Consider the following 56,387-nt stretch of genomic DNA (forward strand, 5'->3'; position numbering starts at 1 on the left):
GGTGTTCTACCAGCTCGGCCGCCCTCGCCGGATGCGGGCATCGGAACCGAGATCACGACCCCGAACAGGCCCTAGCGCCTGTCCGACGGCTGTACGTGAGTGACGGCTGTACGTGAGTGGGGGCGCCCGGTGTTCTCCGGGCGCCCCCACTCACGTACTCGGCTGCGGAACTCAGGGGCGGCGGTGCCGGCCGGTCGTCGTCGCCCCGCCGTTCTCCGTCTCCGCCTCGCGGGCGGCCTTGCGCTCCTCCTCGGCCCGCTCCTCCGCCTCCATCTCCGCGAACACGTCGATCGGCGGCGGCGCCTTCGCCAGGAACACCCACGTCAGGTACACGGCGAGCAGGAACGGCGGGATCTTCAGGGCGACCAGGACCCAGCCCAGCTGCGTCGTGTCCGCCCACCAGTACAGCGGGAACAGGATCGCGCTCTTGCCGAGCAGGATCAGGCCCCAGGCCCAACTGGCCTTGGTGTAGGCCTTCTTGCGGCCCGGGTTACGGGTGCGCCAGGAGAGGTTCTCCCGGAAGACGGGGCCCAGCATCAGGCCGATCAGCGGGACACCGGCCATCGCGGTGACGATGTACGCCAGGGCCAGGCCCAGGGTGTAGAGCATGCCCGGCAGGTAGAAGTCCTTGGCGTTGCCGGTCATCATCGCGAAGACCACACCGAAGCCGACGCCGAAAACTCCGCTGAAGGCGTGTTTGACGGTGTCCTTCATCGCCAGCCGGACCACGACCATCACCAGCGACACGGCGAGCGCCGCGATCGCCGACATGTGCAGGTCCTTGTTGATCGTGTAGATGCTGACGAAGAGGAGTCCGGGCAGCACCGTCTCGACCATGCCCCGCACTCCGCCGAACGCCTCGAACAGGGCGGCCTCGGTCACCGCCTTGGCGTCGTCGGCGGATGTGTCTTCGGTTGTCGGCTTGTCGAGCGACGTCACCGGCTACTCCCGTCCGAGGGGTCTCAGTTCGTATTTCGGATTGAACAGCACCCGGCGCCCCCTGCTCATGGCGATGCGGCCCGATGCGATCAGCTTGCGCCCCGGTTCGATCCCGACGATGGAGCGCCGGCCGAGCCACACCACGTCCAGCGCGGCGGAGCCGTCGAACAGTTCGGCCTCCAGTGCCGGGACCCCCGCGCGCGGCCGGAGCGTGACCGTGCGCAAGGTACCAGTAACCGTGACGATCTGCCGGTCCTGACAGTCGTCTATCCGCGTGCAGCCCGCGGTCTCCGTGTCCTCACGCAGTTCCTCGGACTCCAGGTCCTCCTGCGACGAGGAGAGCCGATCGAGCATACGCCGGAACCGGCCCGCCGGTTTGTCCGAGCGAGGAACAGCACTCATGCCTGAAAGCGTACCGGGGTGCTCCGACGGTTACGTACCCCCTGGTGGCCCGGCTCGAACCGCCGGGGCACGCGTTCACCGGAGCGGGCGTTCACCGCTCGAAGCGGTAGCCCATGCCCGGCTCGGTGATGAAGTGCTTCGGGTGGGACGGGTCGGCCTCCAGCTTGCGGCGCAGCTGCGCCATGTACACGCGCAGGTAGTTGGTCTCCGTCCCGTACGAGGGCCCCCAGACCTCCTTGAGCAGCTGCTTCTGCGCGACCAGGCGGCCGCCGTTGCGCACCAGCACCTCCAGCAGATGCCATTCGGTGGGGGTCAGCCGTACGTCCTTGCCGTCCCGGTGCACCTTCTTCGCGGCCAGGTCGACGGTGAACCCGTCGGTCTCCACCCTCAGGTCGTCCTCGCCGGAGGGCTCGGCCCGGCGCACGGCGGCGCGGAGCCTGGCCAGCAGCTCGTCCATGCCGAAGGGCTTGGTGACGTAGTCGTCGGCTCCCGCGTCGAGCGCCTGCACCTTCTCGTCGGAGGCCTGCCGGGCGGAGAGCACCAGGATCGGCACCCGGGTCCAGCCGCGCAGTCCCCTGATCACCTCGACGCCGTCCATGTCGGGCAGGCCCAGGTCGAGGACGACCACGTCGGGGTGGCGGGCGGCGGCCAGGCGGAGGGCCTCGGCGCCGTCCTGGGCGGCGTCGACCTCGTACGAGCGGGCCTTGAGGTTGATCACGAGGGCGCGCACGATCGCCGGCTCGTCGTCGACCACCAGCACACGGGTCATGAGGACTGCCTTTCAGGTCTTTCCGGTTCTGCGGGACGGACCGGCTCCGCGGGGCGACCGGGTTCCGTTTCGGCGGGGCGGCCGGGTCCCGGTGGTGTTACCGCCGCGCGGAGGGTCAGCGTCATGGTGAGGCCGCCCCCGGGGGTGTCGTCCGCGTTCAGCGAGCCGCCCATGGCCTCCACGAAGCCACGCGCCACCGCCAGGCCGAGGCCCACACCGGCACCGCGCGGGGCGTCACCATAACGCTGGAAGGGCTCGAAGATGCGCTCCTTCGCGTCGTCGGGGACGCCGGGGCCGCGGTCGACCACCCGCACCTCGACCCGGTCGGCGAGCGCGCTAGCGGCGACCAGGACGGTGGTGCCGGACGGAGCGTACTTGACGGCGTTCTCGACCAGGTTGGCCACCGCCCGCTCCAGCAGGCCGGGGTCGACGGCGACCATGGGCAGCGTCTCCGGGATGTCCAGGGCGACGCTGCCCTCGGGGACCCCGCCGAGGGCCATGGGCACCACCTCGTCCAGGTCGAGTTCGCGGATCAGCGGGGTGACCGTGCCGGTGTTCAGCCGGGACATGTCGAGCAGGTTCCCCACCAGGTGGTCCAGCCGGTCGGCGCCGCCCTCGATGCCCTCCAGCAGCTCGGCCCGGTCCTCGGGCGACCAGTCGACGTCCTCGGAGCGCAGCGAGGAGACCGCCGCCTTGATCCCGGCGAGCGGGGTGCGCAGGTCGTGGCTGACGGCGGCCAGCAGGGCGGTGCGGATGCGGTTGCCCTCGGCGAGGGTGCGCGCCCGGTCGGCCTCGGCGCGCAGCCGCCGGCGGTCCAGGGCGGCGGCGGCCTGGGCCGCGAAGGCGCCCAGCACCCTGCGGTCCTCGGCGGGCAGGACCCGGCCGGTCAGCACGAGCGCCATGTGGTCCCCGACCGGAACGTCCACGTCCGCGTCGTCGGGCCGTTCGAGGACCGGTCCCGTACCGGCCCGCCCGGCGCAGGTCCAGGGCTCGATGTCGCCGGCGCGTTCCAGCAGCGCCGCCGACTCCATGCCGAAGGTCTCGCGGACCCGTTCCAGCAGCGCCTCCAGACCGGTCTCGCCGCGCAGCACGTTGCCGGCCAGGAAGGAGAGGATCTCCGACTCGGCGCGCAGCCGGGCCGCCTGATGGGTGCGGCGGGCGGCGAGGTCGACCACGGACGCCACCGCCGCACCGACGGCGACGAAGATCACGATGGCGACGATGTTCTTCGGGTCGGAGACCGTCCAGCGGTGCAGGGGCGGGGTGTAGAAGTAGTTCAGCAGCAGCGAGCCGAAGGCCGCCGAGGCCAGGGCCGGCCGCAGGCCGCCGAGCAGGGCCGCCGCCACGGTCAGCGCCAGGAACAGCAGCATGTCGTTGGCCAGGCCCGGGTCGAAGGCGTTGAGCAGCAGGGCCAGCACCGCGGGACCCGCCACTCCGACCGCCCAGCCCCACGCCACCCGTGACCTCCCGAGCCGGGCGCCCCGCGCCACCGGAAGTCCGCGTCCCTTGGCGATCGCCTCGTGGGTGACGATGTGCACGTCCAGGTCGGGGCCGGAGTCCCGCGCGACGGTCGCGCCGACGCCGGGGCCGAAGACGTACTGCCACGCCTTGCGGCGCGAGGAGCCCAGCACGATCTGGGTGGCGTTCGCCGCGCGCGCGAAGGCGAGCAGGGCGGCCGGGATGTCGTCCCCGACGACGTGGTGGAAGGTGCCGCCCAGGTTCTCCACCAGGGTCCGCTGTTCGGCCAGCTCCCCCGGCGAGGCGGCGGTGAGTCCGTCGCCGCGGGCGATGTAGACCGCGAGCACCTCGCCCCCGGCGCCCTTCTCCGCGAGCCGCGCGGCACGGCGGATCAGGGTGCGGCCCTCGGGGCCGCCGGTCAGGCCGACCATGATCCGTTCGCGTGAGCCCCAGATGGCCGAGACGTCGTGCTCGCTGCGGTACCGCTGCAGGTACTCGTCGACCCGGTCGGCCACCCACAGCAGCGCGAGCTCTCTCAGCGCGGTGAGGTTGCCGGGGCGGAAGTAGTTCGACAGGGCCGCGTCGACCTTGTCCGGCTGGTAGACGTTGCCGTGCGCCATCCGGCGGCGCAGCGCCTCGGGCGTCATGTCGACCAGCTCTATCTGTTCGGCCCGCCGTACCACCTCGTCCGGTACGGTCTCCCGCTGCCGTACGCCGGTGATCGACTCCACGACGTCGCCGAGGGACTCCAGGTGCTGGATGTTGAGGGTCGACAGCACGTCGATCCCGGCGGCCAGCAGTTCCTCCACGTCCTGCCAGCGCTTGGCGTTGCGCGCGCCGGGCACATTGGTGTGGGCGAGTTCGTCGACGAGGACCACCTGGGGGCGGCGGGCGAGGACGGCGTCGAGGTCCATCTCGGGGAGGACGGCGCCGCGGTGCTCCAGCTCCTTGCGCGGTATCTGTTCGAGGCCGTCCAGCAGCGCCTTGGTGCGCGGCCGGTCGTAGTGCTCGACGAACCCCACCACGCAGTCGGTGCCCCGCTCGACACGGCGCTGCGCCTCGGACAGCATCGCGTACGTCTTGCCGACGCCCGGTGCCGCGCCGAGGTGGATCCGAAGTCTGCCGCGTCCCATCGGACCTCTTTCGAGGGAACCACCGGCTTCAGCCGGTGGGGGAATCGAATCCCTGATGTACGTTTCTGGTGTCCCGCAAGGGATCGGTTCGGGCTGGACCGCAACCCTCGGGTTGGAAGCCCCCTTCCTTCGGGAGGGTGAGCGGAGTCACGCCCTCATTGTCTTCCGGTCTGAGGGCAGCGCTGTCCGGGTGGCCCCTGCTGCCCGTGCAGACTCGACCCTACGGTCGTCCGGCGCGGCGAAAGGTGCTGGTCGGGGTGGGGAGCGCGTCCTTGACGGAACCCTGATGGACGCCGCCGGACGCCGACGGGCTCGGCCGAACGCCGCCGGCCGGCCACCAGGGCCCGTCAGGTTCTGTCATTTCCTGTCAGTGTTCGACGATCTCGCCGTCGCCGAGTTCCAGGACGCGGTCGGCGAGGTCGAGCAGGGTCGCGTCGTGCGTGGCGACGACCGCGGTGACCCGCTCACTGCGTACGACCGCGCGCAGCAGTTCCATCACGGAGTGCCCGGTCTCCGCGTCGAGCTGACCGGTCGGCTCGTCGGCGATGAGCAGGGCCGGGTTGTTGGCGAGGGCGCGGGCGATGGCGACCCGCTGCTGCTGGCCGCCGGACAGCTCGCCCGGCCGCTGTGCCGCGTGGTCGGCGAGGCCCACCAGGGACAGCAGCAGGTCCACGCGTTCCTCGCGCTCGCGCGGGTCGGCGCGGCGCAGCCGGAGCGGGACCCCCACGTTCTCGGCCGCGGTGAGGATGGGGATGAGCCCGAAGGACTGGAAGACGAAGCCGATCCGGTCCCGGCGCAGGGCGAGCAGCCCGTTCTCGTCCAGGTCGGCGATGTCGAGCCCGCCGACGGTGACCCGCCCCTCGTCCGGGGTGTCGAGACCGCCGACGATGTTGAGCAGGGTGGTCTTGCCGGATCCCGAGCGCCCCTTGAGGGCGACCAGCTCACCGCGCGGTACGTCGAAGGAGACACCGCGCAGGGCGTGGACCGCGGCGGCTCCGGTGCCGTAGGACTTGTGCACGTTCTCGACGCGCACCATGGTCTCGGTGACCACCTGGCCGACCGCCTGGCTCATTCGCCCGCCCTCCCCCGGGTACCGGTCGCGCGCCTCGCCGCCGGACCGGGCCGCCAGTATCGCTGCCGGGCGCCCTGCCGATCAACGGGTCGGAGCGGGTGGGACGGGCGGGGGCCGCACCCGACCGGGTGCGGCCCCCGCTCCGCCCGACTGACTCGACGGGCTCAGCGGACCTCGGTGATCTCCGGGCCGCGCGCCAGCTGCCCCATGCCGCCCGCGAAACGGGAGCCTTCGGAGCCCTCGTCCTGCTGCACACCCTCGGGGACCATCTGGGCGTCGTTCGGCAGCTTCAGGACGATCGGGTCGCGCGGCGCCATCGGGCCGTCCCCGCGCACCACGACCGTGTCCCGGAAGATCTGCTCCAGCAGCCCGGCGGCCTGCGGCTGCACCGCGCCCTGACCCGAGATCACCCCGCGCAGGAACCAGCGCGGGCCGTCCACGCCGACGAACCGTACGACCTGGAAACCGCCCGTGCCGTCCGGCAGTTGGACCGGCACCTGGGCGCGCAGCTCCCAGCCCAGCGGACCCTCGACCTCGTCGATGATGCCGCCCTGCTGGGTGATGCCGGACGCGATCTCCTCGCGGACCTCGCTCCAGATGCCCTCGCGCTTGGGGGCCGCGAAGCCCTGCAGCTGGATGGCACTGTCGTGCACCACGACGGTGGCCGCGACGATCGCGTCGCCCGCGACCTCGACCCGCAGCTCCATGCCGTCCACGCCGGGCACGAACAGGCCGCCCAGGTCGACCCGGCCCTCGCCGGGCGCGCTCACCTCGGAACTGTCCCAGGGCCCGTCGGGCCGCGGTGCGGGCTCGAGCCTCAGTCGCTCGCGCTCGCCTTCCGCCTCCGTGTCGACACCGTCGACGACCTGCTCGGCCTCGCCGGCCGCGTCCTCGGCGGCATCCCTCTTCTTGCGACGTCCGAACACGTCACTGTCCTTCCCGGTCGGATACGACCGAAGCGTATCGATTCCCACCCGCTGTGCCGCCTTCGGCGGCCTGAACGCTTGTGCCGCTCTTACCTTCCACCGCGGCATGGCCGCCGGTGGACCCGAAGCCCCCCTCGGCCCGTACCGAGCGGGACAGTTCCGCGACCGGCACGAAACGGACCCGCTCGACCTGCTGGACGACCAGTTGGGCAATCCGGTCGAAGCGCTCGAACCGCACGGTCTCGCGCGGGTCGAGATTCACCACGATCACCTTGATCTCCCCACGGTACCCGGCATCAACCGTCCCCGGGGCATTCACCAGGGCGACGCCGCAGCGCGCGGCAAGACCGGATCGCGGGTGCACGAAGGCCGCGTACCCCTCCGGCAGGGCCACAGACACCCCGGTGGGCAGAACGGCCCGCTCGCCGGGCGCCAGTTCGCACGCCTCGGTGGTGCGCAGATCGGCTCCCGCGTCACCGGGGTGCTCGTACGCCGGAAGCGGTACGTCCGGGTCGACGCGCCGGAGCAGTACCCGGAGTTCGCCGCGGCGGGGCTCGCTCACGGGTTCACCTCGAAGGCACGGACGCGGCGGACCTGGTCCGGGTCCTCCATGGCGGCCCGGATCTCCTCGGGGCGGCCGTGGTCGATGAAGTGGTCGACCTTGACCTCGATGAAGAGCGCGTCGGCGCGGACGGCGACCGGGCCGTCGGGGCCGCCGATGCGTCCGGTGGCGGTGGAGTAGATCTTCCGGCCCGCCACCGCGGTCACCTCCGCCTCCAGATGGAGCGTGGTGTCGACCGGCACGGGCTGGACGAAGTCGGTCTCGAGCCTGCCGGTCACGGCGATCGTCCGCAGCAGCCAGTTCAGCGAGCCGAGCGTCTCGTCCAGGGCGCTGGTGAGCACCCCGCCGTGCGCCAGGCCGGGGGCGCCCTGGTGGGCGGGCCGCACGGTGAACGCGGCGGTGACCGAGACCCCTTCGCCGGCCCGCGCCTCGAGGTGCAGTCCGTGGGACTGCCCGCCACCACAGCCGAAACACTGGTCGTAGTGCGCGCCCAGGAGCTCACCGGGTGCGGGCGCGTCCGGGTGGCGCACCGGTTCCACGGCATCGGCGGGGGGCTGGAGAACTGAGGAAGTACCACTCACAGGCGCAGACCTTACCCGCGCGTCGGCCGTCCCCCGACACCTGCCAAGCTGGATCCATGCAGCTCTCCGCCGCCCCGTACGAAGAACGCCTGACCGCGCCCCGCTCCTGGTGGCTGATCTCCTTGCTCGCGGGTGTCTCGCTGGCCCTGATCGTGCTGCCGCTCGGCACCCTGCCGATGCTCGGCGGCCTGGCCGTCGGCAGCGCCGCGGCGGCGGTCGTGGTCAGCGCGTACGGCTCGGCACGCATCCGGGTCGTGGGCGGCCTGCTGATCGCCGGTGAGGCGAGGATCCCGGTGACGGCACTGGGCGAGGCGGAGGTCCTGGACGCCGAGGAGGCCCGCGCCTGGCGCACCCACCGGGCGGACCCGCGCTGCTTCATGCTGCTGCGGGCCTACATCCCGGGGGCGGTGCGGGTGGAGATCACCGACCCGGAGGACCCGACGCCGTACGCCTTCCTGTCGACGCGTGAGCCGCAGCGGCTGGCGGAGGCACTGCGGGCGGCGAAGGCCGCCGCCTAAGCAGGGCCTGGCAGGGCTGAGCCGGGCCGGCAGCACGGGGCCGGTGGGGTTCAGGGGGCTCCGCGTCCGCCCTCCTCGCCGGTGAACCTGCCCAGGTCCAGGGCGTCGGCCGGGGTCTCGAGGGCCGGGAGCGCGGGCAGGGCGTCCCAGGGGACCTGGATCCTGCGCAGGTCGGCCTGGATGCGGGCGGCGAGCTTTCTGGTGTCCCTGCGGTTCATGACCGCGCCGACGGCGGCTCCCACCAGGAACGGCATGAGGTTCGGCAGGTTGCGCACGGTGCGCTTCATGATCCGCTGGCGCAGTTCGCGCTTCATCCGGCTGTTCATCACCGCGCTCACGGTGGAGGGCTTGGTCGCCTCGATTCCGCGCTCCTGCGACCAGGCGTTCAGGTACGCGGTGCTGCGCTGGGCGAGGCTGCCCGCGGGTCGTACGCCGTAGACCTCGTGGAGTTCGGCGATCAGTTTCAGTTCGATCGCGGCGACGCCGGTGACCTCGGCGGCCAGCTCCGTCGGCATCGCGGGCGGCACGGGCATCATCGCCGCCGCGCCGACTCCGGCCCCGACCGTCGCCGTGGCCCTCGCCGCGCCCGCCACGAGCTTGTCCGCGAGTTCCTCGGGACCGAGCCCGGGGAACTGCCCCCGCAGCGTCTGCAGGTCCCTCACGGGCACCCGCGGGGCCATGTCGATGATCCGGTCCGTGAGATACGCCAGGCCCGCACGCGCGCGGGCACCGCCCTTGCGGGCGCCTTCCCTGGCCTTTTCCCGGAACGCCCCGGCCCGTCGGCGGGCCACCGGTGCGGTGGTGGTGACCTCCGCGGATACCGGGAGGTCACCCCGGTCGACTGCGAGTTCGAGCGAGGCCGCCCCGGTGTCGGTTGAGCCTCGCTCGTCATCACGCGTGTCGCGCTGAGGGCCGCCCTGCGGCCCCGAGTCCGCTTCCCTCAGGAGGAAGCGGCGCTTCCGAGGAGGGGTCGAGCCAGTCACGGCCGACCCGCCCTCAGTCGCAGTCGCGGCAGATCGGCTGACCGTTCTTCTCCCGGGCCAGCTGGCTGCGGTGGTGCACGAGGAAGCAACTCATGCACGTGAACTCGTCCTGCTGCTTGGGCAGGACCCGGACGGCCAGCTCCTCGTTCGAGAGGTCCGCCCCGGGCAGCTCGAGGCCTTCGGCCGCCTCGAACTCGTCGACGTCCACGGCCGAGGCCGACTTGTCGTTACGGCGGGCCTTCAGCTCTTCAAGACTGTCCGAGTCGACGTCGTCGTCGGTCTTGCGTGGAGTGTCGTAATCGGTTGCCATTGTCGCTCTCCCCCTCTGGGTGTATGCGGTGTCTCCAGCGCACTAACGCGTGAGAGGCCGGACTTGTGCCCGACCTGAGGCGGAGATTTTGCCTCACATCAAGGTCTGTTACTCAATCGACACCCAACCGAACTCCTCACGAGTGATCGGCGTGGATGCGATGGGGACCGTACACGGTCCGAACGCGGCACTTCAAAGCCGCCCCACCGTGTACTTCCCGTGATCAGGGCTCCCGAAAACCGGGACCTTACCGGCCTTTCGACGGGTTCATGATCACGGAGAGTGGACGGACCGGGAAACGCTCTTGTGAGCGATCCCACACGGGGGCGACGGAGACACTCTTCGAAAATTCTGCCGAAAGCGAACTTTCCCGTGTGCCGGCGACATGATGTCAGATCGGCAGGGTGACCCGCATCACGAGCCCGCCCCCCTCTCGCGGCTGGGCGTAGATGTGCCCGCCGTGCGCCCGCGCCACCGACCGGGCGATGGAAAGCCCCAGCCCGACCCCCTTGTCGCTGCCCGTCCGCTCGGTGCGCAACCGCCGGAAAGGCTCGAACAAATTGTCGATCTCGTACGCCGGGACCACCGGGCCGGTGTTGGTCACCACCAGGACCGCCTGTCCGTGCTGGACCTGGGTGGTGACCTCCACCCATCCCCGCTCGGCCACGTTGTAGCGCACGGCGTTCTGCACCAGGTTCAGCGCGATCCGCTCCAGCAGTACGCCGTTGCCCTGGACGACCGCGGGCTTGTGGTCGCCGCGGATCTCCACGCCCTTGGCCTGCGCCTCGGCGTGCACCTGGTCGATGGCCTGGGAGGCCACCTCGGCGAGATCCACCGGCTTGCGCTCGACGATCTGGTTGTCGCTGCGCGCGAGCAGCAGCAGGCCCTCGACGAGCTGTTCGCTGCGCTCGTTGGTGGCCAGCAGCGTCTTGCCGAGCTGCTGGAGCTCCACCGGCGCGTTCGGGTCGGAGAGGTGCACCTCGAGGAGTGTGCGATTGATCGCCAACGGGGTGCGCAGTTCGTGCGAGGCGTTGCCGACGAAGCGCTGCTGGGCGGTGAAGGCCCGCTGCAGCCGCTCCAGCATGTCGTCGAAGGTGTCGGCCAGCTCCTTGAGCTCGTCGTCCGGGCCGTCCAGCTCGATCCGGCGGGACAGGTCGGAGCCCGCCACCGCGCGTGCGGTGCGGGTGATCCGGCCCAGCGGCGACAGCACGCGGCCGGCCATCGCGTATCCGAAGGCGAAGGCGATGATCGCGAGGCCGAGCAGGGCCAGGAGGGAACGGCTGAGCAGGTTGTCCAGGGCGTGCTGGCGCTGCTTGTTGACGCACTCGTTCAGCGCCCTGTTCAGCTCGTCCGCGGGCAGCTGAGCGCTGCGCAGCTGGCAGGTGTCGCTGGCCACCTGTCCGGAGAGGATCCGAAAGGGCAGGTCACTGCCCACTCTCAGCGCGTTCGCGGCGAACAGGTAGATGATCGACAGCAGCAGGATGCCCGCGATCAGGAACATGCCGCCGTAGAGCAGGGTGAGCCGTATCCGGATGGTGGGGCGCAGCCAGGGGAAGGGCGGCACCGGCCTGCGGGGGTCCCAGGTGGGCTTCGGAGGTGTCTGCGGGGACCCCGGGACGGGTGTGGGGGTGGCGGCCACGGGATCAGATCCGGTAGCCCGAGCCGGGCACGGTCACGATGACCGGCGGCTCGCCCAGCTTGCGGCGCAGGGTCATGACGGTCACCCGCACCACGTTGGTGAACGGGTCGGTGTTCTCGTCCCAGGCCTTCTCCAGCAGTTGCTCCGCGGAGACGACGGCGCCCTCGCTGCGCATGAGCACCTCGAGGACGGCGAACTCCTTGGGCGCGAGCTGGACCTCCTGGCCCTCGCGGAACACCTCGCGGCGGTTGGGGTCGAGCTTGATCCCGGCACGCTCCAGGACCGGCGGGAGCGGCACGCTGGTGCGCCGCCCCAGGGCGCGGACGCGCGCGATGAGCTCACTGAACGCGAAGGGCTTGGGCAGATAGTCGTCGGCGCCGATCTCCAGGCCCTCGACCCGGTCGCTGACGTCGCCGGAGGCCGTGAGCATCAGCACGCGCGTGGGCATGCCGAGCTCGACGATCCTGCGGCACACGTCGTCGCCGTGCACGAGGGGGAGGTCGCGGTCGAGGACGACCACGTCGTAGTCGTTGACGCCGATGCGCTCCAGGGCGGCCGCACCGTCGTACACGACGTCGACCGCCATGGCCTCCCGGCGCAGTCCGGTGGCCACCGCATCGGCGAGCAGTTGCTCGTCCTCGACGACGAGTACGCGCACGTCGCTTGTCCTTCCTCAAGTCCCGCCGGGCAGCGCTTCGGAACGCACGCGGGCGGGGTGCCGGTGGGTGTGTTGCCTCCATCCTGCCCTTTTCGGCCATAAGTCGGCTGTAAGGCGGGGTCCGCGACCGGGAACGGACGGTGTCGCAGGGGCACAGGACGGGGGAACGTCCGGACGAACAGCATGGAAATACGAGATTTTCTCGTGCGGTGAGGTTTCCCCGGAAGGGAGCCTGGGGAGGACGGGTTTACATCCCGCGATCACGCTCTGCTCGCGCCGTGCCACACCGTGGTGCGCATCAGTCCGTTTCCCGCAGGGCGGACCCGGGTGTCCGACGCCGTGGCCCCAGGCCGATCGGCGCCGGTCATCCACCGCAGACGTGATCGTCCCTTTCGAACGGCACGCCGCCGTGCCATCGACCCACGACCCAGGACGAGGGGGCGCAGCATGGACGCTTTCACCGCAGGACTTCTGCAGCGCATAAGGACGACCGAGTCCGATCTGTCCCGGGCCCGCGACGAGGGTGACGAATTCCTCGTCGAGGTGGAGCAGGGCGAGCTCGACGACCTGCGCCGGCTCGCTGCCGAGCACGGTGTGGAGGTCGGCGCGTCCTGCGCCTGATCAGCCCGACCGCGTCGGTACCGGCGCGGTCGGTACCTGCGCATGAGTGCGTTCGGAACGGGCCCCGGCGAATCCAGCGCCGGGGCCCGTTCCGTCGTCTTCGGCGGGTTTCCCCCGGCCGTCCGCCGCGCCGTCCGTCAGTCGTGCCAGGCTCCGAAGTCCTCCAGCAGTCGCTGGAGGGGCTCGAAGACGCCCGGGGTGGCCGCGACCGCGAGATCCCACGAGGGGCGTTCACCGGGCCGTCCACCGGTCAGCGCGCCCGCCTCCCGGGCGATCAGGTCACCCGCCGCCAGGTCCCAGGGGTGCAGTCCGCGCTCGTAGTAGCCGTCGAGGCGGCCGCAGGCGAGGTCGCAGAGGTCGACCGCGGCCGAGCCGCCCCGCCGGATGTCCCGCAGGAGCGGGATCAGCCGCTGCGCGACGCCGGCCTGACGGGTGCGGACCTCGGTGACGTAGTTGAAGCCGGTCGAGACCAGGGCCTGGTCGAGGGGCGGCGCGGGGCGGCAGGTCAGCGTGCGCTCGCCCTCCCAGACGCCGGTGGCACGGGCACCGCCGCCGCGGACGGCGTGGTACGTCTCGCCGCGCATCGGGGCCGCGACCACCCCTACCACGGTCTCGCCGTCCTGCTCCGCGGCGATGGAGACGGCCCAGGTGGGCAGCCCGTACAGGTAGTTGACCGTGCCGTCGAGCGGGTCGATCACCCAGCGGACGCCACTGGTGCCCTCGGTCGCGCCGCCCTCCTCGCCGAGGACGCCGTCGTCCGGCCGGCGCTCGGCGATCAGCCCGGTGATCAGCTTCTCGGCCGCGAGGTCCATCTCGGTGACGACGTCGATCGGGCTGGACTTGGTCGCGGCGACCTCCAGGTCGGCCGGCCGGCCGTCCCGCAGCAGTTCACCCGCGCGCCGCGCCGCCTCGCGGGCCAGTTCCAGCAGTTCCGCGTGCAGGGGGTCGGTCACGGCGCTCCTCACGCGTAGGGGCTGTCGGCGCCCGCGGCGGCGGGGCGCGGGGCGCGGGCCGGGCAGCAGCCCACCGGGCAGAGGTTGTGGCTCGGCCCCAGGGCGCCCAGGGCGCAGGGGGTGACGTCGTCCTGGCCGCGCTCGGTGGCCGCGCGCTCCACGATCAGGTCGCGGATCGCGGCGGCGAACCGCGGATCGGCGCCCACGGTCGCCGAGCGGCGCACCGGCAGTCCCAGCTCCCCCGCCTTGGCCGCGGCCTCGGTGTCGAGGTCGTAGATGACCTCCATGTGGTCGGAGACGAAGCCGATGGGGGCCATGACCACGGCCGGGGCCCCGGCCGCGTGCCGCTCCTCGAGGTGGTCGCAGATGTCGGGCTCCAGCCAGGGGATGTGCGGGGCGCCGGAGCGGGACTGGTAGACGAGCTGCCAGGGGTGGTCCACGCCGGTGCGCTCCCGTACGGCGTCGGCGATCAGCCGGGCCACGTCCAGGTGCTGCCGTACGTACGCGCCGCCGTCGCCGTGCTCCTCGACGGGGCCGGAGGTGTCGGCGGAGGCGGTGGGGATCGAGTGGGTGCAGAAGGCGATGTGCGCGCCGTCACGCACCTCCTCGGGCAGCTCGGCGAGCGAGCGGATGACCCCGTCGACCATGGGGTCCAGGAAACCGGGGTGGTTGAAGTAGTGCCGCAGCTTGTCGACCTCGGGCAGCTCCAGGCCCTCGGCCGCCAGCGTCGCCAGGGCTTCGGCGAGGTTCTCGCGGTACTGGCGGCAGCCGGAGTACGAGGCGTAGGCGCTGGTCGCCAGGACGATGATGCGGCGGCGGCCGTCGCGGATCATCTCGCGCAGGGTGTCGGTGAGGTACGGCGCCCAGTTGCGGTTGCCCCAGTAGACCGGCAGGTTCAGCCCGTGGTCGGCGAAGTCCTCGCGCAGCGCGCCCAGCAGGTCGCGGTTCTGTTCGTTGATGGGGCTGACCCCGCCGAACAGGAAGTAGTGCTCCCCGACTTCCTTCAGGCGTTCCTTGTGGATGCCGCGCCCGCGGGTCACGTTCTCCAGGAACGGGACCACGTCGTCCGGGCCTTCGGGGCCTCCGAAGGAGAGCAGCAGCAGGGCGTCGTAGGGGGTGGCATCGAGCTCGTCAGGCATGCCTCGATCCTGCCATCAGGCACCGACAGCCGGGGAACGGCGGGGGCCGACCGGACCACGGGGCGGCGCGCAGGATACGTTAGGGTTACCTAACCAGTAAGCTGTATCCACTGCAGTCGCACCTTACTGGGAGTCAGGTCTCCCGCGGTCGTCCCTTGCTGAGATTTTCGGAGACCCCGTGCCCCGTCCCTACATCGCCCTGTTCGCCGCCCCCGGCAGCAAGAGCTTCTCGGCCGCGGGGTTCCTCGGCCGGATGCCGCTGTCCATGATGGGCATCGGCGTGGTCACGATGGTCTCCCAGCTGACCGGACGGTACGGCCTGGCCGGCGCCCTGGCGGCCACCATCGCCATGGCCGCCGCGGTGGCCGGCCCCCAGGTCTCCCGCCTGGTGGACCAGTACGGGCAGCGGCGGGTCCTGCGCCCGGCGACGCTGTTCTCCCTCACCGCGGCGGCGTTGCTGCTGTTCGCCGCGCACTACGGCTGGCCGGACTGGGTGCTCTTCGTCGCCTGCGTCGGCATCGGCTGCGTGCCGAGCGTCGGCGCGATGGTCCGGGCCCGCTGGGCCGATCTGTACCGGGGCACCCCGCAGCTGCACACCGCGTACTCCTTCGAGTCCGTGGTGGACGAACTCTGCTTCATCTTCGGGCCGATCGTCTCCATCGGGCTCTCCACGGCCTGGTTCCCGGAGGCCGGTCCGCTGCTCGCGGCCTGCTTCCTGGCGGTCGGCGTCTTCTGGCTGACGGCACAGCGCGCCACCGAACCCGCCCCGCACCCGCGCGAACGCGCGGGCGAGGGCCGCGGGTCGGCGCTCGGCGGCACGGCGCTGCGCTCCGCGGGGCTGCGGGTCCTGGTGGCCACGTTCGCGGCGACCGGGGCGATCTTCGGTGGCGTGGACGTGGTCACCGTGGCCTTCGCGGAGGAGCGTGGGCACAAGGCCGCCGCCAGTGTGGTGCTCGCCGTGTACGCGCTGGGCTCCTGCACGGCGGGGATCGTGTTCGGGCTGATGCGCTTCGCCGGAGCGCCCGAGCGCCGCTGGCTGCTGGGCGTGTGCGCCATGGCCGTGAGTATGATCCCCCTCCTACTGGTCGGGAACCTGCCGTTTCTGACCGTGGCGCTGTTCTTTGCGGGGATGTCCATCGCTCCCACGATGATCACGACGATGTCCCTCATCGAAGAGCACGTACCACGCGCGCAGCTCACCGAGGGCATGACCTGGGTGAGCACCGGGCTCGCGGTCGGGGTCGCGCTCGGCTCCGCCGCGTCCGGCTGGGTGATCGACGCGGCCGGGGCGCGTGCCGGGTACGGGGTTCCGGCGGTGGCCGGAGCCGTCGCGGTCGTGGTCGGGTTCCTCGGGTACCGCCGGCTCGAGCGGCCGGCTCCGGGTCGGGGAGGCTCCGTTGGGCAGCACGACGAGCACGAGGAACGGAACATGGCGTAACTGGGGAGGCACCGTCCTCGCCCGCCCCGCGCGGGAGGTCGCGCCCGCCTCCGTCGAGGAGCTGGCGTCGGCCGTACGCCGGGCCGCCGAGGACGGGCTCCCGGTGAAGGCGGTCGGCACCGGGCACTCCTTCACCTCCATAGCCGCCACCGACGGCGTGCAGATCCACCCGCACCTGCTGACGGGGATACGCGACATCGACCGGGCGGCGGGCACCGTCACGGTGGAGGCCGGGACCCCGCTCAAGCGGCTCAACACCGCTCTCGCGCGGGAGGGGCTGTCGCTCACCAACATGGGCGACATCATGGAGCAGACCGTCGCCGGGGCCACCAGCACCGGCACCCACGGCACCGGCCGTGACTCGGCCTCCGTCGCCGCACAGATCCGGGGCCTGGAACTGGTCACCGCCGACGGCTCGGTGCTCGTCTGCTCCGAGAAGGAGAATCCCGATGTCTTCGCGGCCGCCCGGATCGGCCTCGGCGCCCTCGGCATCGTCTCCGCGATCACCTGCGCCGTCGAGCCGATCTTCCTGCTGACGGCCCGCGAGGAACCGATGCCCCTCGACCGCGTCCTCGCCGAGTTCGACGAGCTGCACGCCGAGAACGAACACTTCGAGTTCTACTGGTTCCCCCACACCGGCAACACCAACACCAAGCGGAACAACCGCAGCGCGGGCCCGGAACGGCCGGTGCATCCCGTCAGGGGCTGGCTCGAGGACGAGTTCCTCTCCAACGGCGTCTTCCAGGCGGCCAACTGGGTCGGCCGCGCGGTGCCCGCGACCGTCCCCGCCATCGCGCGGATCTCCAGCAGGGCCCTGTCCGCGCGGACCTACACCGACATCCCGTACAAGGTGTTCACCTCGCCGCGCCGGGTGCGCTTCGTGGAGATGGAGTACGCGGTGCCGCGCGAGGCCCTGGTGGACACGCTGCGCGAGCTGAAGGCCATGGTCGACCGCTCACCCCTCCGGGTCAGTTTCCCCGTCGAGGTGCGTACGGCTCCGGCCGACGACATCACCCTGTCCACGGCCTCCGGCCGCGACACCGCGTACATCGCGGTCCACATGTTCCGGGGCACCCCCTATCAGGGGTACTTCACGGCGGCGGAACGCATCTTCACCGCCCACGAGGGGCGGCCGCACTGGGGGAAGATCAACACGCGGGACGCCGATTACCTCTCCCGGGTGTATCCGCGTTTCGCCGAGTTCACGGCACTGCGGGACCGCCTTGATCCTGAACGCCGCTTCCAAAACGACTGTCTGCGGAGGGTCCTGGGGTCGTAGCGGACACGTCCGGTTCCGGGCTCACGGGGGCGCTGGAGCCCTGGTCCCCGGTGCCGTCCGGGGTGCCCGTCGACGCATCGTCGCCGTCCGGCGTGTCGCCGCCGGAGCCGGTGGCGGCGCCTCCGTCCTGAGGCGTCGCGGAGGGCGCGGGCGCCGGCCCGTCCCCGCCGAAGTCCTCGGAACCGTCCGAGGTACCGGGGTCGTCCGACGTCCCGGAGTCGTCGGGGTCACCGGAGTACTGGTCGTCCGAACCGCCGGAACCCCCGGAATCCTCGGTGCCGGACGTGTGCTGACCGGTGACGGCGTTGCCGATGGTGGTGCTGGGCGTACCGCTGAGGCTCTGGCCCGAAACGAGTTCGTAGGTGGTGATTCCGGCCATCGTGAGCCCGAACACCAGCGCGGTCGCGCCCAGCATCCGCTTCCCGTTCCACCGCACCCCCCTGGCCCGGCCCCGGTACACGGTGCCCTCGGTGAACTCGCCGGGCGCGGGCACGGCCTGCCGCCCGGCCGCTGCGGTGACCGGGCGGCCGGGCCCCCCGGCGGCCCCGCGGAACTGCTCGCCGGTGCGCTTGAAGAAGTGCTGGAAGAGCGTTCCGCCGCAGGTGGCGACGATGCTCATGACTCCGGCGCCGATGATCGTCCCGTAGACGCCGAAGGACGAGGCGAGTTGGGCGCCCAGCACCGCGGCCACCGCGCTGCCCGCGACCTGCGCCGTGCTCAGGTCGATCCGGGGGCTCTTCGCCTCCCCCGCGGCACTCACCTCCCCGGTGACACCCGGCTCACCCGCGACCTCCGACCTCTCACGCATCCTCGGACCTTGCCCGCCTTCCCGCACGTTCCCTCACATGAACGATCAACCGCATGACAATGCACACCAAGTCGACGTCCGAACGAAACCATTAGTTCCGTTTCCGACGGTTACGTGAAGTACGCCACGCCGGGACCGGGGAAGCCCGGCCGCGGCGACGCGACGACGGCCGAGCAGCACCTCTTGCCAGAAGTCGGGCGGCGCGCCGATCCACGCACTTGGCCCGAATGGAGTACTGTTGCGAACCCTGGGTCCGGACACCCATCAGGGCGCTCCGGCCCTTGAGGACCGCCGGGAGGGGGCCAGTTGCACAGGGTGACGCGATTGGTCACTCAGCGTTGCGAATAGGTAACCGTGCCATAACGGCGATCCAGGGCCCGTGCCCGACACGCCGGGCAACTCGGCAAGGTTGTGGCAGGCTGCACCCGGGCAGGCCACACTCGACTAGCGGAAGCAGCGACGCACGTGACGTCGGCAGGCACCACCCGGGAGGTCCCCATGCCCGAACTGCGTGTCGTGGCCGTCTCGAATGACGGCACACGGCTGGTGCTGAAGGCTGCGGACAGCACGGAGTACACGCTTCCGATCGACGAACGCCTCCGCGCCGCCGTACGGGGCGACCGTCCACGCCTCGGCCAGATCGAGATCGAGGTGGAGAGCCATCTCCGCCCCCGCGACATCCAGGCGCGCATACGCGCCGGCGCGACCGCGGAAGAGGTCGCACAGATGGCCGGCATTCCCGTGGACCGCGTCCGGCGCTTCGAAGGACCCGTGCTCGCCGAGCGCGCCTTCATGGCGGAGCGCGCCCGCAAGACCCCCGTCCGCCGGCCCGGCGAGAACTCCGGCCCGCCGCTGGGCGAGGCCGTGCAGGAGCGGCTGCTGCTGCGCGGCGCGGAGAAGGACACCGTGCAGTGGGACTCCTGGCGCCGCGACGACGGCACCTGGGAGGTGCTGCTGGTCTACCGGGTCGCGGGCGAACCGCACTCGGCGAGCTGGACGTACGACCCGCCCCGGCGGCTCGTCCAGGCCGTCGACGACGAGGCGCGCTCGCTGATCGGCGAGTCCGACGACCTCGCCGCGGCGCCCGAACCGAGCTTCCCGTTCGTGCCGCGCATCGCCCGGCTGCCGCGCGAGCGCCAGCAGGACCGTCCCGGCGAGCGTGACCGGCAGGGCCTGCCGCCCGGTCCCGGGTCCGAGTACGACGAGGAGTCGGCGGTCCCGGCAGGCGGTGAACGGGACTCGCTCACCAGCCTGTTGGAGGCGGTGCCGAGCTTCCGGGGCGATCTGGTGGTTCCCGAGCGGGCACCCGAGCCCGTTCCCGAGGAGCCCGACTCCGAACCCGAGGCGGAGGAGCCCCCGGCCCCGGCGGCCTCGGCCGGCTCCGCCTACGCGGACGTCCTGATGCCCCGTGCCGTCAGCAGTCACCGGGACCGTCTCGTCGGCTCCACCGACCGTCAGGCGGAGGCGGACGGCGTCCGGCCGGGCCGCCGCGCCGCGGTGCCGAGTTGGGACGAGATCGTGTTCGGAACGCGGCGCAAGAAGCAGGACTGACCGGGGACCGGCACTGAGGTGATCCGGTGCCGGTCAGTGCGGAAGGGGGGTGCTCGCCCGGGCGAGCACCCCCCTTCCGCTTCCGCCACGCGCCTATCGCGGGTCCGGCCCCACCGCGACCGGTCGCTCCGGGTCCGACGACCATTCCGACCAGGATCCGACGTACAGCGCCGCAGGGATGCCCGCCACCGCCAGCGCCAGCACCTCGTGCGCCGCCGAGACACCGGAACCGCAGTACACGCCGACCGGCGTGTCCGCGGACGCGCCCAACGCCCGGAACCGCGCGCTCAGTTCACCGGCGGGCAGGAGTCGGCCGTCCGGGCCGACGTTCTCGGTGGTGGGCGCCGAGACCGCGCCCGGGATGTGCCCGCCGACCCGGTCGATCGGCTCCACCTCGCCCCGGTAGCGCTCCCCCGCCCGCGCGTCCAGCAGCAGCCCGGACCGGGCCAGCGCCGCCGCGCCGTCGGCGTCGAGCAGTCCGGCCGCCGCCGGTACCGGCGCGAAGTCGCCCTCGTCCGGCTGCGGCACCGAGGTCTCGAGCGGGCCGTCCCAGGACGGCAACCCGCCGTCGAGGACCCGCACGTCCGGGTGACCCGTCCAGCGCAGCAGCCACCACGCGCGGGCGGCCCCCCAGCCCAGCCCGCCGTCGTACACGACCACCGGCCGGCCCGCCGACACGCCCGCGCGGCGCATCGCGGCACCGAACTCCTCCGGGTCGGGCAGCGGATGGCGCCCCCGCCCGGTCGGCGGAGCGGCCAACTCCCGGTCCAGGTCGACGAAAACGGCACCCGGAAGGTGCCCGGACAGGTATGCGGCCCGGCCGTCGAACGGCGGCTGACCGGCCGCCGCGGGCGTGCTGAGCTGCCAGCGGACGTCGAGCAGCACCGGCGGGGCACCGCCCGCCAGCTCACCGGCGAGTTCGGATGCGGAGATGATGGCGTTCATGGTCACCATCCTCGCGCACGGGGTGGCCGAGTCGCCCATGTCGGGCTAATCTGCTCGGCCGGGCAGACCCGATCACGAGGCGTATGGGATCGGGCACATGCTGTACTACCGATCGACATCATCCGGCAAGCGCGCCGAAACGGGCGGAGGCCCGCGCATCGGGCATCCTCCGGAGGCGGAACCGCCGTACGGGGCGGGCCCGGAGCGCGCGGCACCGTGACCGATGCCTGGAGCAGCACGGCGACGATCCGCGCAGCAGACGTGACACGACCCTCGCCCGGGTCGAGAAGAGAGCGACGATGACCGACACACGGGGGTCCGCCCACCGAGACGGTGAAGCGCCCTTTCGGCACGCGCCCGGCACACCCTGTTGGGTGAGCCTCATGGTGCACGGACCGGACACGGCCCGGAGGTTCTACGAAGCGCTGTTCGGCTGGGAGTTCCGGCCCGGCCCACAGCAACCCGGCCCGTACGCAGGCGCGTTGCTCGACGGCCGCGAGGTGGCCGGCATCGGCCTGCTGCCGCCGGACCGTCACCTGCCCATCGCCTGGACGCCCTACTTCGCCTCCGCGGACGTGGACCGCACGGCCGAGGCCGTGCGGTCCTGCGGCGGCACGGTCGGGGTCGGCCCGCTGGACGCCTCCGACGCCGGGCGGCTGGCGATCTGTTCCGACCCCTCGGGGGCCGTCTTCGGCGTCCGGCAGGCGGCCGCGCACCTCGGCACGGCCGCCACCGGGGTGCCCGGCGCGCCCTCCTGGAACGAGCTGACCACCTTCGAGTCGGAACGGGTGGCCAAGTTCTACGCGTCGGTGTTCGGTCACGCCGTGGAACCGGAGATCTCCACCGACGTCGACCACGTGACCCTGAGCCTGGAGGGCCGTCCCGTGGCCGCCGTCCACGGCGTGGGCAACGGCCTCCTCCGGGACCGTGGACCGCACTGGACGACGTATTTCACCGTGGCCGACCTCGACGACGCGGTGGACCACGTCCTGCACCTGGGCGGCCAGGTCCTCAGACAGGCCCGCGCCGGCGCCCACGGCCGCACCGCCACGGTGACGGACCCGGAGGGCGCCCGGTTCGCCCTGATGCAACACTCTCGGTGAAGCCCGGGCTCCTCCGAAGCCCGAACGCCGACCCTGTTGTCACGCGACTGCGGCGAAACCCCGGACCTTCCGCTTCTGACCGTGTTCAGCACGTCGGCGCAGAACTCTGCGTGCCCTGCCCGCCGAGCGGGACCGTCCGAACCCTGTCCGTAGGCCGGTGACTTCGCCGTTCCGGCACAGGTTGCGGCCGAGGCCGAAGCCGCGCTGACGGCCGTCGGCGACGAGGGGCGCGCCGTTGTCCGACGTGCCCCTCGTCGACCACAACGCAGACGTTCCTGAACCCGACTCTTGCGGTGTCACGGGGTGAAGTGCTCGTACGGGTTTGAGGGACGGGCCGTTGACTTACAGGACGATGCCGAAGCGGGGATCTTCTCACCGCTGATCACCGTGATCCGGTTCAGAGCAGCCGTCCAACAGTCAGAAACGGGCAGGCTGAAGGATAAACCGGGGGCCGAGGGCGATTTCGGAAGGCATTCTCATGAAGCGAAACTGCTTGTATGATGCGCCCAAGATCCACTCATTGAGGACGGACATGGCACACGCCTCCCCTGATTTCCCAGCCGGTCATCCATTACAGCTGACGTGATGGGAAGTCGCCCGCCGGTCCCTCTACAAGTGTGGAAAAAGTTCTAGTTGGGCGCTGCGGACTCCGACCGACTGCATTGTCCACGGACCGCGGGAAACTGCCGAACCAGAGCTCGCACTTTCACGAGGGATTCATGATCCGACACATTTCGGAGGCGGCCTTCTGGGGGCTTTCCGCCGGACTCATCGGCGTGCTGGTACTGCTGGCACGTCAGCGGAACGTCACCACCGACGCCCGGAGAAGAGCTTCCGCGCTGGAGGACGCCGTACGAGTCCGTGATGCGGAGATCCGCCACTTCGCCACCGTACGGCTGCCTGCGCTGACGGACGCACAGCGTCACGAACCGACCGCGCCCCAGGGTCCCTTGGACGAGAAGCTCGCCGTGACGCAGTTCGGCCGGGACCTGGACGGGATCCTCGAACAGTTCACCGGCGTCCGGGAGAAGGCCAGGGAACACGCCGACCGATCCGCCCGCAGTGCCCTGAAGGGCGCGATGCGCGCTGTCCAGGGGCTGGCCAACGAGCAGCAGTTGGCCATCTCGGAGATGCAGAACCGGCACGACGACCCCGAAGTGCTCCAGGACCTCCTGCACATCGACCACACCAACTCCCAGTTCGGCAGGCGTGCCCAGGCCATCGCCGTTCTGTGCGGGGCGTGGCCCGGCCGACAGCGCGACGCCTCCACACTCAGCGACGTCGTGCGCGGTGCCACCTCCCGGATCCGCGACTACCGCCGTGTCGTCGTCCACGGCCATGCCGGCATCGCCGTGGTCAGCCAGGCCGTCGAGCCGGTCGTTCTCACCATTGCCGAACTGCTGGACAACGCGGCGCGCCACTCCGAGCCCAACACCTCCGTGGAGGTGCGGGTCAAGCCGGCACACAACGGCACCTCCGTCGTGATCGACGACGCCGGTGTCGGCATGCACAGCGAGGAGGTCGAGCGAGCCTCGGCCGTCCTGTCCGGCAGGCACCCGGTCGACGTCACCCGGCTCGGGGAACCGCCGCAGTTCGGCCTGCCCGTCGCCGGTGTGCTCGCCGCACGGTACGGCTTCCGCGTCTCGATCGACACGCAGTCCCCCTACGGCGGGGTTCGCGCCGTGGTGTTCCTGCCCGACGCGCTCCTCACCCGCATCGCCGACGACCTCACCCCGGTGCCGTCCAGGACCGCCGGTCCGGATGCGACGCTGCACCCGGACCTGGCCGCACGGACCGGGGCTCCGCACGCGCCCGCGCCGGGCACAGGCTTCCGAGCCCCCTTGGCCACGGCCAACGGGCTTCCCAGACGCCGCCGGCGCCTGCCGCAGGCCGGTCCGGCCGAGCCCGCCCCGGCTGCCGCCCCCGACCGCGGTCCCGCACCGAAAAGTCGTCCTCCCGAGGAGACGGCCTCCACCATGGGTGCCTGGCAGCGCGGAGCCCGCTCCGCGCGTGCGGACAACACCTCGGACGAAGAAGGGAAGTAGAAGTGAACGGGAATCTGGACTGGATGCTCGAGGACGCCCTGGAGGTACCGGGAGCGCTCCACGCGATCCTCCTGTCGGCCGACGGGTTGCTGCGCGCCCACTCCCGGAACATCGACCGCGACGAGGCCGAGCGGCAGGCCGCAGGCTTGTCCGGTCTGCAGTCCATCAGCCGTAGCACTGCCGAGTTCTGCGGTTCCTCGGACACTCCTTGGCGCCAGACACTCGTCGAGTTCGACGCCGGTTACGTCTTCGTCGTGGCGGCGGGAGACAGCACCTACCTGGCCGTCTCGGCGGACAGCACCGTGGACATGGAGGCGGTGACCTACCGGATGCACAAGCTGGTGGACCGTCTGGGCAAGGAGATGACCAGCCCGCCGCGGGGCGACACGGACCACTCCGCATGAACCCGCCCAGACGGGAGGGAGGCCTGGTGCGGCCCTACGTGGTGACGGAGGGCCGTGCCAGGCCCACTCGCAACACCCTCGACCCGGTCACCCTCGTGGTCGCCGCGCGCGACCTGCCGACCGACGACCTCACCCCCGAGAAACGGCGCCTCATGGAGCTGTGCCTCGGGGGCCCGCTGTCGGTCGTCGAGATCGCCGGATACCTGGGCCTGGCGGTCAGCGTCACGAAGGTCCTGATCTCCGACCTCGTCGACACCGGGCACGTCACCACCCGCGTCCCCATACCCCCGGCCCAGCTCCACGACGCACAGATCCTGGAAGAACTCCTCAATGGACTCCGTTCCCTCCTCTGACGTCCGCTATCTGAGGGACACCGTCACCAAAGCCGTGAAGATCGTGGTCACCGGCCACTTCGGCGTCGGCAAGACCACCATGGTCGGCACTCTTTCGGAGATCCGCCCGCTGAGCACCGAAGAGACCATGTCCCAGGCCGGCGCCCACATCGACGACCTGACGGGCACCCGGGGCAAGCGCACCACCACCGTCGCCATGGACTTCGGCCGGCTGACCGTCAGTGACAGCCTCGTGCTCTACCTGTTCGGCGCCCCCGGTCAGGAGCGGTTCCTGCCGCTGTGGAAGGACATGACCCGCGGGGCCCTGGGGGCGTTGGTCCTTGCCGACACCCGCCGCCTCGATGCGTCCTTCCCCGTCATGGATCTCCTCGAGGAACGCGGACTGCCCTACGCCGTCGCCGTCAACCACTTCGACGGCTCGCCGCACTTCGCCGGTGAGGAGATCCGCGAGTCGCTCGACCTCCTCCCCGAGACCCCTCTCGTTCTCTGCGACGCCCGGGACCGTGCATCCTCCTCCGCGGCGCTGATCGCCCTCGTCCAGTATCTGCAGACCCGTACCGCCCAGGAGCTTGCGTGACCTCCCACCCGGATTCCACAGCCGTACCGCCCCCCGGCTGCCCGGCACACAACGGCGGGGGCCTCCCCCTGTACGGGCCGGACTTCACGGCCGACCCCGCACACGTCTACGAGCGGCTGCGCCGGCAGGGCCCCGTGGCCCCTGCGGAGATCCTCCCCGGGGTCGACGTCATGCTCGTCACCGGTTACCGCGCCGCCCTCCAGGTCCTGCGGACCACGGACAAGTACGGGAAGGACTCGCGTCGCTGGCGGGCTCTGAACGAGGGGCGCGTCCCGGCCGACAGTCTCGCACTCCAGGCGATGGCGCCGCGTCCGAACTGCCAGCGCACCGAAGGCGCCGAACACGCCCGCCTGCGCGCTGCCGTGTCCGACGCCTTCCAGCGCGTGGACGTCCTCGCCCTGCGCGAGCACGTCGAACGCACCGCCGGCCTGCTCATCGACGGCTTCGCGACGAAGGGCGAGGCCGATCTGCTGAACGACTACGCCAAACCCCTGTCCGCGTACCTCCTCACCGCCCTCTTCGGCTGCCCGCCCGAGTACAGCGACCGAGTGGTCGCCGCCACGACCGACCTCTTCGACGGAGTGGAACCCGGGAAGGCGGACAACGAACTGGTGCGCTGCATGGCCGACATGATCGCTCTCAAGCGCGCACGGCCCGGCGAGGACGTGACCACCTGGCTCGTCCAGCACCGGGTCCAGCTGAGCGTCGAGGAACTGATCCACCAGCTCATCGTCATCATGGCCTCCGGATACGAGCAGGAACAGAACCTGATCGCCAACACGCTGCGGCTGCTGCTCTCCGACGAGCGGTTCGCCGGCAGTGTCGGCGACGGCAGGCTCCTGGTCGAGGACGCCCTGAGCGAGGTCCTGTGGACCGACCCTCCGATGGCCAACTACGCGGTGCACTACCCGTACGTGGACACCACCTTGGAGGGGGTCCCGCTGCAGGCGGGGGAGCCCGTGGTGATCAGCTTCGCCGCCGCCAACAACGACCCCGCGCTGGCCGGCAGCCTGCGTACCGGCAACCGCGCACACCTGGCCTGGGGGGCGGGACCGCACCGCTGCCCCGCCCGGGAACCCGCCCACGTGATCGCCTCCGTGGCCATCGAGTGCGTCCTCGACCGGCTCCCGGACCTCTCCCTCGCGGTCCCCGCAGAACAGTTGACCTGGCGGCCCAGTCCCTTCACCCGGGGCCTCGTCGCCCTGCCGGTGACCTTCCCACCCGCGGTCAGGGCCACTCCCGCGCCCACAGGCACGCCCGTCCCGGCCTCCCCGCCCTCCCCCGACAGGGGGAGCGGTGACACCCGACGAACCACCGGCCCTGCCCCGGCTCCCGATCCCGCTCCCCCGTCCTCGGCACACGAGGGCGCGGACTCCTCGGGGAGGGAGCCCGACTCCCGGGACGGGGCCCGGCGCTGGGCGTCGAACCCCCTGGCCAGGTGGTGGCACGGCCGGTGACCGGCGACGGTCCGTCGGGGTCCTCCCGACGGACCCGGCGCAGGGTGTTCCGCGGCGGGGCGCCGGACCGCAAGCGTCAAGGGCGCATTCCCCACGACAGGCCGTTCTGCCCGGCCGCCGCTCATGAACAATACGACCCGGATGCAAGGGCGACCCCGTGCGAGCCGGCGAGGGGCGAACCCGCCGGTCTCTCCGAACCCGGGGCACCGGGGGCTCAGTTGCCCATCAGCCCGCTTCCAGAGTCTGTGTGTTGTCGTGATCGATTGGCTGCGTGCAAAGGCCCGGTCATCGCCCCGGGTCTTCGTCGGCGTCCTCTCCCTCGTCGCCCGTCTCGTCGTGGTGGACGTGGATGTCGCCGTTGGCGGCGGCGTAGACGGTGCCGTCCTCCCTCGCCGTGTTGGTCTGGGCTGTCTCGGCGGGCTGGGTCACCTTGATGCGGATGTTGTCGCCGGCGACGACGGGACCGGAGGCGTTGCCGCCGATGTGGATCTTGTTCTGGCTGGCGGGCTTCTGTGCCATGGGGGGGCTCCTCGGGCTAGGGCACACGGGTCAGGGTGTAGGGCGTGCAGGTGCAGGTCACCCCGTCAGCGACGGTGGACGTCATCTCGCGTGTGGCCTCGGCGGTGTCGCCGTCCGGGGCGATGGTGATCGTCGTGGTGATCTCGCCGAGGACGTCTCCGCATGAGCCGTCGGCCGCGTCGTACCCCGGTGCGGTGAAGGTGTAGGTATCGCCGCTGCCGGTGGGTTCGGCAGTGACCGTGTCTCCGCAGGCGAGCTGCGCCGTGTAGCTCCCGGGTCCCGCCTCGACGAACTCGAAACCGCTCCCTTCGCTGTCCAGCCACCGGCCTGCCAGGCCGGTGGGATCGGGTTCCGGTTCTGCGGGGACCGCGTCCGTGGGGCCGTCGTTGTCGATGCCCAGACCCGGCGTGGTGACGGTGACATCTGGAGCGCTGTCGGCCGGGTCCGACGAGTCCTGGTTCTGCTGGATGGCAACGGCTCCGATGGCGACGGCGGCGATCACCGCGGCCACCTTGAGGACCACGGCGGCTCCGGCCGATGCCACCCCGCCTCCCGCTGCCGTTCCGCCTCCGGTGAGGGTGGTCCCGGTTTCCGCGAGGCCGGGCGGCGGTGCCCCCGTCGCCGAGGACGCGGCTGGTCCGGGATCGACCGGCATGCCGGTTCCCGGCGCGGTCGCGTTCTGCAGGGATGTCGGGTCCGGCACCGCGGAGCTGACGTCCTGCACCGACGTCGGATCCGGCGCCACAGAACCACTCACGTCCGGCACCGACGTCGGATCGAATCCTGAAGGGTCCGTGTTCTGGACCGGTGTCGGGTCAGGGCCCGAAGAACCCGCGTCCGGGCCAGGCGTCGCATCAGCCCCCGTCGGTGAGCCGCTCACGTCCGTTGGTGTGCTCGCATCGCCCTGCGCGGACGCGTCCGGTCCCGCTCCCGTGTCAGGCGGCGGTGCCTGCTGCGGGACGTACTGCTGGGCCGCCGACGCCGCCTCGGCGCCCTGTGTATCGCCCAACTGCCGCCACAGGACCCCCGCCTGCACCAACAGCACCGCCGCGAGGGTCCGATTGCCGGTCAGGATGTTGCGGATGCCGCGCTCGTGCGTGAAGTACGCCTCGGACTGCCGGTCCCCGTCCCGCTGCGCGGCCGGCAGGCCCCGGTCGAGCAGGCGCCCCCAGACGCCGAAGCGCAGGGAGCGGGCGAGGGCGGGCGAGGCGGCCCGTACGAGCCTGACCGCCAGGTCATCCCGCCCCGAACGCTCGGCGAGCTCCGCCAGAACCTCGAACGCCCTTGCTTGATCGCTGACTTGGGATGCCTGGGTGGTCGGCCGTGCCGCCCACTCCGCGAAGTAGGCGCACAGCCGCTCCAGTGAGTACGGCACCAGGCCCTCGCGCTGCCGCAACGCCGGGATGACGTCCGTGGCCACGCGATAGCCCAGCTCCGTCTCCTGGGCCAGGCCGAGCCTCGCCAGTTCCTCGCACAGCGACGCCGGATCCGGGGTCTCGCTCAGGGCACCGATGTGCACCGGGGCGAGCTCGGCGTCGCCGAAGGTCGCCAGGAGGTGCAGGGCGCGCAGCGAAGAGCCGTCGAGCCGGTCGAACAGCGGGGGCAGCAGCTCCCGCACCGCACCGGGCCTGGGCAGTACGGACTCGCCCGACGGGTCGAGCCGGGCCACGGCCGCCGCGCGCAGCAGCAGCAACGGCGTGCCCGACGCGGTCTCCCACAGCGCGGTGGCGATGTCCTGCTCGCCCGACTCGTCGAGAGGACGGCCCAGTTCCGATGCCAGCAGCAACATCGCAGCGAGCCGGTCGATGCCCTGGACTCGATGGGCCCTGCTGTCGGAGCCCAGCAGCGAGTTCGCCCGCCCGGCGAAGACGAAGGTCGCGTCCGGGGCCGCGTCCATGACTTTGCGCAACTGTTCCTCGGTGTAGTCGGCGTTGTCGACGTACACCGTCACTTCCATGCCCGCCATGAGATGGCGCAGCTCGGTGTGCGACGGGGCGTAGCCATGGGTCTCGTGGCAGGCTTCGAAGATGTCCTGGGCCAGGTCCTCGGGCTCGCGTCCGGCGGCGTCGAGGAACAGCTTTCCGTTGGGTCCCGCGCCGAGCGTGCGGGCCGCGTGCCGCAGGAGCGCGCTCTTGCCGACGCCGGCCGGCCCCCACAGCTGCACCGTCCTTCCGTTCTGGAGCGCGGCCTCGATCGACGCGAGATCGGCGGCGCGGCCGACCGGGGCGCTCTGCCGCCGAGGGGGCAGCTCGACGCGTTCGCGGCGCCTCGGCCGGGGGCGTTCGCCTTCGACCAGTACGTTCACAGTGGAACCGTGCTGTGCGCCGATGTACGCGATGTGGTTCCCGGCGATCACGGGCGCGGTGGCGTCCCCGCCGATCGTGACCTGATTTCCCGTCGGCTGACCGTCCGCTCGCCGACTGCCGTCCTGTTCGTTGTCGTCTTGCTCGTTGCCGTCTTCGTCGATGCTCGCCATGGCTACCCCGTCGTACTACTCGCGCCGATCTCTGCAGGCGTCACGCTAGCCACAGGCTCACACGGCCCCACCGTCAAAATACGGTTTTGTGACGGCCCATTCATCTTGGTCACCCCACGCACATGAATAATCCCAACTCCTCTTAGAAGCAAAGGACTTCAGGCCTCGGAGTACCCGATCGACCTCAGCTGCTCGAGACCGTCGACGCGGATGGAGCGGTAGCCGGTGGTAACGACTCCCTTGCCTCGGAGCCGGCGCAAAGCCTTCTGCACGCTGGGCTCGGACGCACCCGCCAGGGTCGCGAGTTCGGGCTGGGTGATCGGCCAGCGGATCACCGCGCTGTCGCCGTCCCGTTCCGCGTACGTCATTGCGAGATGGTGCAGCACACGAGCCAGCCGGGTGGCGGCGTCGCAGCCGATGAAGTTGACCCGGTGGGTGTTGGCGGCCCGCAGCTTGGCCACGACGGACTGGTTGACGGCGTGCGCGACCCGGGGTCGGTCCCGCAGACACGCGAGGAACTCCGCCCGAGGCACGGTCCGGGTGACGACGGGGCCGCAGGTGGTCACCGTGGCCGAGCGCGGTTGCCCGTCCAGCGCGGCGAGTTCGCCGAGCAGGTCGCCACGCATGCGTACGGCAAGGAGGGCCTCACGGTCGTCGTCGGCGTGGCCGGTGACCTTGACCAGGCCGCTGAGCAGGATCAGTACGTGGTCGGTCTGCTCGGCCTCCCACATGAGCACGTGGTCGGCCGGGTACGGCACCCGCGCCCCCAGGGTGAGCAGATGGTCGCGGTCGGCCGGGCCGAGACGGCCGAGCAGGCTCGCCCCGGGCCAGTCCCGCTCCTTGTACGGCCGCCCGCTCTCCGCGCGGCTGCGGCGTCCGCCGTCCATGACCCCACCTTCCCCCCGGGTCCCACCACTTCGCTCGGACTCAGTGTCCACCGAACCCTGTAATCCTACGGAGTTCATCCCGGGGCACCGGGGCACAGTGGAAGGGAGAAACGGCGGCGAGTCGAAGAAGGGCCGTATGAAAGCACAGTGGGAGTACCGGGCTGTCCTGGCCGTGGACATCGAGAAGTCGTCCGGGCGGGGGAACGTGGCCCTGGTGCGCAACCGTGAGACGCTCCGGGCCCTGCTCCGCGAGGCGTTCGTGCGCAGCGGCCTCGACTGGGACGCGTGCGTACGGGAGGACCTGGGCGACGGTCTGCGCGTGACCGCGCCCGCCGGGACGCGGAAGGCGAGCCTCGTCCACCCGCTCGTCCACGAGCTGGCCGCTCTGCTGCGCGACCACAACGACCGCACCCGGGAACAGTCGACGCGGATCCGGGTGCGTACCGCGCTGCACGCCGGAGAGGTCTGCCTCATGCCGGCAGGCCCTGTCGTCGGAGCCCCGCTGGAGGCCCTGGCCCGGCTGCTCGACGCCCCTCCCGCGCGCAAGGCCCTGGCCGGGGCGCCGCAGACCGTGCCCGTCTCACTGCTGATGTCGCAGCACTTCTACGACGAGACGGTGCGGCACGGATACGACGGCGTCGATCCGGCCGCCTTCCACCGAGTGAGTTTCACCTTGAAGGAGTTCACTGCTGATGCCTGGCTCCACACACCCGGGTGGACGCCGCCGCGGGAACCGAAGGCGCCCGCCGGCAAAGCGGCCACCAGGAAGCGTGACCGGGCACAGGGCGGCTCGAAGCAGGTCAGCAGGGCTTCGGGGAACGGTGTCGTATACGCCACGCAGAACGGCGACATGCACATCCGCGTCGACAAAGGACCGCGAAAAGGATCATGGGACGGATCGTGAAGGAGCAGCTGTGAACGACGAATTGACCCTACTCGCGCAGGCGGGCGCCGCCGCGCTGGTCACGGCGATGGCCACCGACGCCTGGCAGGAGACCAGAGGAGCGATCACCGGCCTGTTCCGCCGCGGCCGCCGTGCCGCGCTGGAGACCCAGCTCGACGGCAACGCCGAGCTGGTACGGGATTCCCCCAGCCCCGACGACGTGCGGCAGGCGCTCTACGGCTACTGGACCCAGGAACTGGCGGCGCTGCTGCGCCAGGAACCCGCCAGCCGTGACCCGCTCGCCCGCCTCGTCGACTCCCTCTGCGGCACCCCCACGGACGGCCGCCCGGCGGGCGTCCTGCGGCAGACGAACACGGCCCGGGACTCCGCCGTCGTGTACGCCGTGCAGCACGGAACCCAGCACGTCCACGGCAGGGAAGCACGGCCCACGGAGAGCTGATCGCAGCCGGGACGACCGCGCCGCCGCCACGCCGAACTGCGCGGCAGCTCCCACACCACAAGATCATGGCCCCAACGTCGTGCTTACTGACTTCGGCGTATCAGGGCCTGCCTGGTTTCGTGATCTTGCTACGGGCCCGGCTGGGAAGGCCGTGTCCCACGACGCGGTGCAGGCGATCAAGCCCTTCACGTTCCGGTACGAGGTCCGTGGTGCTCTTCGGGGAAGCGGCAGTCCGCACAGTGTCCCGTTGAGACGGGCCGGACACTCGATTCGGCGGAGCCGACCGCCCCCACCTGCGGATTCCAGCGCCTTGATCCCCTGCACCACCCGGCGGGACGCCATCGCTGGGAACGGGTACGGCCACCGCGTGATCATCGGGGGCGTGTGGACTCCTGAAGATCGTGCGGTGGCCGCAGATCCTGACCGCTGGCGGGCAATGTTCGACCAGGTCATGGACCGGATCCCTCTCCGGGGCAGCCACCTCCCGGCGGATCCGGGCACTGCGTGGCTACTCCACGGCCCGGCCCGCGGTGTGCATCAGTTCGCGGATGGTGTACCCGTAGATCTCGGCGAGGTCCTCGCCTGCGTAGCACAGCACCTCGTCACCGTCGTGGTCGCCTTCGCAGGCGCCCAGGCCGTCGAGTACGCCGAGGGCCAAGGCCTCGGCCGCGTCGAGCATGCCCAACTCCAGACGGCGACGGACATCGGCCTCGTACTGCTCGATGACCGGCTCGATCAGGCGGCTCGCGGCCTCGTGGACGTCGGTGTATCCGAAGCCCGGGCGATGGCCGGTGCTCAACTGGTCGATGTCCAGGGCGCGCAGGGCGTGCTCGACCTCGCCCGCGGTTCTCTCCTGAAGGGCTGCCAGTTCGGCGCGTGCCCGCGGGTCCAGCACGCGTACGGCCAACCGGTCGGCTTCCGCGCGCAGTTCGGGCCGGGCCTCCAGCAGCCGGTCCAGCACTGTGGCCTTCTCCACGGCGGTGAGCGTGTTCAGGGCTTCACCCGGGGCACGGCGAGCGTCGTCGACAGGCGTGGCGTGCCAGGGCAGGCGCCGTTCGACGGCGTGCAGGGCGAGTGCGACGGCATGCCGGCACAGGCGTCCTGACGTCGGGGCGCACGCACCATCGCATTCCGCCGTCAGTTCCCGCCCCACGACCTGCACCCATACCCCGCAGGCGGTGCCCGAGCCGTCCCGCACCAGACCGCCGATGCCTCGGGACTCGCTCTCCGCCTCGATCACCGCACCGTCGGCGAGCAGGATCCGCCCCTCGGTGACCTCGGTGTCGTCGGCGAACGCGCACACCGTCTCCTCGTCCATTACTACAGCCATTCGACCATTCAAGCGCACGCCTGAGAGGCTCCGCGAGCGGGCGGCCAGGGCCACTACGGTGGGCGCGGATACGGCGACACCTCCGTGGGCATGAGATACGGCAGTGGGCAGACGCAACCAGGAACGACGGCGTGCATCGCCGCCGAACACCGCGCGTACCCGGCATCAGCCACGGGCCCGGACTGCTGCCGGTACTGGCCTCCCGGGCCCGGGCGGTGGACAGCCAGGTGGACGAGTGGTTCACGGACCTGCCCTACGACCTCGGTGAGACGCACGTCCGGGATCAGGAGGGCAGGGCGCACGGTACGGCCGCCGCGAACCGCGCACGACTGCGCGGCCGGGCCGGGGTGTTCCGCTGGGCTCGGTGTCCAGGGCCCTTCCCGTCTGTTCGAGCCAGCGGCCGACGCTGCTGTGACGCAGGTGGCGGATGGTGCCCCACCGGGTGGTGCAGGGGATCTTCACGGTCCCGGTGCTGCGGGGCCGGAGACGGGTGCTCTGCCGAAAACCGTGAGCAGTCGGCGGGCATGTGTCACGTGAACGCTCAAACGAGCGGCATCAGGACAGTGGTGGCCGAAGTGCTCACGACTCTGGGATGGTGTGCCCTCCCCGGGGCATGGGCGGGTGTCCCGGCATCGCCCACGTCGAGGCCGCCGTCCCACCGGGCAGTCACGGAAAACCGCCCGCACGAACAGCCGGCCGCCCCGGCAAGGACCGACACACCGTCACTCGATCCCCCCTCCCGCCGAGCAGCGCGACCGGCTCGACCCACAACACCACCTTCAGATCCCTTGCACCACCCGGAGGAACACCATCGGGTCCTCGCCGTCCGGCCCTGGACCTGGTCGGGGTCAGTCGTCGGTGATGGGGAACATGTCGGCGTAGGGGTCTGGTTCGCCGGTGAGCGGGTCCAGGCCGGCCACGAATCGTCGCTCTTGCTCCCGCCAACTGACGAAGACATCCGTCCGTTTCCAGAGCGATGCGTCGCCGAGTGGGCAGGCGTCGAACTGGCCCAGCATCATCCGGGTGATGAACTGGACCATGCCGCAGTCGAACAAAGCCCAGCTCGACTCGTTCCACGAGTGCTGCCGACGCCAGGCCACGACAGGCCACTTGTCCGGATCGGGGTCGTTCATGAGCCAGGCCATCTCGTTGGCGTTCATTCCGGAGCCCCAAGGCAGGACGGCGTCGGCACCGAGCGTCACGCCCGGAACGCCTTTGTCCGTGTCCCAGAGCTCACGCAGGCCGACCGCGTAGCCTCCGATATGGCACTTTCCCCATCCGCGCACGTCACTGGGGAGTGGTGGCAGGATGACGAGATCTCCGATATCGCCCACGCCGTATGTGTCCAGCAGAGCCTTGTAGTCGCTCGGAAGCCCGGTGCCCAGCTCGGTTTCAACCACATCCCAGTCGATTCGCTCTCCGCCCGCGAAGTCCGCCGGTACGAGATCGAGCAGTACGGCCACGTCGGGATGAAGGCTCATGGTGATATCCCCCTTGAGATCAGTGGCCAGCAAACTTAGTCGTGTGGGCTGACACCGTTGCTCCGGGGAGCCGGGTCGACGCACTCCCCCCCCGTGGGCGATCAGTCACCGTGCCGTCGCCACACCTATCCGCAGGTCCAACTCGATTTCCAGAGAAGCCTGTTCATTCACGCTCGGGTCGTAACCGTTCCCTCAAAGAGGCGCAGGAGGTGGCGAGTTGGGTGGTGCCGGTGGGGTTGACGGGTTTCATCGTCACGCCCCACACAATCCCGGCGTTTACTTAGCGTGGTCAGCGGTAACGCAGCGACAGGGAGCGGCTGTACGCGCGCGCTCCGCGGGAGTACGAGCCGCGTGCCGTGACGGCGTCCCTCGCGGGGCGTTGAGCAGAAGAGGCGGTGGTGGACATGGCGGAGCGCAAGGGCGCGGTGGCGGGGGCCGAGGCGGTTCCCGGGGAGCGTGGACACGGTGGCGCGGGAGCGGTCGTGAGTCTCGGGGGCGGCTGGGACAACGACGACGGAGCCGGGCGGCGCCCGGAGGACGAGGCGGGGCGAGGGGTCGTCGTCGCGTTCGGGCAGACCATGAAGGCGCTGCGGGTACGGGAGGGTCTGGAACGCGAGGAGTTCGGAAGGCGGCTCGGGTACTCGGCGTCCACGATCGCCTCGTTCGAGCAGGGGCGGAGGATTCCTTCGCCCCAGGCGATCGAGCGGGCCGATGAAGTGCTGGGGGCGGGTGGGTTGTTGTGCCTGTGGAAGGAGCAGGTGGAGCGGGCGCAGTATCCGGTGTTCTTTCAGGGGATGGCCGCCTTGGAGAAGGAGGCCATGGAGCTGCTCTCCTACAGCACGCTCGTGTTCAACGGCCTGGTACAGACCGAGGAGTACATGCGGGCCGTGCTGAGCATGCGATGCCCGGTCCTGGACGAGGAGACCATTGAGCAGCGGGTCGCGGCACGGCTTGCCCGCCAGGACATCTTCGACAACTGGCCCGCACCGCTCCTGAGCTTCGTGGTCGGGGAGGCAGTGTTGCGACACCCGTATGGTGGAAAGCACGTGCTACAGGGACAGTTGGAACATCTACTCCTGGTCGGCCGGAAGCGAAACGTCTCGATCCAAGTCATGCCGATTGGCTGTGAGGTCAACGCAGGCGTGGACGGCCCGTTCACGATCGTTACGCGCAAGGACGGCAAGAAGTTCGCCTATGCCGAGGCGCAAGGGACGAGCGCTCTCCAAACCGATCCGGAACAAACAGCTCTCGCTGCCGCACGCTATGGGATCATCCGATCACAGGCTCTCACTTCGCGAGAGTCACTGGAGCTCATCGAAGGGGTGCTGGGATCGCTATGAACAACGCTGAGTCCTCGACCGTCGCCTCCGGCCTCGCCTGGTTCAAGAGCAGCTACAGCGGAGCCGAGGGCGGCGAATGCGTAGAGGTCGCGACCGGTACGGCAGTTGTGCACGTCCGGGACTCCAAGGCCACCGCCGGGCCCGTCCTCACGGTGACGCGTGACGCGTGGGCGGGGTTCATCGGGCTGGCCTCGTCGGAGGGGCGCGTCTGACGCTCGTACGGTCGTGAGAGCCCTGCTGCTTCCTGCCGGACGGCAGGCTCTCATGTAGGCGCAGGTACCCGTTCCGTCAGGCGGGTACGGGCTGCTGGTCGGCGCCCTCGAAGGGCGGGTAGGTCCGGCTGCCGCTGCGCTCGGCCGCGTCGATGTAGTCGGCCAGAGTGTCGCGGGATCGGGCGAGCCGGTCCATCTGGTCGTCCAGCCGCTGGAGCCGTGCCCGCATCGCGGCCAGTGACTCGGGACACCCGATCAGGTCCGGGGCCTCTCCCACCGCACAGGGCAGCAGGTACGCGATGTCCTCGGAGGACAGACCGGCGCCGAGCAGGTGGCGGATCTGTTTCACCCGCAGCACGGCGCTCTCCCCGTACTTCCGGTAGCCGTTCGCACCGCGCTCCGCCTCCAGCAGGCCCTGGGCCTCGTAGTAGCGCAGTTGATGGGCGTTGACGCCCGTCCTGCTGCTCAGTTCTCCGATACGCATCGCGACCTCGCTTGACCTTCACACCGGTATCAATGTCGAGGATGCTGCCATGAACGCAACCGACACATCCGTGACAGTCATCGGGCTCGGACTGATGGGTCAGGCCCTCGCCCGCGTTTTCCTGAAAGCCGGACATCCCACAACCGTATGGAACCGTACGGCCGCCAAGGCCGATCAGCTGGTGGCCGACGGTGCCCGGTCGGCGCCGACGGTCGGCGACGCGCTCAAGGCCAGTTCCCTGACGGTCGTCTGCGTCACCGACTACCAGGCCGTGCACGAGCTGTTCGGCGCGAGCGACGTCGAGCTCGACGGAACGACGCTGGTCAACCTGACCTCGGGCAGTTCGGCGCAGGCCCGGGAAACCGCCCGGTGGGCCGAGTCGCACGGCGCCCGTTATCTGGACGGCGCCATCATGGCCGTTCCTCCGGCGATCGGCACCGCCGAGGCGGTGATCCTGCACAGCGGGCCGCGGGCGGACTTCGAGACGCACAGGCCGGCACTCGACTCGCTCGGCACCGTCACCTACCTCGGTGCGGACCACGGCCTGGCGTCCCTGTACGACGTGGCCGGTCTGGCCATGATGTGGAGCGTCCTGAACGCCTGGCTCCAGGGCACCGCTCTGCTCCTGGCGGCCGGTGTCGACGCCGCGACATACGCGCCGTTCGCGCGGCAGATCGCGGTGGGGGTGGCCGGGTGGCTTCCCGGGTATGCCCGGCAGGTCGACAGCGGTTCCTTCCCGGCGGAGGTGTCGGCCCTGGAGACCGACGTACGGGCCATGGCACACCTGATCGAGGAGAGCGAGGCGATGGGTGTCAACGCCGAACTGCCGCGGCTGATCAAGGCGTTGGCCGACCGCTCGATCGCCGCAGGACACGGTGGGGAGCAGTATCCCGTGTTGATCGAGGAGTTCGGCAAACCCCGTACCGGCTGACCTGTCCGGTCAGGCCGGAGTGATCGGCAGCACGTCCGGCGACAGTGCCGCCGCGCGGGCTGTCGCGGCTGTCGTGCGGCGGCGGTGGTGGCGGCGGCACAGGACCTCGTAGCCGATCTCGTCCGCGGAGTCGGTGACGTCGCCGACCACCACCTGGGCGCCCTCCACGACCATGACTCCGCCGACGGTGCGGGCGTTGTGGGTGGCGCGGGCGCCGCACCAGCACAGGGCCTCGACTTGCAACACCTCCACCCGGTCGGCCAGTTCGACCAGGCGCTGGGAGCCCGGGAACAGCTTGGAGCGGAAGTCGGTCGTGATGCCGAAGGCGTAGACGTCGATCTCCAGGTCGTCCACCACCCGTGCGAGCTGGTCTATCTGCTCCGGTGCCAGGAACTGCGCCTCGTCCGCGATCACGTAGTCCGCGCGCCGGCCCTGCGTGAGGTGGTCGACGAGGTGCGTGTACAGGTCCGCGCGGTCCCCGACCTCCACCGCGTCGGTGACCAGGCCGAGGCGGGAGGACAACTTGCCCTCCCCGGCACGGTCGTTACGGGTGAAGATCATGCCCACCAGGCCGCGCGCCGAGCGGTTGTGCTCGATCTGGAGAGCCAGCGTCGACTTCCCGCAGTCCATCGTTCCGGAGAAGAACACGAGCTCGGGCATGGGAGGTTGGGCACCTTTCGGCGGGGGCGGGCTGGGTCGGGGACGACGGCCGGGAGTCGGCGGGCGGGAGCCTCAGGAGCGTACTTCGAGCAGTGGGACCAACTGCTCGGCAGGGGTCAGCGAACCGTGGTTGCCGACCATCGCCGACTCGTTCGGCTCCCGCTCCGAGGCGATGATCAGCACGTCGTCCCGCGCGGCGGCGACCACATCGCCGATGCGGTGGTACACGCGGTCGTCGATGCGGGGGCCGAACCAGCCCGCCGCGATCGCCTCGTCCCGCGAGGCCACCCAGAACTGCTCGCCGAGCACCTCGCGCCAGCAGGTCAGTACGTCGTTCTCGGCACCGGGGACGGCGTAGACGTGGCGGGCGCGACCCTCGCCGCCGAGCAGGGCGACCCCGGCGCCCAGCTCCCAGTCGTGGTCGAAGTCGATGCGGTGCTCCTCGTCGAAGGGCACGTCGACCATCCCGTGGTCGGCGGTGATGTAGAGCGCGCTGCGCGGCGGGAGTTGCTCGGCCAGGCGCTGGACCAGGCGGTCCACGTACATGAGCTGGCCGCGCCAGGTGTCGGAGTCGACGCCGTAGCGGTGTCCGGCGCCGTCGACCTCGGCGTAGTACGTGTAGACCAGGGAGCGGTCGGCGGCGGCCAGTTGTTCGGCCGCGAGGTCCATGCGCTCCTCGCCGGACAGCCGCCCGTGGAAGGTGCCGCCGCTCAGCGCGACCTTCGTCAGCGGCGTATGGGCGAAGGCGGGCGAGGACACCTGGGCGGCGTGCACCCCGGCGCGGTGGGCCAGCTCGAAGACGGTGGGGTGCGGCTGCCAGGCGTCGGGTCGGGTCCAGGGCTGCCAGCGCAGCTGGTTCATCAGCTCGCCGGTGTCCGGGTTGCGCACGGTGTACCCGGGCAGGCCGTGGGCTCCGGGCGGCAGACCGGTGCCGACGGAGGCGAGGGAGGTGGCGGTGGTGGCCGGGTAGCCCGTGGTGATCGGCCGTCCGGTGCCGCCGCGCGAGCCGGGCAGCAGGGACGCCATGAACGGGGCTTCCTCGGGGTGCGCCTTCAGCTGCTCCCAGCCGAGGCCGTCGATCAGGAACACGCAGTTCCGGTCGGCGGGAGGCAGTTCCGGGATCGCGGCGGTGAGGCCGGGGACGCCCATGCCCGCGGCGAGCGTGGGCAGCAGGTCGGCCAGTGAGCCGGTGCCGTACTCGGGCCGGGGCGCGGAGGCCGGGGCGAGGGGCTCGGGATAAGCCTCGGGCGTGAGGGGCCAGGCGGTGGTGTGGGCGGCCTGCGCGGGGTTCGGGGTGTGCGGGGTCCGGGAGGTGTCTGTCATCAGTTCGTGGGGTCCGCGGTCGCCTCGGAGAGGGCCTGCGCGAAGGTGAGCGCCTGGCGCACCGTCTCCGGGCCGTCCCCGGCCTCGCTGACCCGCAGGCTGAGGTCGTCGGCGGTCGAGCTGCCGGTGTAGCCGTGGTCGGCCTCGCAGTTGGGGTCGCCGCAGGCGGCCGGCTCCAGGTCGAGGCGGGAGACCGCGCCCCAGCCGATGGTGAGCACGATCTCGCGGGGCAGGGTGCCCGGCTTGTACGACTCGGGGTTGGCGACCACACGGCTGACCACGATCGACGAGATCCGGCCGAGCTTCACGGACTCCGTGGACGTGGTGGCGTAGGGCGTCGGGGAGGTGGTGTCGGCGGCCTGCTCGTCGGTGTGGCTGACGATGAAGCGGTTGCCGGTGAGGACGAGCACGGTCACATGGCGCCGCACCTCGTTCTGGTCGAACGTCGTCTCCTGGTGGACCAGGTACGACCGAACGGGCTCGCCGCCCACGGCGGCCTCCACCGCCTCGGCCACGAGGGCCGGGTAGTAGCCGCTGCGCTCGATCGCCGCCCGCAGCCCCTGGGTCGTCGTACTGGTCTTGGCCATGGCGCCCATCCTACGGGGGACCGCTGACTGCGAAGCACCGGTCGCGGCACTCCCGCTCGCGCCGGTGCGGGCCCGCCGGGAGCCGCCCGGTCGTTCGAGCGGTGGGGCGTCACCGATCCGCTTCACCGGTCTGCGTCCTCGCCCGACGGCTGCTCGTCCACCGGGGTGCCGTCGAGCGCGAGACGGTCGGCGAGTTCGTCCCGGAACAGTTTGCGGCGGTCGAGGGCTTGGACCCGGTAGGCGGTGCGGCCGACGATCTGGCTGGTGATCGGCGCGGTGAGCAGTTGGAACAGGATGACGAGCAGGAGCACCGGCGCGTAGCGCAGGGGCATCTGCGCGGCGGTTCCCGCCAGGATGAGCAGCAGGCCGAGCGTCTGGGCCTTGGCGGCCGCGTGCAGGCGGCTGCCGATGTCCGGGAAGCGGAGCAGTCCCACGGAGCCGAGCAGGCAGAAGATCGCACCGGCCGGGAGCAGGATGGCGGTGATCACGTCGGAGACGGCGGTCATCGCAGGCCCGCCCGCTTCTCGATCAGGTGGGCGGCCGTCACCGATCCGGTGAAGGCGAGCAGGGCGAGGACGACGAGCACGGGCAGGGGTGTGGTGTCCTCGCGCACGGCCATGCCCACGGCGGTCCCGGCGATGATCATCGTCAGCAGGACGTCCAGCGCCACGATGCGGTTGAGCGCGTCCGGACCGCGCACGAGGCGCAGCAGGGTGAGCAGTCCGGCCACCGACAGCACGGCCAGGGTGGCGGTGTACATGACGGTCATGGTGTTCTGCCTCCTCGATCGGGGTCGGGGGAAAGCCCGGAACCGTCGTCTCCGGGCGGTCCGGTGCGGCGGCGGGTGGTTCCGACGGCCCGCGCGACCCTGCGCTCCACGGACTGCACCGCCTTTCTGCGGCGGGCGATGTCTGCTTCGTCGTGGACCGGGATCGTGTGGACGTACAGCCGTTGCCGGCGCCGGTCGATCTCCACCACCAGCGTGCCGGGCGCGATGGTGGTGAACTCGGCCACGGCGGTGATCAGCAGGTCGCTGTCGACGCGCAGCGGGACCTCGACGATCGCGGCGGACGTCCTTCCCCCGTACCTCAGGACCTGCCAGGCGACGGTGGTCCCGGACCCGACGAGATCGGTCAGCAGGGCGATCAGCAGACGCCCGATCGCCAGTGGCCGGGGCACGGCCCCCGGCAGGACCGGCGGCAGGGAGAAGGTCCCGACGACAGCCGTGGCGGCGAGCAGGCCTCCGACGAGGACCACCGGGCTCACGGACCCCCACAGCAGGATCCACAGCAGCCACAGCCAGCCGATCATGGGCAGGTGGTGCCGGACTCGGTGGGCTTCCTCCCGGCGGGTCAACGGTCCTCCCCGGTCATGACGGCGGAGCGGTAGGCCCGCGGGTCGAGCAGTTCGCGTGCGGCTTGTTCGCCGACGTGGGCGAGCGGACCCGCCCAGACGGCGACCGCGACGCCGGCCACCACCATGACGGCGGTGGCGGCGGTCATCAGCCCGGCCCCGTACCGGCCGGCGCGGGGCTCCGGGCTGCGGACGGTGTCGGAGGCCGTCGGCTCGTCCCGCGGCGCCGGGGTCCGGCGGTCGCCTTCGCGGCGGTGCGGGTCCGGACGGTCCGCGTCGCGGCGGTCCGGGTACGGCTTCTGCCGCATGAAGGCCCTGGTCCACACCCGGGTCATGGCGTAGATCGTCAGCAGGCTGGTGAGCAGGGCGGCCGCGGCGAGGGCGTACGCCGCGGTGCCGCCCTGCCCCACGCCGGCCCGCAGCAGGGTCAGTTTGGCCACGAACCCGGAGAACGGCGGGATCCCGGCCAGGCTCAGGGCGGGAAGGGCGAACAGCACGGCGACCACCGGCGTCGGGGGCGGCCGCTGCGCCATGCGTTCCAGGCCCGTCGTCTCCGTGTGGCGTACGACGAGGGCGGCGGCCAGGAAGAGCGCGGCCTGGACGACGATGTGGTGGACCATGTAGAGGACCGTGCCGGTGAGCCCGAGGGTGTCGAACAGCGCGAGCCCGAACAGCATGAAGCCGATGTGGCCGACGAGGGCGAAGGACAGCAGCCGGTTGACGTCGTCCTGCGCGAGGGCGCCGAGGATGCCCACGATCATGGTGGCGATCGCCACGCAGGCCAGCAGGACCCACACGCTGGAGCGCGGGAAGAGCAGCGTCTGGGTGCGCAGCAGGGCGTAGACGGCGACCTTGGTCAGCAGTGCGGCGAACACGGCGGTGATCGGCGCCGGCGCGGTGGGGTAGCTGTCGGGCAGCCAGAAGTGCAGGGGGACGAGCGCCGCCTTGATGCCCAGGACGGCCAGGAGCAGCAGGGCGAGCGCGCCGCGCAGGCCGTCGGGGAGTTCGGCGAGCCGCGGCCCGAGCTGGGCCAGGGTGACCGTGCCGGTGGCCGCGTACACCAGGCCGACGAGCGTGAGGAACAGCAGGGAGGACGTCAGGCTGATGATCGTGTACGTCATGCCCGCCCGGGTGCGGTTCCCGTCGGCGTCCAGGGTGATCAGGACGTAGGAGGCGGCGAGCAGCACTTCGAAGGCCACGAAGAGGTTGAACAGGTCGCCGGTGAGGAAGGCCAGGCTCACCCCGGTGACGAGCAGCAGGTAGGCGGGGTGGAAGACCTCCGCCGTGCTGCGGCGGTCCTCGGCGGTGCCCTGGCCGATGGCGAAGAGCAGCACGGCCAGGGTCACCAGGAGGGACACCATGAGCAGGAGCGCCGACAGCCGGTCGGCGACGAGCGTGATGCCCAGCGGGGCCGGCCAGCCGCCGACGTGCACGGCCTGCGGACCGCGGGTTTCGGCGAGGGCCAGCAGAGCCGCCGCGTCCGCCAGGACGCACGCCAGGACGAGGGTGCTCATCGCGCGGACCACCCGGCCGGGCAGGCCGAGCAGGGTCACACCGGCGGCCAGGACCGGCAGTACCACGGGCAGGGTGAGCAGCAGTGCGGTCATCGGTGGTCCCCCGGGGTGGTGCCGTGGTCGCGGTGGTCCGGCTCGTCGCCGTCGCCAGGCCCGTCGCCGTCGTCGGGTTCGTCGCCGTCGTCGGGTTCGTCGCCGTCGTCGGGTTCGTCGCCCTCGTCGGGTTCGTCGCCCTCGTCGCGGTCGGTTTCCCCGTGGGTGCCGCTCACCTCGTCGGACCCGGCGCGCTGCAGGGCGATGTCGATGCGCCGGTCCTCCACGTCGTCACGCACCTCGTCGCTGCCGGACAACCGCCAGGAACGGTAGGCGAGGGCCATCAGGAACGCCGTGAGGCCGAACGTGATCACGATCGACGTCAGTGCCATGGCCTGGGGCAGCGGGTCGGCGGGCTCCGCCGGGTTCACCGGCTTCCCGTCCAGTACCGGGGGCCGGCCGGGGGTACCGCCGGCGACCAGGAGCAGCAGGTTGGTGCCGTGGCCCAGGAGGATGAAGCCGAGGACGATCCGCATCAGGGACCGTTGCAGCATGAGGTGGAAGCCGAGCGTGAACAGGCCGCCCACCACGACGGCCATCGTCACGTCGAGGGTGTTCACCGTGTTGTCCACCGCGCCGTTCACCGGACGGATGCCTCCCCTTCCCGGGCCGCCGCCGCACCGGCCTCGCCGAGCGAGACGCCCACCGCCGACAGGAGCTTGAGGACGACACCGACCACGAGCAGGTAGACACCGACGTCGAGGAACAGGCTGGTCGCCCACTTCACCTCGCCCAGCAGCGGCAGGTGCCAGGTCAGCAGACTGCTGTCCAGCGCCGTACCGCCGACGGTCAGCGGCGCCAGGGCGGTGACCGCCGCGATCACCAGGCCCGTGCCCGCGACCGCGACCGGGCGCAGGCGTACGGCGGCGCCGAGGTCGGCCCGGCCGCCGACGAGGTACCGCAGGACGAACGCCAGCCCCGCGACCAGTCCGCCGGAGAACCCTCCGCCGGGGCGGTAGTGCCCGGAGAACAGCAGGAACACCGAGAGCACCAGGATCGAGGGGAAGAGCAGCCGGATGGCCACTTCCATCAGGACCGAGCGCTCGCCGCCGGGCCGTTCACCGGCTCCCGGCAGCCAGGTCTGCCGGGGCTCGTCCCAGTGCGTCGTGGGGAAGCGGGTGAGCGGCTCCTCGTCGGCGCCCCGTATCGCGTCGCGGTCGCGGAACCGGATCAGGCTGCCCACTCCGACCGCCGACACCAGCACGACCGAGATCTCGCCCAGCGTGTCCAGGGCCCGGAAGTCGACGATGATCGCGTCGACGACGTTGAGGGCGCCCGTCTCCGCCGCCCGGCGCAGGTACCCGGGCGAGATCACCGGGGCCGTCCGCGCGGAGGCCGCCGCCAGCGCGAAGCAGGTGACGACGGCGCCGACCCCGACGGCCACCGTGCCCCGCAGCACCCGCCCCGGCACCGACCTCCGGCCGGGATCGAACCGGGCCGGCATCCGGCGCAGCACCAGCACCACGACGACCAGCGTCGTCGTCTCGACCAGGAACTGGGTGAGCGCCAGGTCCGGGGCTCCGCGTACCAGGAACAGGCCCGCCGCGCCGTACCCGACGGCCCCGGTCAGCAGGATGGCGGTGAGCCGGTGCCGGGCGGCCACCACCGCCGCGGCGGCCGCCAGCATGACCACGGCCAGCACCGGTTCGAGCGAATACCGCCACAGGGGCGGTGCCCCCAGCGACGGTGCCGCCGCCAGGAGGGCCGCGCCGGGCACCGCGACGACCGTCGTGAGCAGCACGGTCAGATAGACGGGCAGCGAGCCGACCTGGGTGTGCCGGGTCAGTGTCACGGCCAGCCGGTCCACGCCCTCGACCGCGCGGTCGTACGCGTGCTGCACGTCGGTCAGGCGCGGCAGGCGGTTCACCGCGGCGGCACGGCGGCGGAGCGCGTGGATCAGGGCACCGGCGACGAGCGACAGCGCGGACAGCCCGAGTACCGGGGTGAAGCCGTGCCACAGGGACAGTTCGTACGGTCCGCCGGCTGCCGGCGGATAGGTGTCGGCGTAGGCGGTGGTCAGGGCCGCCGTGGCGGGGTACGCCACGCCCAGCACCAGGCCCGCCCCGGACAGTACGGCCACCGGGGCGACGAATCCCGCCTCCGGGCTCCGCACGGACCGCGCCGCCCTCCCCGTCGGCGGCCCTCCGAAGGCGCCGTGCAGGAACCGTGCCGCGAACGCCACGGTCAGCGTGGAGCCGCACACCAGCACCACCGTCAACTGCTGGTGGCCGGCGAGTTCGGTGCCGTGCAGGAACGCGTCCAGGGCGGCTTCCTTGCCCAGGAAGCCGACGAGGGGCGGCAGACCGGCCATCGACGCGGTGGCGAGTGCCGTGACGCCGAAGAGCACGGGCAGTCGGCGGCCCAGTCCCGACAGCTCCCGGATGTCGCGGGTACCGGTGTGGTGGTCCACGATCCCGACGGACAGGAACAGCGCCGACTTGAACGCCGCGTGCGCCAGCAGCATCACCACGCCGGCCAGTGCCGCCGTCCGGGTTCCGGCGCCCAACAGGGCGGTCAGCAGACCGAGTTCGCTGACGGTCCCATAGGCGAGGAGCAGCTTCAGGTCGGTCTCGCGCAGCGCCCGCCAGGCGGCCACCACCATCGTGGCGAGCCCCACGCCGAGCACCATCGGCCGCCACGGCGCCACGTCGGCCAGGGCGGGCGCCAGGCGGGCGATCAGGTAGACCCCGGCCTTGACCATCGCCGCCGCGTGCAGGAAGGCGCTGACCGGCGTGGGGGCCACCATCGCCGCGGGCAGCCAGCCGTGCAGCGGCATCTGCGCGGACTTGGTGAAGGCGCCGACCAGGACGAGCACCACGGCGGCGGAGACCGCGCCGCCCCGTGGGGGGTCCGCGAGGATCGCCGAGACGCGGTAGGTGCCGGCCGCCTGGCCCAGCACGATGAAACCGAGCAGCATCGCCAGGCCGCCGGCCGCCGTCACCAGCAGGGCCTGACGGGCGGCCCGGCGCTGCTCGGCCCGCTTTCCGGGCCCTGCGATCAACAGGAAGGAGGCGACCGTGGTCAGCTCCCAGAAGACGTACAGCACGAAGAGGTTGTCCGCCAGGACCAGTCCGAGCATCGCCCCGGCGAAGGCCAGCAGCAGAGCGGCCAGCGGGCCGGCGTCCTGTTCGACGTAGTAGCGGCAGTACAGCAGCACCAGTGCCCCGACACCGGCCACCACCCACAGCATCAGCAGCGACAGGGCGTCCAGGCGCAGATCGATCGTCAGGCCGAGCGACGGAGCCCACCGCAGGGACTCCTGGTACGCGCCGCCGTCCAGGACGCCCGCCGCCCGCGTGCCCGCCCAGACCACCGTCGCCGACGGCACCAGGGCCGCCACGGCCCACACCGCGCGGCCGAGCCGCCGTTCCCACCAGGGGATCGACACTGCGACCGTCGCGTAGGCGGCCAGCAGGACCAGCACGTCAGCACCTACTCCTTCACGGTGGCCCGACCGCTGACGCGCGAGCGGCCTCCGCCCGAGCCTTGGGGGGTTATGTCCGGTTCACCGGTTTCGTCGGCATTCAGTGCTCTGTGTAGCAGGGGGAGCCGCCCGAAGGGGCGTCGCCGCGCCACACGGAGCCGGGCGTACGGCTCGGCGGAGCCGCACGGCATCCCGGTCAGGGCCGGCACACGGTGCGCGTACGGGGCCGGTGATCCGCGTCGGGCTCCGGCAGAGGTGCGTCCGGCCGGGCGGTGGACCGGTCGAACGCACGACGGGGGACGGCGGAGGGCTCGGCGGTGGGTCCGGTGGAGAGTCCGGCGCTCCTCCCCCGGGCGGACGTCGTGCCGGGCGAGGGGGACCCGGTCCTGTCGGCGTCGATGCCCCCGAGGCGCATGTCGTTCTCTCCGTTCGCCGGGCGGGCGGAACGGGGCACAGGTGCCCGCTCGACGCACCGTCAAACAGCCGCTGGCCTGCCGAGTCGGAACCTCGAGGGCTTGCGCCCCTCGGTACGCCGGTCAGTACGCCGGGAGCGTCCGGGGGCCGAGGTCGTCGCGGGCGGGCGGCGGCGCCAGGCGTACGGAGGCGCTGAGGACGCTCACGCCGTGGGTGGCGACGACCACCGGCTCCAGGCTGACGGCGACGACCTCGGGGTGGTCGTCGACCAGCCGCGACACCCGCAGCAGCAACTCCTCCAGCGCGGGGGTGTCGACCGGGGTCGAGCCGCGCCAGCCGAACAGCAGGGGCGCGGTGCGGATCGACCTCACCAGGGAGGTCGCCTCCCGGTCGGTGACCGGGATCAGCCGGTGCGCCATGTCGCCGAGCAGCTGCGAAGGGGGCCCGGCGAGTCCGAAGGACAGCACGGCACCGGCCGCGGAGTCGATCACCGCGCGGACGATGGTGTCGACACCGCGCGGCGCCATCCGCTGCACGACGGGGCGCAACTCCTCGGGCGTGCCGAGCTGCTGGGTCAGTTCGGCGTACGCCCGGCGCAGTTGTTCCTCGTTCGCCAGGTCCAGCCGTACGCCGCCCAGGTCGGCGCGGTGCCTGAGGTGCGGGGCGGTCACCTTGAGGGCGACGGGACGGCCCAGGGTGCGGGCGGCCTCGACGGCGGCGTCGGGTGTGGGAGCCGGGAGGGCGCGGTGGACGTGGATGCCGTAGGCGCCGAGCAGTCCGCAGGTCTCCTCGGTGCCGAGGGTCAGGCCCTGCCCGCGGGTGAGCTGCGCGTGGATGAGTTCGGCGGCGCCCTTCTCGTCGATGTCCTCGTACTGGGGCACCTTGCCGGGGTCGGCGGCGTCCCGCCGCCACTGGGCGTAGGTGACGGAGTGGGCGAGGGCGCGGACGGCGCGTTCGGCGGCGGGGTAGGCGGGGATGAGGTGGGCGTCCTCGGGGAGGGGCACGGGCGCCGGCGGAGGGCTGTCGGCGGGTGTGCGCTCCCCGGTCGGCGGGGTGGGGCGGGGCCGGGCGGACGGCTCCGTCCGCGGGGCCGTGCTCGCCGCCGCCGACAGGGCCTCCGCCAGGCCGCCGAGTTCCACGTGGACCACCAGGACCGGCTTGGCCGGGGTCGCGGCGGCGGCCGAGCGCAGCGCCTCGGCGAGCGCAGCGTCGCCGACGGAACCGGCCGTCCTTCCCCCCAGTGCCGGGATCGCGGTCACGACCACCGCGTCGCAGGTGTCGTCGGCCAGCGCCCGGGACAGGGCAGCGTGGAAGTCCGCCGCCGACGCCGCGGTGGTGAGGTCCAGCGGGTGGTGCGGGCGCAGTCCTTCGGCGAGGCACGCCTCGTAGGTGAGCAGTCCCAGGGACTCGGAGTTGCCCAGGATCGCCACCCGGGGCCCGGACGGCAGCGGCTGGCGGGCGAGCAGCAGGCCCGCGTCGACCAGTTCCGTGATGGTGTCCACCCGGATCACCCCGGCCTGTCGCAGCAGCGCGGAGACGGTCTCGTGCGGCAGTCGCGTCGCGCGCACGGCGTGCCCGCGGGGTCCGGCGCCGTGGCGGGCGCCCTGGACCACGACGAGTGGCTTCACCGCCGCGGTCCGGCGGGCGAGGCGGGTGAACTTGCGGGGGTTGCCGATGGACTCCAGGTACATCAGGGCGACATCGGTGTCCGGGTCGTCGTACCAGTACTGCATGACGTCGTTGCCGGAGACGTCGGCGCGGTTGCCGGACGAGACGAAGGTGGACACGCCCGTGACGCCGGTGACGCCTCCGCCGCGCCGGTGCAGCCGCGACAGCAGGGCGATGCCGATGGCTCCGGACTGGGCGAACAGGCCGATGCGGCCGGGGCGCGGCATCTCGGGCGCGAGCGAGGCGTTCAGCCGCACGTCCGGGGAGGTGTTGATGACGCCGAACGCGTTCGGCCCGATGATCCGCATGCCGTACGTACGCGCCTGCCGGACGAGGGCGCGCTGGCGCTCGCGGCCCTCGGGGCCCGCTTCGGCGTATCCGGCGGACGTCACGACGAGCCCCCGCACCCCGTGTTCGCCGCACTCGGCGACGGCCTCGGGGACCTGCTCGGCGGGTACCGCGACGACGGCGAGGTCGACCTGCCCGTCGATGTCGCGCACCGAACGGTGGGCGGGCACCCCCTCGCTCCCGTCGCCGCCTGCGAGTTCCTTCAGCTCCGGCGGGAAGGCCTTGTTCACTGCGTACAGGCGGCCGGTGAATCCGCCGTCCCGGATGTTGTCGAGGAGGCTGCGGCCCACGCCGCCGGGCCTGCGGCCGGCGCCTATGACGGCGACCGAGCCGGGGGTGAGCAGGCGCCGCACGGAACGGGCCTCGGCGCGCTGTTCGCGCGCCTGCTGCACGGCCAGCGAACGGTCGGTGGGTTCGAGGTCGAACTCCAGGCGGACGACACCGTCCTCGAAGCTGCGCTTCTGGGTGTACCCGGCGTCCGTGAACACCTTGATCATCTTGCTGTTGGCCGGCAGCACCTCGGCGGCGAACCGGCGGATGCCGCGCTCGCGCGCGACGGCGGCGATGTGTTCGAGGAGGGCGGAGGCGATGCCCCGGCCCTGGTGGGCGTCCTGCACCAGGAAGGCGACCTCGGCCTCGTCGGAGACCGCGGGGGCGGGCGCTCCGGCGGGCGACGGGTGGGAGGAGGCGGGTGCTCCGTCGGGGCCGATCCGGTCGTAGCGTACGGTGGCGATGAACTCGCCGCCCACGGTGGCCGCGAGTCCCACCCGGTCCACGAAGTCGTGGTGTGTGAACCGGTGCACGTCCTTGGCGGACAGGCGAGGGTAGGGCGCGAAGAAGCGGTAGTACTTCGACTCGTCCGACACCTGCTCGTAGAAGCTGACCAGGCGCTCGGCGTCATCGACGGTGATGGGCCGCACGCGCGCGGTGCCGCCGTCGCGCAGCACCACGTCGGCCTCCCAGTGGGCGGGATACTCATGCCGGTCCGACGAGATCTGCATGGGCCCCAGAGTACGGCTCGCGTACGACAACGGCGCGAGGCAGTCTGTGGGTGCACGAGCCGGACCGAGGCCGCGGTCCGGTGTCGCCGGGAGCGGGGACGAGTTCCGCTCCCGGTGTGGTTCCCGATACGGGAAACTGGTCTAGACAACCTGAACACCGAAGGGCAGCAACACATGGCTGAGCGCCGCGTCAACGTCGGCTGGGCCGAGGGCCTCCACGCCCGTCCCGCCTCCATCTTCGTCCGAGCCGCCACGGCCGCAGGCGTCCCGGTGACGATCGCCAAAGCTGACGGCAACCCCGTCAACGCGGCCTCCATGCTGGCCGTTCTGGGCCTGGGCGCCCAGGGCGGCGAGGAGATCGTCCTCGCCTCCGACGCCGAGGGCGCCGACGCCGCCCTGGACCGTCTGGCGAAGCTGGTCTCCGAGGGTCTCGAGGAGCTCCCCGAGACCGTCTGACAGGCTCTTCGGCTTCTCCGGCAGCAAGTGGAGCCGCGTCGCCCTTTCCGGGCGGCGCGGCTCCGTCCTTTCGGGAAAGACGCCGCGCCCGTGGCCATCCGGCCGCTCGGCACGCGGAGAGCCCCGGCTCAGGAGTCGAGCCGGGGCGTCAGGGCTCGTGCCTCGGGCCGGAGCTGTCTCGGGTCAGAGGTTCACGCCGTGCGCGCGCAGGTAGGCGACCGGGTCGATGTCGGAGCCGTACTCGGCGGTCGTACGGGCCTCGAAGTGCAGATGCGCGCCGGTGACGTTGCCGGTGGCACCGGAGAAGCCGATCCGCTGTCCCGGGGTGACCTGCTGTCCCACCGAGACGGCGACGGCCGACAGGTGGCCGTACTGGGTGTGGGTGCCGTCGTGCATCTTGATGACGACCTGGTTGCCGTAGGCACCGCCCCAGCCGGCCTCCACGACGGTGCCCGTGCCGACCGAGAGCACGGGGGTGCCGCTCGCGGCGTGGAAGTCGACACCGGTGTGGCTGCCGGAGGACCAGACGGCTCCGCCGGACAGGTAACCGGTCGAGACGTAGGAACCCGCGATCGGGGACACGAAGGTGTCGAGACGCTTGCGCTCGGCCTCCCGCGCGGCACGCTCCTCGGCTTCGCGGGCCTCCTCGGCCGCCTCCGCCGCCCTCTCCCGCGCGGCCTCCTCCGCGGCCTCCCGCGCGGCGGCCTGGGCCGCTTCCCGCGCGGCCTCGTGCTGGGCGGCCGCCTGGGCGTCGATCCGGGCGGCGACCTCGTCACCGATGGCGACGACGGGGGTCAGGCCGGTCTGCTGCGCGGCGGGTCCGGCGGCGAGCGCCGGGGTCGCGAGGGAGCCGACCACGCCGGTGGAGGTGAGGGCCGCGATGCCCGCCGCCCTGGCGGTGCCGCGGTGCATGCGACCGGGACGACGGTGCTTCCCGGTGGCGCGTGTGAACGCCATGCAGTGGGTGGTCCTTTCCTTCCCTACCGCCTACCGGGTCAGCGATGGGGGTCCCCCCCAGGCCGTTCAGGCACTGGGGGAGGGTTCGGAGCAGGAAGGTCTCCTACGGGCCCCCTCGCGACAGGCGCGGGCGTCCGATTCACCCCAGGGACTGCACGACCGGGTCCCCGGCTCCCCTGGCTCGCGCCGTGCGGGGACTCGGCGATGGCTGTCCGGTGCCGCGGGCGCGGCGCACTGCCCGACGAACAGCCCGGATGACGCTAAACGGGGCATCCTTCAATTCCCAAACGGATCCCGCCTTCTGTAGCGCATCCCACAGGGCAGACAGGACCTCTCCACCCCAATCCGGGCATAGGCGGGCCCTGGTGACTTTCGTGCCACCAGGGCCCCTGCACGCGTGCGCTCCGCTCGCGTGCGCCGGCTACTCCGCGGGCACGACCGTGACCGCACCGATGCCGAGCGCCTCGACGGACGCCTTGATCTGTGCCGCGTCGCCGACCAGGACGGTCACCAGGCGGTCCACCGGGAAGGCGTTCACCACGGCCGCGGTGGCCTCCACGGTGCCGGTGGTGGCGAGCCGGCGGTACAGCTCGGCCTGGTAGTCGTCGGCCAGGTGCTGCTCCACCTGGTCGGCCAGGGTGCCGGCGACGGCCGAGGCGGTCTCGTACTTGAGCGGCGCGACCCCCACCAGGTTCTGCACGGCGACGTCACGCTCGGCGTCGGTGAGGCCCTCCGCGGCGAGCGTGCGCAGCACCGTCCACAGGTCCTCGAGCGCGGGTCCGGTGTTCGGGGTGTCGACGGAGCCGCTGATGGCGAGCATGGCCGCGCCCGTGGCCCCTCCGGAGGAAGAAGGGGGCGCGGACCTCAGGACCTGGCCGAACGACCGTACGCCGTAGGTGTAGCCCTTCTCCTCGCGCAGGACGCGGTCCAGGCGGGAGGTGAGGGTGCCGCCGAGGCAGTAGGTGCCGAGCACCTGCGCGGGCCACACGCTGTCGTGCCGGTCCGCGCCGACCCGGCCGATCAGCAGCTGCGTCTGCACGGCGCCGGGGCGGTCCACGATCACGACCCGGCCGGTGTCGTCGGCGACGATCGGCGGAACGGGCCGCGGCTCGGCGGCCGACCCGGTCCAGGAACCGAGGGTGTCACCGAGCAGCTCGTCCAGGTCGATGCCGGTGAGGTCACCGACGACCACCGCGGTGGCGGTCGCGGGGCGGACGTGCTTCTCGTGGAAGGCGCGTACGGCCGACGAGTCGATGCCGGCCACCGTCTCCTCGGTGCCCTGCCGCGGGCGGGACATCCGCGAGGTCGCCGGGAACAGCTCCTTGGAGAGTTCCTTGGCGGCACGGCGGGAGGGGTTGGCCAGCTCGTGCGGGATCTCGTCGAGACGGTTGCGGACGAGGCGTTCGACCTCGCTGTCGGCGAACGCGGGCGCCCTGAGGGCGTCGGCGAGCAGCCCGAGCCCCTTGGCGAGCCGGGAGGCCGGCACCTCGAGGCTCAGGCGCACGCCGGGGTGGTCGGCGTAGGCGTCCAGGGTGGCGCCGCAGCGCTCCAGTTCGGCGGCGAACTCCTCGGCGGAGTGTTTGTCGGTGCCCTCGGAGAACGCCCTCGCCATGATCGTGGCGACCCCGTCGAGACCCTCGGGCTCGGCCTCCAGGGGCGCGTCGAGCAGCACCTCGACCGCGACGATCTGCTGGCCGGGACGGTGGCAGCGCAGGACGGTCAGACCGTTGCCGAGCGTGGTGCGCTCGGGGGCCGGGAAGGCCCAGGGCTTGGCCTCGCCCGCCTGCGGCTGGGGGTGGAAGTCCATCGTGGCAAGCTCGGTCACTTCGCCGTCTCCTCGTTCTCGTCGGTGCCGGCGGCCGCGGCTTCTTCGGTGCCGGCGGCCGCTGCTTCTTCGGACTCCCCGGCTTCGGGGGCGACGGGCTCGTAGACGAGCACCGCGCGGTTGTCCGGGCGCAGACGGGCCTCGGCGACCTCCCGGACGTCCTCGGCGGTCACGTCGAGGATGCGCCCGACGGCGGTGAGGGCGAGCTGCGGGTCGCCGAACAGGACGGCGTACCGGCACAGTTCGTCGGCCCGGCCGGCGACGGTGCTGAGCCGGTCCAGCCACTCGCGCTCCAACTGGGCCTGGGCGCGCTCCATCTCCTCGGCCGTGGGGCCCTCCTCGGCGAACCGGGTGAGCTCCTCGTCGATCGCCGCCTCGATGACCGGCACCTCCACATCGCCGGACGCCTTCACGTCCAGCCAGCCCAGGGAGGGCGCCCCGGCCAGCCGGAGCAGACCGAATCCGGCCGCCACGGCCGTGCGGTCCCGGCGCACCAGCCGGTTGTAGAGCCGGGAGGACTCGCCGCCGCCGAGGACGGTGAGCGCCAGGTCCGCGGCGTCGCTCGCGCGCGTGCCGTCCTCGGGCAGCCGGTAGGCGGCCATCAGCGCACGCGCGGGGACCTCCTCCTCGACGAGCTCACGCAGCTCCTCGCCGATGGTCTCGGGCAGCGAGCCGTCGCGGGGCTCGGGCTTGCCGTCGTGGGAGGGGATGGAGCCGAAGTACTTCTCGATCCAGGCGAGCGTCTGCTCCGGGTCGATGTCACCGACGACGGAGAGCACGGCGTTGTTCGGCGCGTAGTACGTGCGGAAGAAGGCGCGGGCGTCCTCCAGGGTGGCCGCGTCCAGGTCCGCCATCGAGCCGATGGGCGTGTGGTGGTACGGGTGGCCGTCCGGGAAGGCGAGGGCGGTCAGCTTCTCGAAGGCCGTGCCGTAGGGGACGTTGTCGTAGCGCTGGCGGCGCTCGTTCTTGACGACGTCCCGCTGGTTCTCCATGGACTCCTCGTCCAGGGCGGCCAGCAGGGAGCCCATGCGGTCGGCCTCGAGCCAGAGGGCGAGCTCCAACTGGTGGGCCGGCATGGTCTCGAAGTAGTTGGTCCGCTCGAAGCTGGTGGTGCCGTTGAGCGAGCCTCCGGCGCCCTGGACCAGCTCGAAGTGACCGTTGCCCTTCACCTGCCCGGAGCCCTGGAACATCAGGTGCTCGAAAAGGTGAGCCAGGCCGGTGCGTCCCTTGACCTCGTGGCGCGAGCCGACGTCGTACCAGAGGCACACCGCCGCGACAGGGGTCAGGTGGTCCTCGGAGAGCACCACGCGCAGGCCGTTGGCCAAACGGTGCTCGGTCGCTGTCAGGCCGCCGGAGCCTGCCTGGGCTGTGGCCGTGTGACCCATGGGCATGTACGTCCCTTCGATCGCGGAGGCGGTCGTCGCATCCGCCGTTTGTGCCGGTCCTGCCACTGTATGCAAGCGTCCGGGGCACCGATGGAGTTCCCGGACGGGGACCGGGTTCGCCCAGAGCGAGAACCGCGGGTTCCGGGTGGGGCGGGAGGGCACGGACGTGGCCCGTGTGGCGTGTGGGGTCTCCCTCGGCGCCGCGCCCCTCCGCCGGCCGAGGCCCCGGCCCGCTCGCGGCGCCGACGGCACGTGCGCGTACTCTGCTTGCGCCACCGGCCCCGGCCCCCGACGAGGGGCCGCGGCGGGGTCCTGGTCCCGGTTGTCGGTGCGGCGGTCCACAATGGTCCGCGTCAGATACCGTCCCACGCTTCAGCAAGGAGCCGGCAGCGATGGCCCGCCGCAGCACGAAGACCCCGCCGCCCGACGACTCGTACGAGGAGCGGATCCTCGACATCGACGTCGTCGACGAGATGCAGGGCTCCTTTCTCGAGTACGCGTACTCGGTCATCTACTCCCGCGCCCTGCCGGACGCGCGCGACGGCATGAAGCCGGTGCACCGCCGCATCGTCTACCAGATGAACGAGATGGGCCTGCGCCCCGACCGCGGCTATGTGAAGTGCGCGCGCGTGGTCGGCGAGGTCATGGGCAAGCTGCACCCCCACGGCGACGCGTCGATCTACGACGCCCTGGTGCGCATGGCGCAGCCCTTCTCCATGCGGGTCCCGCTGGTCGACGGCCACGGCAACTTCGGCTCCCTGGGCAACGACGACCCGCCGGCCGCCATGCGGTACACCGAGAGCCGGATGACCGAGGCCACGAGCCTGATGACCGAGTCCATCGACGAGGACACGGTCGACTTCGCGCCCAACTACGACGGCCAGGAGCAGGAGCCGGTGACCCTGCCCGCCGCGTTCCCGAACCTCCTGGTCAACGGGGCGTCGGGCATCGCGGTCGGCATGGCCACCAACATGCCGCCGCACAACCTCCGCGAGGTGATCGCGGCCGCCCGGCACCTGATCCGGCATCCGAACGCCGATCTCGACGCCCTGATGCGCCATGTGCCGGGCCCCGACCTGCCGACGGGCGGCAGGATCGTCGGCCTCCCGGGCATCCGGGACGCGTACGAGAAGGGCCGCGGCACCTTCAAGATCCGCGCGACGGTCACCGTGGAGGACGTGACGGCCCGCAGGAAGGGCCTGGTCATCACCGAGTTGCCGTTCACGGTCGGCCCGGAGAAGGTGATCTCCAAGATCAAGGACCTGGTCGGCTCGAAGAAGCTCCTGGGCATCGCCGACGTCAAGGACCTCACCGACCGCGCGCACGGTCTGCGCCTGGTCGTCGAGATCAAGAACGGCTTCGTGCCGGAGGCGGTCCTGGAGCAGCTCTACAAGCTGACGCCCATGGAGGAGTCCTTCGGCATCAACAACGTGGCCCTGGTGGACGGCCAGCCGCTCACCCTGGGCCTCAAGGAGCTGCTCGAGGTCTATCTCGACCACCGCTTCGAGGTCGTACGCCGCCGCTCGGAGTTCCGCCGCGGCAAGCGGCGCGACCGTCTGCACCTGGTCGAGGGCCTGCTCACCGCCCTGGTGGACATCGACGAGGTCATCCGCCTCATCCGCTCCAGCGAGAACTCCGCGCAGGCGAAGCAGCGTCTGATGGAGCGCTTCTCCCTGAGCGACATCCAGACGCAGTACATCCTGGACACCCCCCTGCGCCGTCTCACCAAGTTCGACCGCATCGAACTGGAGGC

Annotated in this window: 53 protein-coding genes (1 of these 53 running past the window's edge); 18 read left to right on the plus strand and 35 right to left on the minus strand. The window is 71.6% G+C overall.

Annotated features, from left to right (window positions below; all coding sequences use genetic code 11):
- Positions 1 to 171: 171 nt before the first annotated feature.
- The 8 genes from JL475_RS12485 to JL475_RS12520 form a co-directional block, all read right to left on the minus strand.
- A complete protein-coding gene (locus tag JL475_RS12485) occupies positions 172 to 939 on the minus strand; it encodes a DUF3159 domain-containing protein (RefSeq protein WP_202277655.1) in 768 nt (255 codons plus the stop codon).
- Positions 940 to 942: 3 nt separating this feature from the next.
- On the minus strand, positions 943 to 1,341 hold the full coding sequence (locus tag JL475_RS12490; protein ID WP_202277656.1) for an OB-fold nucleic acid binding domain-containing protein: 399 nt from the start codon (positions 1,339 to 1,341) through the stop codon (positions 943 to 945).
- A 91-nt stretch (positions 1,342 to 1,432) separates the two neighbouring features.
- Positions 1,433 to 2,110, minus strand: coding sequence for a response regulator (locus tag JL475_RS12495; RefSeq protein ID WP_109380174.1), 678 nt, complete (start codon positions 2,108 to 2,110; stop codon positions 1,433 to 1,435).
- A complete protein-coding gene (locus JL475_RS12500) occupies positions 2,107 to 4,701 on the minus strand; it encodes an ATP-binding protein (RefSeq protein WP_202277657.1) in 2,595 nt (864 codons plus the stop codon). Before JL475_RS12500 ends, JL475_RS12495 begins: the two co-directional genes overlap by 4 nt.
- 367 nt (positions 4,702 to 5,068) lie before the next feature.
- A complete protein-coding gene (locus tag JL475_RS12505; RefSeq protein ID WP_202277658.1) occupies positions 5,069 to 5,773 on the minus strand; it encodes an ABC transporter ATP-binding protein in 705 nt (234 codons plus the stop codon).
- Positions 5,774 to 5,937: 164 nt separating this feature from the next.
- The gene (locus tag JL475_RS12510) at positions 5,938 to 6,699 is read right to left on the minus strand and encodes a DUF3710 domain-containing protein (RefSeq protein WP_202277659.1); all 762 of its coding nucleotides are present in this window, start codon (positions 6,697 to 6,699) and stop codon (positions 5,938 to 5,940) included.
- A gap of 1 nt (position 6,700) precedes the next feature.
- Complete coding sequence (gene dut / locus JL475_RS12515) at positions 6,701 to 7,261, minus strand: dUTP diphosphatase (protein ID WP_202277660.1); 561 nt, start codon at positions 7,259 to 7,261, stop codon at positions 6,701 to 6,703.
- On the minus strand, positions 7,258 to 7,842 hold the full coding sequence (locus JL475_RS12520) for a PaaI family thioesterase (protein WP_202277661.1): 585 nt from the start codon (positions 7,840 to 7,842) through the stop codon (positions 7,258 to 7,260). Before JL475_RS12520 ends, dut begins: the two co-directional genes overlap by 4 nt.
- Before the next feature lie 56 nt (positions 7,843 to 7,898).
- Here JL475_RS12520 and JL475_RS12525 point away from each other — a divergent pair, with 56 nt between their 5' ends.
- On the plus strand, positions 7,899 to 8,360 hold the full coding sequence (locus JL475_RS12525; RefSeq protein ID WP_202277662.1) for a DUF3093 domain-containing protein: 462 nt from the start codon (positions 7,899 to 7,901) through the stop codon (positions 8,358 to 8,360).
- 50 nt (positions 8,361 to 8,410) lie between these two features.
- On the opposite strand, the gene JL475_RS12530 is transcribed toward JL475_RS12525, so the two are convergent.
- The 4 genes from JL475_RS12530 to JL475_RS12545 all read right to left on the minus strand — a co-directional run bounded on the left by JL475_RS12530 (position 8,411) and on the right by JL475_RS12545 (position 11,950).
- Positions 8,411 to 9,343: a hypothetical protein gene (locus JL475_RS12530; RefSeq protein ID WP_202277663.1), complete on the minus strand. Its 933-nt coding sequence runs from the start codon at positions 9,341 to 9,343 to the stop codon at positions 8,411 to 8,413.
- A 13-nt stretch (positions 9,344 to 9,356) separates the two neighbouring features.
- Complete coding sequence (locus tag JL475_RS12535) at positions 9,357 to 9,653, minus strand: DUF4193 domain-containing protein (protein ID WP_003993510.1); 297 nt, start codon at positions 9,651 to 9,653, stop codon at positions 9,357 to 9,359.
- 391 nt (positions 9,654 to 10,044) lie between these two features.
- Entirely contained in the window at positions 10,045 to 11,292 is a 1,248-nt protein-coding gene (locus JL475_RS12540) for a HAMP domain-containing sensor histidine kinase (RefSeq protein WP_202277664.1), read from the minus strand.
- 4 nt (positions 11,293 to 11,296) lie between these two features.
- A complete protein-coding gene (locus tag JL475_RS12545; RefSeq protein WP_109380166.1) occupies positions 11,297 to 11,950 on the minus strand; it encodes a response regulator transcription factor in 654 nt (217 codons plus the stop codon).
- A 447-nt stretch (positions 11,951 to 12,397) separates the two neighbouring features.
- Between JL475_RS12545 and JL475_RS12550 the strand changes: the two genes are divergently transcribed.
- Positions 12,398 to 12,571, plus strand: coding sequence for a hypothetical protein (locus JL475_RS12550; RefSeq protein ID WP_202277665.1), 174 nt, complete (start codon positions 12,398 to 12,400; stop codon positions 12,569 to 12,571).
- Positions 12,572 to 12,708: 137 nt separating this feature from the next.
- On the opposite strand, the gene JL475_RS12555 is transcribed toward JL475_RS12550, so the two are convergent.
- Both JL475_RS12555 and JL475_RS12560 read right to left on the minus strand, forming a co-directional pair.
- On the minus strand, positions 12,709 to 13,524 hold the full coding sequence (locus tag JL475_RS12555; protein ID WP_202277666.1) for an inositol monophosphatase family protein: 816 nt from the start codon (positions 13,522 to 13,524) through the stop codon (positions 12,709 to 12,711).
- A gap of 8 nt (positions 13,525 to 13,532) precedes the next feature.
- A complete protein-coding gene (locus tag JL475_RS12560) occupies positions 13,533 to 14,663 on the minus strand; it encodes a ferrochelatase (protein ID WP_202277667.1) in 1,131 nt (376 codons plus the stop codon).
- 178 nt (positions 14,664 to 14,841) lie between these two features.
- Between JL475_RS12560 and JL475_RS12565 the strand changes: the two genes are divergently transcribed.
- Entirely contained in the window at positions 14,842 to 16,101 is a 1,260-nt protein-coding gene (locus JL475_RS12565; RefSeq protein WP_202277668.1) for an MFS transporter, read from the plus strand.
- A complete protein-coding gene (locus JL475_RS12570; protein ID WP_202277669.1) occupies positions 16,061 to 17,380 on the plus strand; it encodes a D-arabinono-1,4-lactone oxidase in 1,320 nt (439 codons plus the stop codon). Before JL475_RS12565 ends, JL475_RS12570 begins: the two co-directional genes overlap by 41 nt.
- On the opposite strand, the gene JL475_RS12575 is transcribed toward JL475_RS12570, so the two are convergent.
- A complete protein-coding gene (locus tag JL475_RS12575) occupies positions 17,304 to 18,188 on the minus strand; it encodes a hypothetical protein (protein WP_202277670.1) in 885 nt (294 codons plus the stop codon). The two genes, JL475_RS12570 and JL475_RS12575, sit on opposite strands and share 77 nt — an antisense overlap.
- A 498-nt stretch (positions 18,189 to 18,686) precedes the next feature.
- On the opposite strand from JL475_RS12575, the gene sepH reads away from it, so the two are divergent.
- Positions 18,687 to 19,739: a septation protein SepH gene (sepH, locus tag JL475_RS12580; RefSeq protein ID WP_202277671.1), complete on the plus strand. Its 1,053-nt coding sequence runs from the start codon at positions 18,687 to 18,689 to the stop codon at positions 19,737 to 19,739.
- Between the two features lie 93 nt (positions 19,740 to 19,832).
- Here the strand turns inward: sepH and JL475_RS12585 are convergent, their stop codons facing one another.
- Positions 19,833 to 20,684 (minus strand): sulfurtransferase, encoded by an 852-nt coding sequence (locus JL475_RS12585; protein ID WP_202277672.1) that lies wholly within the window; start codon positions 20,682 to 20,684, stop codon positions 19,833 to 19,835.
- 299 nt (positions 20,685 to 20,983) lie between these two features.
- Between JL475_RS12585 and JL475_RS12590 the strand changes: the two genes are divergently transcribed.
- From JL475_RS12590 to JL475_RS12615, 6 genes are all read left to right on the plus strand, one after another.
- Complete coding sequence (locus JL475_RS12590; protein ID WP_202277673.1) at positions 20,984 to 21,787, plus strand: VOC family protein; 804 nt, start codon at positions 20,984 to 20,986, stop codon at positions 21,785 to 21,787.
- A 719-nt stretch (positions 21,788 to 22,506) separates the two neighbouring features.
- Positions 22,507 to 23,832: a sensor histidine kinase gene (locus tag JL475_RS12595; RefSeq protein ID WP_202277674.1), complete on the plus strand. Its 1,326-nt coding sequence runs from the start codon at positions 22,507 to 22,509 to the stop codon at positions 23,830 to 23,832.
- Between the two features lie 23 nt (positions 23,833 to 23,855).
- On the plus strand, positions 23,856 to 24,236 hold the full coding sequence (locus JL475_RS12600) for a roadblock/LC7 domain-containing protein (RefSeq protein WP_202277760.1): 381 nt from the start codon (positions 23,856 to 23,858) through the stop codon (positions 24,234 to 24,236).
- Positions 24,233 to 24,589, plus strand: a complete 357-nt coding sequence (locus JL475_RS12605; protein ID WP_202277675.1) for a DUF742 domain-containing protein — start codon at positions 24,233 to 24,235, stop codon at positions 24,587 to 24,589. The genes JL475_RS12600 and JL475_RS12605 overlap by 4 nt, the downstream gene beginning before the upstream one ends.
- A complete protein-coding gene (locus JL475_RS12610) occupies positions 24,567 to 25,166 on the plus strand; it encodes an ATP/GTP-binding protein (protein ID WP_202277676.1) in 600 nt (199 codons plus the stop codon). Before JL475_RS12605 ends, JL475_RS12610 begins: the two co-directional genes overlap by 23 nt.
- Complete coding sequence (locus JL475_RS12615) at positions 25,163 to 26,623, plus strand: cytochrome P450 (protein WP_202277677.1); 1,461 nt, start codon at positions 25,163 to 25,165, stop codon at positions 26,621 to 26,623. The genes JL475_RS12610 and JL475_RS12615 overlap by 4 nt, the downstream gene beginning before the upstream one ends.
- A gap of 285 nt (positions 26,624 to 26,908) precedes the next feature.
- Here the strand turns inward: JL475_RS12615 and JL475_RS12620 are convergent, their stop codons facing one another.
- From JL475_RS12620 to JL475_RS12630, 3 genes are all read right to left on the minus strand, one after another.
- Positions 26,909 to 27,142: a hypothetical protein gene (locus JL475_RS12620; RefSeq protein ID WP_202277678.1), complete on the minus strand. Its 234-nt coding sequence runs from the start codon at positions 27,140 to 27,142 to the stop codon at positions 26,909 to 26,911.
- Between the two features lie 16 nt (positions 27,143 to 27,158).
- Positions 27,159 to 29,618: an ATP-binding protein gene (locus tag JL475_RS12625; RefSeq protein ID WP_202277679.1), complete on the minus strand. Its 2,460-nt coding sequence runs from the start codon at positions 29,616 to 29,618 to the stop codon at positions 27,159 to 27,161.
- Between the two features lie 158 nt (positions 29,619 to 29,776).
- Positions 29,777 to 30,505, minus strand: coding sequence for a Crp/Fnr family transcriptional regulator (locus JL475_RS12630; protein WP_202277680.1), 729 nt, complete (start codon positions 30,503 to 30,505; stop codon positions 29,777 to 29,779).
- 136 nt (positions 30,506 to 30,641) lie between these two features.
- Here JL475_RS12630 and JL475_RS12635 point away from each other — a divergent pair, with 136 nt between their 5' ends.
- The gene (locus JL475_RS12635; protein WP_202277681.1) at positions 30,642 to 31,409 is read left to right on the plus strand and encodes a hypothetical protein; all 768 of its coding nucleotides are present in this window, start codon (positions 30,642 to 30,644) and stop codon (positions 31,407 to 31,409) included.
- Between the two features lie 10 nt (positions 31,410 to 31,419).
- The gene (locus tag JL475_RS12640) at positions 31,420 to 31,848 is read left to right on the plus strand and encodes a hypothetical protein (protein WP_202277682.1); all 429 of its coding nucleotides are present in this window, start codon (positions 31,420 to 31,422) and stop codon (positions 31,846 to 31,848) included.
- A gap of 508 nt (positions 31,849 to 32,356) precedes the next feature.
- Here JL475_RS12640 and JL475_RS12645 read toward each other — a convergent pair.
- Positions 32,357 to 33,178, minus strand: coding sequence for a hypothetical protein (locus JL475_RS12645; protein WP_202277683.1), 822 nt, complete (start codon positions 33,176 to 33,178; stop codon positions 32,357 to 32,359).
- 848 nt (positions 33,179 to 34,026) lie between these two features.
- Positions 34,027 to 34,659 (minus strand): hypothetical protein, encoded by a 633-nt coding sequence (locus tag JL475_RS12650; protein ID WP_202277684.1) that lies wholly within the window; start codon positions 34,657 to 34,659, stop codon positions 34,027 to 34,029.
- A 404-nt stretch (positions 34,660 to 35,063) separates the two neighbouring features.
- Here JL475_RS12650 and JL475_RS12655 point away from each other — a divergent pair, with 404 nt between their 5' ends.
- Together JL475_RS12655 and JL475_RS12660 are read left to right on the plus strand one after the other, a co-directional pair.
- Complete coding sequence (locus JL475_RS12655) at positions 35,064 to 35,999, plus strand: helix-turn-helix transcriptional regulator (RefSeq protein ID WP_202277685.1); 936 nt, start codon at positions 35,064 to 35,066, stop codon at positions 35,997 to 35,999.
- Positions 35,996 to 36,211 carry a DUF397 domain-containing protein gene (locus JL475_RS12660; protein ID WP_202277686.1) on the plus strand — a complete coding sequence of 72 codons (216 nt, stop codon included), beginning with the start codon at positions 35,996 to 35,998 and terminating at the stop codon, positions 36,209 to 36,211. The genes JL475_RS12655 and JL475_RS12660 overlap by 4 nt, the downstream gene beginning before the upstream one ends.
- Positions 36,212 to 36,287: 76 nt before the next feature.
- Here the strand turns inward: JL475_RS12660 and JL475_RS12665 are convergent, their stop codons facing one another.
- Entirely contained in the window at positions 36,288 to 36,695 is a 408-nt protein-coding gene (locus JL475_RS12665) for a MerR family transcriptional regulator (protein WP_202277687.1), read from the minus strand.
- Between the two features lie 49 nt (positions 36,696 to 36,744).
- On the opposite strand from JL475_RS12665, the gene JL475_RS12670 reads away from it, so the two are divergent.
- Positions 36,745 to 37,626: an NAD(P)-dependent oxidoreductase gene (locus JL475_RS12670; protein WP_202277688.1), complete on the plus strand. Its 882-nt coding sequence runs from the start codon at positions 36,745 to 36,747 to the stop codon at positions 37,624 to 37,626.
- A 9-nt stretch (positions 37,627 to 37,635) separates the two neighbouring features.
- Here JL475_RS12670 and JL475_RS12675 read toward each other — a convergent pair whose 3' ends face one another.
- The 10 genes from JL475_RS12675 to JL475_RS12715 form a co-directional block, all read right to left on the minus strand.
- Positions 37,636 to 38,286, minus strand: coding sequence for a thymidine kinase (locus tag JL475_RS12675; RefSeq protein WP_202277689.1), 651 nt, complete (start codon positions 38,284 to 38,286; stop codon positions 37,636 to 37,638).
- A 72-nt stretch (positions 38,287 to 38,358) separates the two neighbouring features.
- Positions 38,359 to 39,609 (minus strand): alkaline phosphatase family protein, encoded by a 1,251-nt coding sequence (locus JL475_RS12680; protein ID WP_237406931.1) that lies wholly within the window; start codon positions 39,607 to 39,609, stop codon positions 38,359 to 38,361.
- The gene (locus tag JL475_RS39945) at positions 39,609 to 40,196 is read right to left on the minus strand and encodes a DUF5998 family protein (RefSeq protein WP_237406933.1); all 588 of its coding nucleotides are present in this window, start codon (positions 40,194 to 40,196) and stop codon (positions 39,609 to 39,611) included. Before JL475_RS39945 ends, JL475_RS12680 begins: the two co-directional genes overlap by 1 nt.
- Positions 40,197 to 40,318: 122 nt before the next feature.
- On the minus strand, positions 40,319 to 40,702 hold the full coding sequence (gene mnhG, locus JL475_RS12685) for a monovalent cation/H(+) antiporter subunit G (RefSeq protein WP_202277690.1): 384 nt from the start codon (positions 40,700 to 40,702) through the stop codon (positions 40,319 to 40,321).
- On the minus strand, positions 40,699 to 40,965 hold the full coding sequence (locus JL475_RS12690; RefSeq protein ID WP_109380149.1) for a monovalent cation/H+ antiporter complex subunit F: 267 nt from the start codon (positions 40,963 to 40,965) through the stop codon (positions 40,699 to 40,701). The genes mnhG and JL475_RS12690 overlap by 4 nt, the downstream gene beginning before the upstream one ends.
- The gene (locus JL475_RS12695; protein ID WP_202277691.1) at positions 40,962 to 41,552 is read right to left on the minus strand and encodes a Na+/H+ antiporter subunit E; all 591 of its coding nucleotides are present in this window, start codon (positions 41,550 to 41,552) and stop codon (positions 40,962 to 40,964) included. The genes JL475_RS12690 and JL475_RS12695 overlap by 4 nt, the downstream gene beginning before the upstream one ends.
- Complete coding sequence (locus JL475_RS12700; protein ID WP_202277692.1) at positions 41,549 to 43,156, minus strand: Na+/H+ antiporter subunit D; 1,608 nt, start codon at positions 43,154 to 43,156, stop codon at positions 41,549 to 41,551. Before JL475_RS12700 ends, JL475_RS12695 begins: the two co-directional genes overlap by 4 nt.
- Positions 43,153 to 43,740, minus strand: coding sequence for a Na(+)/H(+) antiporter subunit C (locus JL475_RS12705; protein ID WP_307825035.1), 588 nt, complete (start codon positions 43,738 to 43,740; stop codon positions 43,153 to 43,155). The genes JL475_RS12700 and JL475_RS12705 overlap by 4 nt, the downstream gene beginning before the upstream one ends.
- The gene (locus tag JL475_RS12710) at positions 43,737 to 46,580 is read right to left on the minus strand and encodes a Na+/H+ antiporter subunit A (protein WP_202277693.1); all 2,844 of its coding nucleotides are present in this window, start codon (positions 46,578 to 46,580) and stop codon (positions 43,737 to 43,739) included. The genes JL475_RS12705 and JL475_RS12710 overlap by 4 nt, the downstream gene beginning before the upstream one ends.
- A gap of 536 nt (positions 46,581 to 47,116) precedes the next feature.
- Positions 47,117 to 50,011 carry a bifunctional GNAT family N-acetyltransferase/acetate--CoA ligase family protein gene (locus JL475_RS12715; protein ID WP_202277694.1) on the minus strand — a complete coding sequence of 965 codons (2,895 nt, stop codon included), beginning with the start codon at positions 50,009 to 50,011 and terminating at the stop codon, positions 47,117 to 47,119.
- A 174-nt stretch (positions 50,012 to 50,185) separates the two neighbouring features.
- Here JL475_RS12715 and JL475_RS12720 point away from each other — a divergent pair, with 174 nt between their 5' ends.
- Positions 50,186 to 50,467: an HPr family phosphocarrier protein gene (locus JL475_RS12720; RefSeq protein WP_003993478.1), complete on the plus strand. Its 282-nt coding sequence runs from the start codon at positions 50,186 to 50,188 to the stop codon at positions 50,465 to 50,467.
- A gap of 183 nt (positions 50,468 to 50,650) precedes the next feature.
- Here JL475_RS12720 and JL475_RS12725 read toward each other — a convergent pair whose 3' ends face one another.
- The 3 genes from JL475_RS12725 to JL475_RS12735 all read right to left on the minus strand — a co-directional run bounded on the left by JL475_RS12725 (position 50,651) and on the right by JL475_RS12735 (position 54,634).
- Positions 50,651 to 51,424: a M23 family metallopeptidase gene (locus tag JL475_RS12725; RefSeq protein ID WP_202277695.1), complete on the minus strand. Its 774-nt coding sequence runs from the start codon at positions 51,422 to 51,424 to the stop codon at positions 50,651 to 50,653.
- Positions 51,425 to 51,845: 421 nt separating this feature from the next.
- Positions 51,846 to 53,249, minus strand: a complete 1,404-nt coding sequence (locus tag JL475_RS12730; RefSeq protein ID WP_202277696.1) for a pitrilysin family protein — start codon at positions 53,247 to 53,249, stop codon at positions 51,846 to 51,848.
- The gene (locus JL475_RS12735) at positions 53,246 to 54,634 is read right to left on the minus strand and encodes a pitrilysin family protein (RefSeq protein ID WP_237406956.1); all 1,389 of its coding nucleotides are present in this window, start codon (positions 54,632 to 54,634) and stop codon (positions 53,246 to 53,248) included. The genes JL475_RS12730 and JL475_RS12735 overlap by 4 nt, the downstream gene beginning before the upstream one ends.
- Positions 54,635 to 55,026: 392 nt before the next feature.
- Between JL475_RS12735 and JL475_RS12740 the strand changes: the two genes are divergently transcribed.
- Positions 55,027 to 56,387: the 5' portion of a DNA topoisomerase (ATP-hydrolyzing) subunit A gene (locus tag JL475_RS12740; RefSeq protein ID WP_202277698.1), read on the plus strand. 1,096 nt of this gene lie beyond the right edge of the window; 1,361 of the gene's 2,457 nt are visible here — the first part of the coding sequence; the start codon lies at positions 55,027 to 55,029; its stop codon lies off the right edge, out of view.

The sequence above is a fragment of the Streptomyces sp. M2CJ-2 genome (genome assembly GCF_016757295.1).
Classification (GTDB): Bacteria; Actinomycetota; Actinomycetes; order Streptomycetales; family Streptomycetaceae; genus Streptomyces.

Excerpts from the sequence above, each read along its gene's own strand:
- JL475_RS12490 (WP_202277656.1), bottom strand. The coding sequence starts at position 1,341 with ATGAGTGCTGTTCCTCGCTCGGACAAACCGGCGGGCCGGTTCCGGCGT.
- JL475_RS12495 (WP_109380174.1), bottom strand. The coding sequence starts at position 2,110 with ATGACCCGTGTGCTGGTGGTCGACGACGAGCCGGCGATCGTGCGCGCC.
- JL475_RS12500 (WP_202277657.1), bottom strand. The coding sequence starts at position 4,701 with ATGGGACGCGGCAGACTTCGGATCCACCTCGGCGCGGCACCGGGCGTC.
- JL475_RS12505 (WP_202277658.1), bottom strand. The coding sequence starts at position 5,773 with ATGAGCCAGGCGGTCGGCCAGGTGGTCACCGAGACCATGGTGCGCGTC.
- JL475_RS12525 (WP_202277662.1), top strand. The coding sequence starts at position 7,899 with ATGCAGCTCTCCGCCGCCCCGTACGAAGAACGCCTGACCGCGCCCCGC.
- JL475_RS12535 (WP_003993510.1), bottom strand. The coding sequence starts at position 9,653 with ATGGCAACCGATTACGACACTCCACGCAAGACCGACGACGACGTCGAC.
- JL475_RS12550 (WP_202277665.1), top strand. The coding sequence starts at position 12,398 with ATGGACGCTTTCACCGCAGGACTTCTGCAGCGCATAAGGACGACCGAG.
- JL475_RS12560 (WP_202277667.1), bottom strand. The coding sequence starts at position 14,663 with ATGCCTGACGAGCTCGATGCCACCCCCTACGACGCCCTGCTGCTGCTC.
- JL475_RS12575 (WP_202277670.1), bottom strand. The coding sequence starts at position 18,188 with ATGCGTGAGAGGTCGGAGGTCGCGGGTGAGCCGGGTGTCACCGGGGAG.
- sepH (WP_202277671.1), top strand. The coding sequence starts at position 18,687 with ATGCCCGAACTGCGTGTCGTGGCCGTCTCGAATGACGGCACACGGCTG.
- JL475_RS12585 (WP_202277672.1), bottom strand. The coding sequence starts at position 20,684 with ATGAACGCCATCATCTCCGCATCCGAACTCGCCGGTGAGCTGGCGGGC.
- JL475_RS12590 (WP_202277673.1), top strand. The coding sequence starts at position 20,984 with ATGACCGACACACGGGGGTCCGCCCACCGAGACGGTGAAGCGCCCTTT.
- JL475_RS12595 (WP_202277674.1), top strand. The coding sequence starts at position 22,507 with ATGATCCGACACATTTCGGAGGCGGCCTTCTGGGGGCTTTCCGCCGGA.
- JL475_RS12600 (WP_202277760.1), top strand. The coding sequence starts at position 23,856 with ATGCTCGAGGACGCCCTGGAGGTACCGGGAGCGCTCCACGCGATCCTC.
- JL475_RS12605 (WP_202277675.1), top strand. The coding sequence starts at position 24,233 with ATGAACCCGCCCAGACGGGAGGGAGGCCTGGTGCGGCCCTACGTGGTG.
- JL475_RS12610 (WP_202277676.1), top strand. The coding sequence starts at position 24,567 with ATGGACTCCGTTCCCTCCTCTGACGTCCGCTATCTGAGGGACACCGTC.
- JL475_RS12620 (WP_202277678.1), bottom strand. The coding sequence starts at position 27,142 with ATGGCACAGAAGCCCGCCAGCCAGAACAAGATCCACATCGGCGGCAAC.
- JL475_RS12625 (WP_202277679.1), bottom strand. The coding sequence starts at position 29,618 with ATGGCGAGCATCGACGAAGACGGCAACGAGCAAGACGACAACGAACAG.
- JL475_RS12630 (WP_202277680.1), bottom strand. The coding sequence starts at position 30,505 with ATGGACGGCGGACGCCGCAGCCGCGCGGAGAGCGGGCGGCCGTACAAG.
- JL475_RS12635 (WP_202277681.1), top strand. The coding sequence starts at position 30,642 with ATGAAAGCACAGTGGGAGTACCGGGCTGTCCTGGCCGTGGACATCGAG.
- JL475_RS12645 (WP_202277683.1), bottom strand. The coding sequence starts at position 33,178 with ATGGCTGTAGTAATGGACGAGGAGACGGTGTGCGCGTTCGCCGACGAC.
- JL475_RS12650 (WP_202277684.1), bottom strand. The coding sequence starts at position 34,659 with ATGAGCCTTCATCCCGACGTGGCCGTACTGCTCGATCTCGTACCGGCG.
- JL475_RS12655 (WP_202277685.1), top strand. The coding sequence starts at position 35,064 with ATGGCGGAGCGCAAGGGCGCGGTGGCGGGGGCCGAGGCGGTTCCCGGG.
- JL475_RS12660 (WP_202277686.1), top strand. The coding sequence starts at position 35,996 with ATGAACAACGCTGAGTCCTCGACCGTCGCCTCCGGCCTCGCCTGGTTC.
- JL475_RS12665 (WP_202277687.1), bottom strand. The coding sequence starts at position 36,695 with ATGCGTATCGGAGAACTGAGCAGCAGGACGGGCGTCAACGCCCATCAA.
- JL475_RS12670 (WP_202277688.1), top strand. The coding sequence starts at position 36,745 with ATGAACGCAACCGACACATCCGTGACAGTCATCGGGCTCGGACTGATG.
- JL475_RS12675 (WP_202277689.1), bottom strand. The coding sequence starts at position 38,286 with ATGCCCGAGCTCGTGTTCTTCTCCGGAACGATGGACTGCGGGAAGTCG.
- JL475_RS12680 (WP_237406931.1), bottom strand. The coding sequence starts at position 39,609 with ATGACAGACACCTCCCGGACCCCGCACACCCCGAACCCCGCGCAGGCC.
- JL475_RS39945 (WP_237406933.1), bottom strand. The coding sequence starts at position 40,196 with ATGGCCAAGACCAGTACGACGACCCAGGGGCTGCGGGCGGCGATCGAG.
- mnhG (WP_202277690.1), bottom strand. The coding sequence starts at position 40,702 with ATGACCGCCGTCTCCGACGTGATCACCGCCATCCTGCTCCCGGCCGGT.
- JL475_RS12690 (WP_109380149.1), bottom strand. The coding sequence starts at position 40,965 with ATGACCGTCATGTACACCGCCACCCTGGCCGTGCTGTCGGTGGCCGGA.
- JL475_RS12700 (WP_202277692.1), bottom strand. The coding sequence starts at position 43,156 with ATGACCGCACTGCTGCTCACCCTGCCCGTGGTACTGCCGGTCCTGGCC.
- JL475_RS12715 (WP_202277694.1), bottom strand. The coding sequence starts at position 50,011 with ATGCAGATCTCGTCGGACCGGCATGAGTATCCCGCCCACTGGGAGGCC.
- JL475_RS12720 (WP_003993478.1), top strand. The coding sequence starts at position 50,186 with ATGGCTGAGCGCCGCGTCAACGTCGGCTGGGCCGAGGGCCTCCACGCC.
- JL475_RS12725 (WP_202277695.1), bottom strand. The coding sequence starts at position 51,424 with ATGGCGTTCACACGCGCCACCGGGAAGCACCGTCGTCCCGGTCGCATG.
- JL475_RS12735 (WP_237406956.1), bottom strand. The coding sequence starts at position 54,634 with ATGGGTCACACGGCCACAGCCCAGGCAGGCTCCGGCGGCCTGACAGCG.